Genomic DNA, 54,541 nt, shown 5'->3' on the forward strand with positions numbered 1-54,541 from the left:
ACGGCACGTCGACGGCCACCAACAACACCGATTACCAGTTCGTGTTCGGTCATGGTGGGTCCGGCGATCAGCCGGTGGCCGGTGACTGGAACAACGACGGTTTCGACAGTGTCGGGGTGTTCCGGCCGGGCAACTCGACGTGGTATCTGACCGACGGCACGTCGACGGCCACCAACAACACCGATTACCAGTTCGTGTTCGGTCATGGTGGGTCCGGCGATCAGCCGGTGGCCGGTGACTGGAACAACAACGGTTTCGACAGTGTCGGGGTGTTCCGGCCGGGCAACTCGACGTGGTATTTGACCAACGGCACCTCGTCGGCCACCAACTCCACCGATGACGAGTTCGTGTTCGGTCATGGTGGGTCCGGTGACGTGGCGGTGCCGGGTGACTGGAACAACGACGGTGTCGACACCCCGGGGGTGCGCCGGCCGGGCAACAACACCGTCTACCTGCGCAACGCCAACAGCGGCGGCGGCACCGACGCGGAATTCATCTACGGCATCTGAGCACGAGCACACCCACGGCGGGGCCCGGACACCATCCGGGCCCCGCCGTCGCGCCGGTCAGCGGCCCTCGGCGTCGTCCATGGCGCGGTAGATCCGCTGCTCGGAGACCGGGTACGGGGTGCCGAGCGCCTGGGCGAACACGTTCACCCGCAGCTCCTCGATCATCCAGGGGATCTGCCGGACCGCCGCCGACTGCCGCTTCGCGGGTGGCAGCGCGGCGAGCAGGTCCTGGTACTCCTTCTGCACCACGGCGATCCGGTCCTGCTGAGACTTGTCCCGCTGCGGGTTGCCGGGCAGCCGGTCCAGCCGCCGCTCGATGGCGGTCAGGTAGCGCAGCAGGTCGGGCAGGCGGGCGTACCCGGCCTCGGTGACGAAGCCCTTGTGCACCAGGCCGCCGAGCTGGTTGCGGATGTCGGCCAGGGCGGCCACCACGGCCAGGTTCCGGGTGGCGCCCAGCCGCTGCTCCACCGCGTACGCGGCGGCCAGCACCTGCCGCACCCGGCCCATCACCTCGACCACGGTGTCGACCAGGTCGGCGCGGACCCGGTCCCGCAGCGCGGCGAAGCCCTCGGCGTCCCAGGCCGGGCCGCCCGCGTCCGCCATCAGCTTGTCGATGGCCGCGCCCGCGGCGTCCTCGATCAGCGCCGGCACCCCGCCGTGCGGGTTGCGGGACAGCGCCAGCTTGGCCTCGTTGCTCAGCCGCCCCTGGAGGAACTTCGCCGGGGAGGGCACGGTCAGCCGGAGCAGCCGCCGGGTGCCGGCCCAGTGCGCGGCCTCCTGCTCGGCGGGGGAGTCGAACACCTTCACCCCGACGGTCGTGCCCTCGTCGACAAGGGCCGGGTACGCGGTCACCGCGTAGCCCGCGCGGACCTGCTCGATGGTGCGCGGCAGGGTGCCGATGTCCCACCCGGTCAGCCCGGTCCGGGCCACGTCGGGCGCGGCGGCGGCGACAACCTGGCGTACCTCCTGGCGCAGCTCGCGTTGCAGGGCCGGCAGGTCCTTGCCCTCGGCGACCGGCTTGTCGTCCTCGCCGAGCACCCGGAAGGTGACCCGCAGGTGCGGCGGCAGCCTGCCCGGGTCCCAGGCGTCCGGCGGGACGGTCACCCCGGTCATCCGGCGCAGCTGCCGGGTGAGCGCGGCGAGCAGCGGCTCCTCGCCGGCCGGCAGCTGGGCGAGCGCCGCCCGGGCGTAGTCGGGCACCGGGACGAAGTTGCGCCGGATCGCCTTGGGCAGCGACCGGATCAGCGCGATCACCAGTTCCTCGCGCAGGCCGGGCACCTGCCAGTCGAAGCTCTCCGCCGGCACCTGGTTGAGCAGCGGAAGCGGGATGTCCACGGTGACGCCGTCGGTGGGGGTGCCCGGGTCGAAGGTGTAGGTCAGCGGCAGGGCGACCCCGTCGGCCCGCCACTCGTCCGGGTAGTCGGTCTCGTCCACCCCGCCCCGCCCGGAGTTGACCAGCAGCTCGCGGGTGAAGGTGAGCAGGTCCGGCTGCTCCCGGCGGGTCTTCTTCCACCAGGTGTCGAAGTGCCGGCCGGACACCACGTCGGCGGGGATCCGCTGGTCGTAGAAGTGGTAGATGGTCTCGTCGTCGACCAGGATGTCCCGCCGCCGGGCCCGGTTCTCCAGCTCCTCCACCTCGGCCAGCAGCCGCTGGTTGTCCGCCCAGAACTGGTGGTGGGTCTGCCAGTCGCCCTCCACGAGGGCGTGCCGGAGGAACAGCTCCCGGCTCAGCACCGGGTCGATCCGGCCGAAATTGACCTTGCGGGAGGTGACCAGCGGGATGCCGTAGAGAGTGACCTTCTCGTAGGCCATCACGGCGGCCTGCTTCTTCTCCCAGTGCGGCTCGCTGTAGCTGCGCTTCACGAGGTGCTGGGCGAGCGGCTCGACCCACTCCGGCTCGACCCGGCCGGCCACCCGGCCCCAGAGCCGCGAGGTCTCCACCAGCTCGGCGGCCATCACCCAGCGCGGCGGCTTCCGGAACAGCGCCGAGCCCGGGAAGATCGCGAACTTCGCCCCGCGCGCCCCCAGGTACTCGTGCTTCTGCGCGTCCTTCAGCCCGAGGTGGGAGAGCAGGCCGGGCAGCAGGGACTGGTGCACCTTCGGGGTGTCGATCTCCTCGGGCAGGTCCGCGCCGGCCCCGCGCCGGCCGTCACCCTTGTCCGAGGTACGCAGCACCTGGCGCAGCTGGCTGACGATGTCCTGCCATTCGCGCACCCGCAGGTAGTTCAGGTACTCGGCCTTGCACATCCGCCGGAACGCGCTGGAGGACAGGGCCCGCTGCTGCTCGCGCAGGTAGCGCCACAGGTTCAGGTACGCGACGAAGTCCGACTCCTTGTCGGCGAAGCGGGCGTGCGCCTGGTCGGCCTGGGCCTGCTTGTCGGCGGGCCGCTCGCGCGGGTCCTGGATGGACAGCGCCGCCGCGATCACGACGACCTCGGTGGCACAGCCGTTGCGCTCGCCCTCCAGCACCATCCGGGCCAGCCGCGGGTCGACCGGGAGCTGGGCCAGCCGGCGGCCCAGCGGGGTGAGCCGCTTCGCCGGGTCGGTCTCGGCCGGGTCCAGCGCGCCCAGCTCGTGCAGCAGGTTCACGCCGTCGGTGACGTTGCGCCGGTCCGGCGGGTCGATGAACGGGAACGCGCCGATGTCGCCCAGGCCGATCGAGGTCATCTGGAGGATGACCGAGGCCAGGTTGGTGCGCAGGATCTCCGGGTCGGTGAACTCGGGCCGGGAGGCGAAGTCCTGCTCGTCGTAGAGGCGGATGCAGATGCCGTCCGAGGTGCGCCCGCAGCGCCCCTTGCGCTGGTTGGCCGACGCCTGGGAGACCGGCTCGATGGGCAGCCGCTGCACCTTGAGCCGGCTGGAGTAGCGGGAGATCCGGGCCGTGCCGGGGTCCACCACGTACTTGATGCCGGGGACGGTCAGCGAGGTCTCCGCGACGTTGGTGGCGAGCACCACCCGGCGACCGGCGTGCGGGGCGAAGACCCGGTGCTGCTCGGCCGTGGAGAGCCGGGCGTAGAGGGGCAGGATCTCGGTGCCGAGCAGGGAGCGCTTCTTCTGCACCAGCTTGCCGAGCGCGTCGGCGGTGTCCCGGATCTCCCGCTCGCCGCTGAGGAAGACCAGGATGTCGCCGGGACCCTCGGCGGCCAGTTCCTCGACCGCGTCGCCGATGGCCTGGATCTGGTCCCGGACGTTCTCCTCGTCCCCGTCGTCCTCCTCCTCGCCCTCGACGACCTCGACCAGCGGGCGGTAGCGCACCTCCACCGGGTAGGTCCGGCCGGACACCTCGACGACCGGAGCGGGGTTGCCCTCGGCGTCGGCGAAGTGCTTCGCGAACCGGTCGGTCTCGATGGTCGCCGAGGTGATGATCACCTTGAGGTCGGGGCGGCGGGGCAGCAGCTGGCGGAGGTAGCCGAGGATGAAGTCGATGTTGAGGCTGCGCTCGTGCGCCTCGTCGATGATCAACGTGTCGTACTGGCGCAGCATCCGGTCGGTCTGCAGCTCGGCCAGCAGGATGCCGTCGGTCATGAGCTTGACCAGGCTGTTGTCGCCGACCTGGTCGGTGAAGCGCACCTTGTAGCCGACCACGTCGCCCAGCTCGGTGCCGAGCTCCTCGGCGATCCGGTCCGCCACCGTCCGCGCGGCGAGCCGGCGGGGCTGGGTGTGGCCGATCAGCCCGGTGACGCCGCGGCCCAGCTCCAGGCAGATCTTGGGCAGCTGGGTGGTCTTGCCGGAGCCCGTCTCGCCGGCCACGATCACCACCTGGTGGTCGCGGATGGAGGCGGCGATGTCGTCCTTGCGCTCGCTGACCGGCAGCTGGGCCGGATAGGTGATCGTCGGCACGGCGGCCCGCCGGGCGGCCAGCCGCGCCTCGGCCCGGGCCACGTCGGCCGCGATCTCGGCCAGCGCCGACTCCCGCCGCTGCGGGTCGCGCAGCTTCCGCACCCCGTCGAGCCGCCGCTGGAGCCGGCGCTGGTCGCGGAACATCAGGGCGGGGAGGCGGCGGTGCAGGTCGCGGGCGGTCTCGGGTACGGCGGGTGCGGCTGGATTCTGCATGACGTCGCCAAGGATAGGCAGGCGTGCGGCCGAGCGCCCGCGGGTTACCGGCGACCCGGCCGTCCGCGCGCCCTCCCAGGTGGGAGTGGGTGGCCGGGCTAGAGTTTCCGCCGAGGCGAGGTCGACGACGGGACGGGATGATCATGCGGGACACCGACCGGGCGCTGGTGCAGGCCGCGATGGCCGTCGCCAAGCTGCGCTGCCGCAGCGACAACCACACCGTCGCCGCCGCCGCGCGGACCACGGACGGCCGGGTCTTCAGCGGCGTGAACGTCTACCACTTCACCGGCGGCCCGTGCGCGGAGCTGGTGGCGATCGGCGCCGCCGCGACCGCGGGAGCGGGCGACCTTGAGGCCATCGTCGCCGTGGGGGACCGGGGGCGGGGCGTCATCCCGCCCTGCGGCCGCTGCCGGCAGGTGCTCCTGGACTACTTCCCGTCGATCCGGGTGATCGTCGGCCCGCCGGACGCGCTGCGCGCGGTCCCGGTGACCGACCTGCTGCCCGAGACGTACGTGTGGTCGGACCACCAGGTGGAGGTGCCCGTCGGGCCCCCGCGCACCGGGGTGTGGCCGATGCCCGTGGTGCCTGGCAGCCGCCAGGCCGCCGAGGACTGACGGCCACCAGCAGGAGCGACCCGGCCAGGTCTTGCGGGCTCTCTACAACGTTGTAATACTCGGGTCGTCCGCCGACGAGGAGGCCCGATGACAGCGCAGGTGATCGAGGACGAGACCCCCGTCGAGGCGCTCGGCGACCTCTACCGCGACGGCATCACCGCCTGCCGTGGCGCCTTCTCCACCGACTGGGTCGAGCGGGTCGGCGAGGACGTCGAAGCCGCGTTCCGGGAGGCCCGTGCCCGTCCCGACGGCGCGGTCGGCCGCGGCCCCGAGCGGTGGTACGTCGAGATCCACCCGGAGCAGCTGCGCGGCTTCGTGGACCTGGTCACCCACCCGTGGGTGGTGTCGGTGTGCCGCGCGGTGCTCGGCCCCGACTACGAGATCGTCGAGCTGGGGTTCGACATCCCGTTCCCCGGCGCGGCGACCCAGCCGTGGCACCGGGACTTCCCGATGCCCGAGGAGACCCGCCTGCGGCGCCGACTCACCTCGCTGGCCTTCAACCTGACCACGGTGGACACCGTGGAGGAGATGGGGCCGTTCGAGATCGCCCCGGGCACCCAGTGGGACGACGGCCGCGACTTCGACCACGAGATGTTCCCGTCGAAGGACCGGTACCCCCGCTACGAGGCCCGCGCGGTCCGCAAGTACCCGAAGCGCGGCGACATCTCGGCGCGCTCCGCGCTCACCATCCACCGGGGCACCCCGAACGTCAGCCGGCTGGCCCGGCCCGTGCTGGTGCTCGGCGTCGACGCGCCGGGCGCGGGCAACGCCGCCCACCACGACCTGGCGGTCACCCGGGACTACTGGGCGGGCCTGCCGGAACTCATCCGGGCGCATCTGCGCTGCCCCGTGGTCGACACCCTCGTGCCGATCCGTCAGAAGCACACCATTGAGGGGCTGGTGATGGGCGCGGAGTGAGGGCACCGGCGGCGGGCGGTCAGTCGCCGGCGGCCGCCTCCAGCATCGAGCGGGGCACCGGCACCTGCTCGAAGCGGACGTTGCCCTCCGGCACCATCCAGCTCAGCACCTGCGCGACCAGCCGCCCGGCGCGTACGGCGGGGTCGTTGGCGTAGAGCTCGCGGGCCATCTGCGGGTCGACCGAGAGCACGGCGATCCCGCGGATCCGCTCGTCGTCACCACCGAGGAAGGGCCCGGCCGCGAGGACGGCGCCCTGCTCCACCAGCCCGGCCTGGTGGGCCAGGTGCGCGTCCTGGAGCCGGTCGAGCGCGTCCTGGGGCAGGTCGGGCGCGTCGTCCGGCCGGACCAGGAGCACCACGGTGTGCTGGTCGAATCGCATGCCCTCAGGGTAGGGGCTGCCGGGCCCGCAGCGCCCGGATCGACCAGTCGAGCACCGGGGTCAGGCTCTCCACCGGCGGCCAGCCGTTGACCACCGACAGCAGCCGCAGGTACCGCTCCCGGCGCGGGTCGTCGGCGGCCTCCAGCCGGTCCAGCAGCCGCCGCCGCAGGTCGGCGTCGTCCGGGCGGCCGCAGAGCCGCGCGTACCGGCTCGTGGCCGCGGCGACGACCGGGTCGGCCCGGGGTGAGGCCGGGTCGACGCCGGCGGCCAGAGCCGGGGCGACCTCCTCGCGGACCACGGCGACGGCGTCGCGGCGGACGCCGCGCGCGCCGGCACGGTCGGCCGCGTGCTGCTCCGCCAGCCGCCGCAGGCCGGCCCGGAAGTCCGGGTCCAGGGTCAGCTCGGCCAACTCCACCCACGCCTCGACCTGCTCGTCGGCGGGGTCGTCCGGCAGCGCGGGGGTGAGCGAGCGGCGGATCCCCGCGAACCCCGGATCGGCCAGGCCGGCGAAGGCGGCGTCGAGGAACTCGTCGACCAGCCGCCGTCGCTCCGCCTCGGCGAGCCCGGCCAGCCGGTGCAGGAGCTCGGCCTGGGCGGCGGTGGACCCCCGCCGGGCGACCACGGTCAGCACCGCGCGGCGCAGCCGCAGCACCCGGATCTGGGTGGCCAGGGCGTCGGCATGCGCCGCGGCGACCTCGGGCAGCCCGACCTCCCGTTCCACCACCTGGCGCACCGTGGACAGGTCGACGCCCAGGTCGCGCAGCGTCCGGACCAGCTCCAGGCGGGCCAGGGCGGCCTCCCCGTAGCGGCGGTGACCGGTCGGGCCGCGGTCGGTCGGCGGCACGATGCCGCGGTCGGACCAGAAGCGGATGGTCTTCACCGGCAGGCCGGTCCGCCGGGCCAGGTCGCCGATCGAGTAAGGGATCGCACCGTCCATGCCGCCCACCCTGCCGCCTCCCCCCGGTGGAGGCGCAACCCGCGCATCGACCACACCGAGTTAGGCGTGCCTAACCAGCTCGGTTAAGGTAAGGCGTACCTAATCCGAGAGGCGAGCACCCCCAGTGACCACCGTCGCCGTCCGGCCCGCCGGGGCCGGCGCCCCCACCCGCCGCGGCATGCCCCGCCGCCTCGCGGTCACCCTGGCGGCGGCGCTCCTGCTCATCGTCGCGCTGCTGGCCAGCCTGGCGCTCGGCAGCCGCCACCTTCCCGTCGACCAGGTGTGGCACGCCCTGGTCGCCCCGGACGGCGGCGAGGCCACCACCGTGGTCCGCGAGCTGCGGCTGCCGCGGACCGCCCTGGGGCTGGTCGTCGGGGTCGCCCTGGCCCTGGCCGGGGTGCTCTTCCAGGCCGTCACCCGCAACCCGCTCGCCGAGCCGCGCATCCTCGGGGTCAGTGCCGGCGCGTCCTTCGGGGTGGTGCTGGCCATCGCCGTCTTCGGCGTGAGCACGCTCACCGGGTACGTCTGGTTCGGCATCGCCGGCGCGCTGCTCGCCGGGCTGCTGGTCTTCGCCGTCGCCAACCGGACCCGCGAGGGCGCCAGCCCGGTCACCCTCGCGCTGGTCGGCGCGGCGCTCGACGCCGGTCTCGGCGCCGTCGTGTACGCCCTGCTCAGCATTGACGCCCGCACCTTCGAGGAGTACCGGTTCTGGGTGGTCGGCGGCCTCACCGGCCGGGACGTCGGCGTCGCCGGGCAGGTGCTCCCGTTCGTCCTCGCCGGCACGGCCCTCGCGGCGCTGGCCGCCCGTGGCCTGGACGCGCTGGCCCTCGGCGACGACGTCGCCCGCGGCCTCGGCCACCGGATCGCCCTGGTCCGCCTCGCCGCCGGGTTCGGCGGGGTGCTGCTCACCGGCGCCGCGGTGGCCGCCGCCGGGCCGATCGCCTTCGTCGGGCTGGCCGTGCCGCACCTGGCCCGGGCCCTGGTCGGCGCCGACCACCGGTGGACCCTGCTGGTCGCCGCGCTGCTCGGGCCGGCCCTGGTGCTCGGGGCCGACGTGGTCGGCCGGCTGGTCGCCCCGCCCGGCGAGGTCCCGGCCGGCATCATCACCGCGCTGGTCGGCGCCCCGCTGCTCGCCTTCCTGGTCCGCCGCGCCAAGGTCGTGACGGCATGACTGCGTCCTCCACCACCGCCCTGCCGGGGCGGTCGCTGCTGCGGGTCGGTCCGCTGGCCGTGCCGGTGCGCCGCCGGCCGGTGCTGGTCGCGGTCACGCTCGTCCTGCTGCTCGCCGCCGCCATGGTGGTCAGCCTCTCGCTCGGCACCCCGTACGTGGCCCCGGCAGACGTGCTGCGCGCGCTCTCCGGCGCCGGCACCCCGTACGACCTCGTGGTGCTCGACCTGCGGCTGCCCCGCGCGGTGCTCGCGGCGCTGGCCGGGGCGGCCTTCGGCGTGGCCGGCACCCTGATCCAGAGCGTGGCCCGCAACCCCCTGGCCAGCCCCGACGTCATCGGGGTGACCCAGGGCGCCGGGCTGGCCGCCACGGTGGCCCTGACCAGCGGCGCCGCGGCGGTCCTGGTGGCGCCGGCCGCGCTGGTCGGTGGCCTGGTGGCGGCCGTCCTGGTCTTCGCCCTCGGTGCGCGGCACGGCCTGGCCGCGCAGCGTTTCGTGCTGGCCGGCGTGGCGGTGGCGTTCGCGCTCCGGGCGCTGACCGAGGTGGTGATGCTCTCCGCCGACCCGATCGACGGGCTGCGCGCCCAGCTCTGGCTGATCGGCACCCTGGCCGGCAAGGGCTGGACCGAGGCGGCCTGGATCGCCGGCACGCTCGCCGCGCTGTTGCCCGTCCTGCTCTGGGCCGGCTGGGCGCTGCGCAGCACGGCGCTGGACGACGACACCGCCCGGGGGATCGGGCTGCGCCCGGTGGCCCGCCGGGTCGGGCTGGCCGCCACCGGCGTGCTGGCCGCCGCCACCGTCACCGCCCAGGTCGGCGCGGTGGACTTCGTGGCGCTGGTCGCCCCGCAGGTGGCCCGGCGGCTGGTCCGCGCGGAGCGGCCGCCGCTGGTCTGCTCCGCACTGCTCGGGGCGCTGCTGCTGGTGCTGGCCGACCTGGCCGGCCGCCGGCTGTTCGCCCCCACCCAGCTCCCGGCCGGCGTGCTCACCGCGGCGATCGGCGGCCCGTACCTGATCTTCCTGCTGCTGCGGACCCGAGGGAGGCGGTCGTGACCGCGTTGCTGTCCACCCGCGACCTGGTCGTCGGCTACGAGACCCGGACCGTGCTGGACGGGCTGGATCTCGACCTGCCCGCCGACGCGTTCACGGTGATCGTCGGGCCGAACGCCTGCGGTAAGTCCACCCTGCTGCGCACCATGGCCCGGCTGCTCACGCCGCGCCGCGGCGCGGTGCTGCTCGACGGCACGGCGATCCGCGACCTGCCCACCCGCGAGGTGGCCCGGCGGCTCGGTGTGCTGCCGCAGAGCCCGCTGGTGCCCGAGGGGATCACCGTCGCCGACCTGGTCGGCCGGGGCCGCCAGCCCTATCAGCGGTGGTGGCGGCAGTGGTCCGCGGAGGACGGCCGGGCCGTCGAGGAGGCCATGGCCATGGCCGACGTGGCCGAGCTGGCCGACCGGCCGGTGGACACCCTCTCCGGCGGGCAGCGGCAGCGGGTCTGGATTGCCATGACCCTGGCCCAGGACACCGAGGCGCTGCTGCTGGACGAGCCGACCACCTTCCTCGACCTGGCCCACCAGGTGGAGGTGCTGGACCTGCTGCACCGGCTGCGCGCCGAGCGCGGCCGGACCGTGGTCGCCGTGCTGCACGACCTCAACCAGGCTGCCCGCTACGCCGACCACCTGGTCGCCATGCGCGCCGGCGCGGTGGTCGCCGCCGGCCCGCCGCGCGAGATCCTCACCGCCGACCTGGTCCGCGATGTCTTCGGGCTCGACTGCGTGGTCGTGCCCTGCCCGGTCACCGGCGCGCCGCTCGTGGTGCCCGCCCTCACCCACACCTCGGCCGCTCCGGCCGCCACGCCGGCCCCGGCCGGCGCCTCCGTCGGCGACGCGTGACCGCGCGCCGGCCCGTACCTGTCATGAAAGGACCCTTGATGCGTCGTCTCGCCGTCGCTCTCACCGCGGCCCTCGCCCTCGGCGTGGGCCTCACCGCCTGCGGGGAGAGCGATCCCGTCTCCGGCACCAGCGCCGGGGAGACCCGGGAGATCACCCACGCGATGGGCACCACCAAGGTGCCCGCCGAGCCGAAGCGCGTGGTGGTGCTCGACACCGACAAGATCGACACCGCGCTCTCGCTGGGCGTCACCCCGGTCGGCGCGGCCACCGCCGGCGAGGCGAAGAGCTGGCCCACCTACTTCGGCGCGGACAAGCTGGCCGGCATCAAGGAGGTCGGGGTGCTCACCGAGCCCGACCTGGAGGCGATCAACGCGCTCAAGCCGGACCTGATCCTCGGCAGCAAGTTCCGCCAGGAGAAGTTCTACGACGAGCTGTCCGCCATCGCCCCGACCGTGTTCACCGAGAAGGTGGGCATCACCTGGAAGGAGAACTTCCTCCTCGACGGCAAGGCCCTCGGCAGGGAGCAGCAGGCCAAGGACCAGCTCGCCGCGTACGAGAAGCGGGCGAAGGACTTCGGCACGAAGCTCGGCGACGCCTCGTCGCGGAAGGTCTCCATCGTCCGCTTCATCCCGGGCAACATCCGGGTCTACGGCCCGGACTCGTTCTCCGGCATCGTGGTCGGCGACACCGGCCTGGGCCGCCCCGGGCGGCAGCTGCTGGAGGGCAAGGACGACAAGCGCTTCGACCTGGTCAGCCCCGAGCGGGTCAACGAGGTCGACGGCGACGTCGTCTTCGTGACCGCGTACGGCGAGAAGGCCGCCGCCGAGCAGGCGAAGGTCACGGCCGGCAGCCTCTGGCAGGGCCTGTCCGCGGTGAAGGCGGGCAAGGCGCACGTGGTCTCCGACGAGGTGTGGATGACCGGCATCGGCGTCGGCGCCGCCAACAAGATCCTGGACGACCTGGAGAAGTACCTGGCCGCCTGAGCCACCGCCCGTCCGCGCCCGCCCGGCCCCCGTGCCGGGCGGGCGCTGTCGTCGTCAGGCCGGGACCGGGTGGTCGGCCTCGAACCGGGCGCGGGTGAGGAAGGCGAGCTGGGCCCGCTTGTCCGGCATGTCGATCTCGGCGTCGAAGGTGAAGCCCTCCCGCTCCAGCCGGCGCAGCGCGCGCTCGTTGCGCACGTCCGGCTCGACGACGATGCGCTGCCGCGTCGGGTCGGTGAAGAGGAAGCGGGCCAGGGCCGGCCCGACCGCCGAGGTGAGGCCGGGGAGCTGCCGGCCGGGCGCGAGCAGCAGGTGCATGCCGATGTCGCCGGGGCGGACCGGGTAGCGCTCGCCGACCGGGTCGGCCTCGGGCTGGTAGGTCTGGAACAGGCCGACCGGCGTCCCGTCCAGGGTGATCAGGTACGCGTGGTGCGTGGTCGCGCTCTGCCTGTTCCTGGCCGCGTACACGGTGGCCAACGTGGTGCTCTACGCGGTCAACATGGACTATTCCCGGCCGGATACCGGCGGCACCGACTTCACGGTGCTCTCCTCGTTCGGGCTGGTCTGCTCGTTCGTGGCCGCCTCGGCCGGCCTGGTCGCGGCCGACCGGCTGGGTTACCCGGCGGTCGCTCTCGGCTGCGTCGTGCTGGTCGGCCTCGCCGTCGTGGCCGGAGTGGTCCACCAGCGGCGCTTCCCCGCCGGGCCGGCGCCCACCGTCAGGACCGATCCCGGCGTGGCGACTCCCGACCTCTTGACCCCCACGACTTAGGTTAGGGTAACCTAACTCAGGATCAACTCCGGACCGCGGGTGCCGTCGCACCGTCGCCGTCGTGTCCGCTTCCGACCACTGAGGACTGCCCATGAGTCTGCCCGGAGCAACCGTTCCGGCCCCCTCGGCCGGCGCCGGCCCGTCCGCCGCCCGGGACCACCTGTTCACCGCCCGCTCGCTGGACCGCTACCGCGGCGTGCTGGCCGAGGGGATCGAGCGGGTGGCCCGCCGGGTGGCCACGGCCGACCGGCCGTTCACCGGGGTCGACCCGGACGACCTCGCCCCGCGCGTCGCGGCCGTCGACCTCGACCGGCCGCTCGGCGACACCGGCGCGGCCCTCGACGAACTGCACGACGTCTACCTGCGCGACGCCGTGTACTTCCACCACCCCCGCTACCTGGCCCACCTGAACTGCCCCGTGGTGATCCCGGCGCTGCTCGGCGAGGCCGTGCTCAGCGCGGTCAACTCCTCGCTGGACACCTGGGACCAGAGCGCCGGTGGCACGCTCATCGAGCGCCGGCTGATCGACTGGACGGCCGAGCGGATCGGGCTCGGGCCCGCCGCCGACGGGGTGTTCACCAGCGGCGGGACGCACTCCAACCTCCAAGCGCTGCTGCTGGCCCGGGAGGAGGCGCGGGTGCGGGCCGGCCTGCGGCCCGGGCCCGAGGCGCTGGCCCGGCTGCGGGTGCTCACCTCCGCCGCCGGCCACTTCAGCGTGCAGAAGGCGGCCCGGCTGCTCGGCCTCGGCCCGGACGCGGTGCACACCGTCGACACCGACGCGCAGCGGCGGATGCGCCCCGACGCGCTCGCCCGGGAGATCGCCCGCTGCCGGGCGGACGGGCTGCTGGTCATGGCCGTCGTCGCCACCGCCGGCACCACCGACTTCGGCAGCATCGACCCGCTGCCGCAGGTCGCCGACATCTGCGCGGCGGCCGGGGTCTGGCTGCACGTCGACGCCGCGTATGGCTGCGGGCTGCTGGTCTCGCCGACCCGCCGGCATCTGCTCGACGGCATCGAACGGGCCGACTCGGTGACCGTCGACTACCACAAGTCCTTCTTCCAGCCGGTCAGCTCCAGCGCCGTGCTGGTGCGCGACCGCCGGACGCTGCGGCACGCCACCTGGCACGCCGACTACCTCAACCCGGCGCGCGCCGTCGAGCAGCGCATCCCCAACCAGGTCGACAAGAGCCTCCAGACCACCCGCCGCTTCGACGCGCTCAAGCTCTGGCTCACTCTGCGGATCATGGGGGCCGACGCGGTCGGCGCGCTCTTCGACGAGGTGGTGGACCGGGCCGGCGAAGCCTGGCACCTGCTCGACGCCGACCCCCGCTTCGAGGTGGTGACCCGGCCGACGCTGAGCACCCTGGTGTTCCGCTGGCGACCCGCCGGCCTGGCCGCCGACCTCGTGGACGACGCCAACCTGTACGCCCGCGAGGCGCTCGCCGCCTCCGGTGTCGCACTCGTCGCCGGCACCCGGGTCGACGGCGCCCACCACCTGAAGTTCACCCTGCTCAACCCGGAGACCACCGGGAAGGACGTCGCCGCGGTCCTCGACCTGATCGCCGAACACGCCGGCTGGTACGCCCGCACCCGCACCGCCGACGAGCTGTCCTGCCCGGTCGGCTGACCGGCCCCGCCCTGGAGAACCCCATGTCGACCCACGACTTCATCGCCGTCGGGCTGGGCCCGTACAACCTGGGCCTGGCCTGCCTGACCGCCCCGATCGCCGACCTCGACGGCCTCTTCCTGGAGGCCCGCGACGACGTCGACTGGCATCCCGGCATGTTGCTGGAGAGCGCCCACCTGCAGACCCCGTTCCTCGCCGACCTGGTCACGCTCGCCGACCCGACCTCGCCGTACTCCTTCCTCAGCTATCTCAAGGAGACCGGCCGGCTCTACCCGTTCTACATCCGGGAGAACTTCTTCCCGCTGCGCCGCGAGTTCGACGCGTACTGCCGGTGGGCCGCCGCGAAGCTGCCCAGCGTCCGGTTCGGACACGAGGTCACCGCCATCGAGTACGACCCGACGGACGACCGGTACGTGGTGCACGCCCGGGTGGACGGCCGCGAGGTCACCCACCGGGCGCGCCGGCTGGTGCTCGGCACCGGCACCCCGCCACACGTGCCGCCGGCCTGCGCCGGGCTGGCCGGCGACGTGATCCACAACTCGCGGTACCGGGAGCACCGGGCCGCGCTGCGCGGCAGGCGGAGCATCACCGTGGTCGGCAGCGGGCAGAGCGCGGCCGAGATCTACCACGACCTGCTCGCCGACATCGACACCCACGGCTACCAGCTGAACTGGGTCACCCGCTCGCCGCGCTTCTTCCCGCTCGAATACACCAAGCTCACCCTGGAGATGACCTCTCCGGACTACGTGGACTACTTCCACGCCCTGCCCGAGCGGACCCGCTACCGCCTGGAAGCGGAGCAGAAGGGGCTGTTCAAGGGCATCGACGCGGAGCTGATCAACGCGATCTTCGACCTGCTCTACGTGAAGAGCGTCGGCGGCCCGGTGCCCACCCGGCTGCTGACCAACACCGAGCTGACCGAGGCGGCCCACGACCCGGAGCGCGGGACGTACACGCTGGGGCTGCACCACGTCGAGCAGGGGCGCGACTTCACCCTGGAGACCGAGGGGCTGGTGCTGGCCACCGGCTACCGCTTCCGCGTGCCCGCCTTCCTCGACCCGGTCCGGGACCGGATCCGCTGGGACGGCCACGGCCGCTTCGACGTGGCCCGCAACTACAGCATCGACCACACCGGACGGGGCATCTTCCTCCAGAACGCCGGCACCCACACGCACAGCGTCACCTCGCCCGACCTGGGCATGGGCCCCTACCGCAACTCCTGGATCATCCGCGAGCTGACCGGCCGCGAGCACTACCCGATCGAGAAGAGCATCACCTTCCAGGAGTTCGGCGCGCCGGCCGGGATGCCCTCGTGAGCGCGAGGAGCGAGCCGGTTCTGCGAGCCCCGCAGTCGCGAACGGAAGGTGGCCTCGTGACCGCGCCCACCCACCGCCGGCACGACCCGCGCCTCGGCGAGTTCAGCCTCCGCCCGCTCGACCCGGACACCGACGCCGCGCTGCTGCACGGCTGGGTCACCCACCCCAAGGCGGTGTTCTGGATGATGCAGGACGCCGACGTCGCCCGGGTGGCCGAGGAGTACCGGCGGATCGCCGCGCACCCGCACCACGACGCGTACCTCGGGTGCTGGCATGGCCGCCCGGCGTTCCTCGCCGAGCGCTACGACCCCGCCGAGGTCGAGCTGGTCGGCCTCTACGACCCGGCCCCGGGCGACGTCGGGATGCACTTCCTCTGCGCGCCCGCCGAGGCGCCGGTGCACGGCTTCACCCTCGCCGTGCTCACCACGGTGCTGGACTGGCTCTTCGCCGACCCGGCCACCCGCCGGGTGGTGGTCGAGCCCGACGTCCGCAACACCGCCGTGCACGCGTTGAACGCGGCCGTCGGCTTCAGCGTCGTCGGCCCCATCGCCAAGCCGGAGAAGACCGCCCTGCTGAGCGTCTGCACCCGCGAGCAGTTCCTGGCCGCCACCCATTGAGAGGTACCCGCGTGACCACCCCCTCCGCCGCCGTCGACCACCTCACCCCCGAGCTGTGGGCCGCCGCCAACCGCCAGTTGGTCCGCAAGGCCCTGGCCGAGTTCGCCCACGAACGGCTCATCACACCCGAGCCGCAGGGCTCCGGCCACTACCGGGTACGCAGCGACGACGGCACCGCCGAGTACCGCTTCGCGGCCCGGCGGCTGAGCCTGCACCACTGGTGGATCGACCCCGCCGGCCTGACCCGGCACGTCGACGGGCGGGAAGCCCCGCTGGACGCGGTCGACCTCTGCCTGGAACTGCGCGGCGCGCTCGACCTCACCGACGCCGTCCTGCCCGTCTACCTGGAGGAGATCACCTCCACCCTGGCCGGGCTCGCCTACAAGCTGGCCCGGCCCGAGCTGGCGGCCGCCGAGCTGGTCAGGGCGGACTTCCAGCAGATCGAGACGGCGATGACCGAGGGCCACCCGTGCTTCGTGGCCAACAGCGGCCGGATCGGCTTCGGCGTGCACGACCACCACCGGTACGCCCCGGAGGCCGGCCAGCCGGTCCGCCTGCTCTGGCTCGCCGCCCACCGCGCCCACACCACCTTCACCTGCGCCGCCGACCTGGACTACGACACCCACCTCCGGGCCGAACTCGGCGAGGAGATCCTCGCGGGCTTCGCGCGCACCCTCACCGGCCTCGGCCTCGACCCGGCCGACTACCTGCTGCTGCCGGTGCACCCCTGGCAGTGGTGGAACAAGCTGGCCGTCACCTTCGCCGGCGAGGTGGCCCGGCGGCACCTGGTGCCGCTGGGCGAGGGGCCCGACGAGCACCTGGCCCAGCAGTCCGTGCGCACCTTCTTCAACGTCACCGACCCGAACCGGCACTACGTGAAGACCGCGCTCTCGGTGCTCAACATGGGCTTCATGCGCGGGCTGTCCGCCGCGTACATGGAGCACACCCCGGCCATCAACGACTGGCTGGCCGACCTGATCGCCGCCGACCCCGTGTTCCAGCGGACCGGGCTGTCGATCATCCGGGAGCGGGCCGCGATCGGCTACCGGCACCGGCAGTTCGAGGCGGCCACCGACCGCTACTCGCCCTACCGGAAGATGCTCGCCGCGCTCTGGCGGGAGAGCCCCGTGCCCGGGCTGGAGCCGGGCCGGCGGCTGGCCACCATGGCCTCGCTGCTGCACGTCGACCGGGCCGGGCGCTCGTTCGCCGGTGCGCTGATCGCCGGCTCCGGGCTGGCCCCGGCGGACTGGCTGCGCCGCTACCTGGACGCGTACCTCGTGCCGGTGCTGCACGCGCTCTACGCGTACGACCTGGCGTTCATGCCGCACGGCGAGAACGTCATCCTGGTGCTCCGCGACGACGTGGTCGAGCGAGTGATCTTCAAGGACATCGCCGAGGAGATCGTGGTGATGGACCCGGCGGCCGACCTGCCGGAGGCGGTGAGCCGGATCCGCGCCGCCGTGCCCGAGGACGAGAAGGTGCTCTGCGTCTTCACCGACGTGTTCGACTCGTTCCTGCGCCACCTCAACGCGATCCTCGCCACCGAGGGGATTCTCGACGAGGAGACCTTCTGGCGGACCGTGGCCGAGTGCGTCAGGGCCTACACGGAGTCGGTGCCGCACCTGACCGAGCGTCACGACCTGTTCGCGCCCGAGTTCGCGCTGTCCTGCCTGAACCGGCTGCAACTGCGCAACAACCAGCAGATGGTCGACCTGGCGGACCCGTCGGCGGCGCTCCAGTTCGTCGGGACGCTGGCCAACCCCCTCGCCGCGTACGTTTCGCGGCCGTGAGCGCCCTCGCGGCGCCGGAGGCCCTGGTCGGCCCGGCGGTCCTGAAGCACCGCTGGTGGATCCTGGCCGTGCTCTGCCTGGCCCAGGTGACCGTGGTGCTGGACAACACCGTGCTCACCGTGGCGGTGCCGGTGCTCACCACCGAGCTGGGTGCCAGCACCAGCGACATCCAGTGGATCATCAACGCGTACGCCCTGGTCCTGTCCGGCCTGCTGATCAGCGCGGGCAGCGCGGCCGACCGGTACGGCCGGCGGCGGATGCTGCTGGCCGGGCTGGTGCTGTTCGGGGCCGGGTCGCTGGCCGCCGGGCTGGCCACGACGACCGGCCAGCTCATCGCAGCCCGGGCCGGGATGGGCGTCGGCGGGGCGCTGCTGGTCACCGCCACCCTCGCGGTGGCCGTGCAGGTCTTCGAGGGGCCGGCGCGGCAGCGGGCGATCGGGGTCTGGGCGGCGACCAGCGCGCTGGGCTTCGCGGTCGGGCCGCCGGTCGGCGGGATGATCCTCGCCCACCTGCCCTGGCAGGCCATCTTCCTGGTGAACGTGCCGGTGGTGCTGGTCTGCCTGGTCGCCGTCCGGCTGCTGGTGCCGGAGTCCCGCAAGGCGGTCACCGGCCGTCTCGACGTGCTCGGCGTGCTGCTGTCCACGGCCGGGCTCACCGGCGTGGTCTGGGCGATCACCGCCGGGCCGGACGAGGGCTGGGCGGCTCCGGCGGTGCTCGCCGCGGCCGTCGCCGGCGCCGTCCTGCTCGGCCTCTTCGTCGCCTTGGAACACCGGGTCGCCGACCCGATGCTGGACATGGCGTTGTTCCGCGACCCCCGGTTCACCGGCGCGGTGTCGGGGGTCGTGCTGATCACCTTCGGCGCGACCGGCGCGCTGTTCCTGCTCACCCAGCAGTTGCAGTTCGTCCGCGGCTATCCGGCCTGGGAGGCCGGGTTGCGGATGGCGCCGTTCGCACTCTCCATCGTGGTGCTCAACCTCACCGGGGTGGCCGCCGCGCTGATCCGCCGGATGGGCCGGCCCGCCGCGGTCGCCGTCGGGATGGCGCTGCTCGCCGTCGGGCTGCTGACCGTCACGTACACCCCCGGCGACGGCTATCCGGTGCTGCTCGGCGGCCTGCTGCTGATGGGCGCCGGCTGCGCGCTGGCCAATCCGGCGATCGTCGAGGCGGTGGTGAGCGCGCTGCCGCCGGAGCGGGCCGGCGCCGGGGCGGGTGTCGACGGCACCATGACCGAGGTCGGCGGCAGCCTGGGCGTCGCCGTGCTCGGCGCGGTGCTGAACGCGCGGTTCGCCGCGCTGCTGCCCGCCGCGCTGGCCGGGGCCGGCTCGTTCCCGGCCGCGCTGGCCGCCGCCGGCACCGACGGCGAGCGCGTCCTGGTCCGGGACGCGTTCCGGGTGGCGCTGGAGACCGGGCAGACGGCCGGGGCGGCGGCCGTGCTGGCCGGTGGCCTGGTCACCGCGTACCTGCTGCACCGCGCCCGGCACCGCTGACGGCGCCGGGCGTGGCCCGCCCGGTCACGCGACCAGCTGCCAGAGCAGGAACAGGTTGAGCGCCACCACGAGGGGAGAAACGGAGCGCGGGCGGGATCATCCGGGCTGACCATGCTGGTCGACCACCTGCGGACACGGACGAGCGGCCGCCCGGGGAGGGGCGGCCGCTCGTCGGGGCGGGCCGGGTCAGGCGGCGGTGGACCAGATGGCGCGGAACGCCGCGGCCTCGCCCGCCAGCCACTGCTCGACCTGCTCCGGCTTGACGTCGGCCGGCATCCGGTAAGACTCGCCGCGCCGGACGTCAACCAGCACCGGCTCGGCGTGCGGAAGGACCGCGTCCATGTGCCGAGCCATCAGGTGCAGGGTCGCCAGGGTGGTCTCCTCGCTCGGCGGGGCCTCGTCGAAGTGCAGCCGGATCGCCTCGGCGCGACCGTCGGCGTAGCGCACGCCGAACTGTGGGTTGATCTTCACGGGCAGGTCGCCCAGCATGGCCAGCGCGTCGCGGGTCTGGGCCAGGTCGACGCCGGCCGGCTCGCCGAGCGAGTGCAGCCAGGTGGTCGCCCCGGGCACCAGCGCCTCGTAGAGCGGGCGCCAGCGCGGCTTGACCAGGTCGGCCACCTGGGCCAGGTGGGTGCCGCCGGTGTGGAAGGCGACGTCGGCCTTGAGCGCCTTGACGAACTGGCCGTGCGGGTTGAAGCCGTGCCGGCTCGCCCGCTGCTTGCGCAGGCCGCCGACGAAGGTGGCCTTGGTGGGCCCGGTGCGGTCCACGTAGCGGGCAAACCCGAGGAGGGTGGCGTAGGGGGTGACAGGGGCGGCGGAGGTGGGCGCAGTCACGAGCATCCTCCCAGGTCAAAAGCTCGATTAGTACATACATTCTAATCGACAGGTCTGACATCGCCCAGGGGTGAGCGACGTCAGATCGTGCGGTCGGGCACCGCGCACCCGTCCGGGGCGCACATGCCCTCGGCGCCACCGACAACCGGCAGCGGCTGCGGCGTGGGACGGCTCTCGGCCCACGCCTTGTCGATGACCGCGAGCAGGTCGTCGATGCCGATGGCCCCGGGGACGGCGAAGCGGCCGTCGAACACGAGGAACGGCGCGCCGCGGGCGCCGAGCCGCTGTGCCTCGCGCTGGTCGGCCGCCACGCGGGCCCGGTAGCGGCGGCTACGCAGGGCCTCGGCGGCCTTGGTGCGGTCCAGGCCCACCTCGGCGGCGAAGTCGAGGACCTCCTCGGCGGTCCACAGCTTGCGGGCCTGCCCGAAGTGCGCGCGGAACATCGCCGTCCAGATCTCGTTTCCGCGGCCCTGGTCGGTCGCGTAGGCGAGCAGTTCGTGGGCCAGGTCCGTCGGACCGAGCGTGCGGTCGACCGCCCGGTACGGCGTCAGGCCCTCCGCCTCGGCGGCCCGCTCGATCGGCCGCAGGACCCGGTCGACGGTCGTCGCGGGGGCCCCGGCCATCTTGATCAGCTCTCGTTGACTGACGCCCGCACGTGGCAGGTCGGGGTGTAGCTGGAACGACCGGTGGATGACGTGCACCTGGTCGCCGTACGGGAGCCGGTCCAGGGCCAGGTGGAGCCGGTGGTCCATCAACCCGCAGTACGGGCAGACGATGTCCGACCAGAATTCGATCTTCACGGTACCCTCCTCCTATTTCTCACTTCCTGTTCGTAGCCCCATGATGCATTAGAATTTGAGAGCCACAAAAGGCACATTCATGTGTGTAGCGACTGAATGCGGGGAGGCAGCGGCGGTGAGCGCAGACGACCTTCGACGGCGACGAACCAACGTCCGGGCGAACGTGCGGGACGTGCCGGGGCCCTGTGCGCACTGGAACGACGAGGACGCCGACTTCATCCGCGAGGTCCTGGACCTCGTTGGCGACAAGTGGAGCGTGTTGATCATCGGTACGCTCGCCGACGGCCCCATCCGCTACTCGGACCTGGGCACCGCGATCCCCGGCATCTCCCAGCGCATGCTCACGCTGACCCTGAAGCACCTGCAGCGCACCGGGCTCGTCACCCGGACCTCCTACCCGGAGGTCCCGCCCCGCGTCGAGTACGCCCTCACCGAACTCGGCGCCTCGCTCCTGTCCACCGTCCTGGCCCTGGCGGCATGGTCCGCTGATCACCATGCCGAAATCCGCCGCCATCAGACCGCGTACGACAACGTGAGCTCGGCCTAGGCGAGGAGAAGGACCTACAGCTGCCCGACCTCGGTGATCCGCACGACCGCGGCGCCCGCCTCGTCGGAGGCGGCGAGGTCGATCTCGGCGCTGATGCCCCAGTCGTGGTCGCCCTCCGGGTCGTCCAGGATCTGGCGTACGGTCCACCGCTCCCGGCCCTGCTCGATCATCAGCAGCGCCGGCCCGCGCGCGTCCGGCCCCACCCCGATCGAGTCGTACGCCTCGAAGTACGGCTCCAGCGCGTCCGCCCACGCGTCCGCGTGCCAGCCGTGCTCGGCGTCCAGCTCCCCGAGCAGATCCCAGCGGCGCAGCGCCGCCAGCTCGACCCGGCGGAACAGCGCGTTGCGCACCAGCACCCGGAACGCCCGCGCGTTGCGGGTGACGGCCGGCGGCCGGTCGTCCAGCGCGGCGGCGACCTGCTCGACGTCGGACGGGTTGCGCAGCCGCTCCCACTCGTCGATCAGGCTGGAGTCGACCTGGCGAACCAGCTCGCCGAGCCACTCGATGAGGTCGACCAGCTCCTCGGTCTTGGCGTCCTCGGGGACGGTCTGCCGCAGCGTCTTGTACGCGTCTGCGAGGTAGCGCAGCACCAGGCCCTCGGAGCGGGACAGGCCGTAGAACTGGACGTACTCGGTGAAGGTCATGGCCCGCTCGTACATGTCGCGGACCACGGACTTGGGGGAGAGCTGGTGGTCGGCGACCCAGGGGTGGCCCTGCCGGTACATCTCGTACGCCGACTCCAGCAGCTCGGCGAGGGGCTTCGGCCAGGTCACCTCGTCGAGGAGTTCCAGGCGGGCCTCGTACTCGATGCCTTCGGCCTTCATGGCGGCGACCGCCTCACCGCGGGCCTTGAACTGCTGCGCGGAGAGCACCTGGCGGGGGTCGTCCAGGATCGACTCGATCACGCTGAGCACGTCGAGCGCGTACGAGGGGGACTCCCGGTCGAGCAGCTCGACGGTGGCCAGGGCGAGCGGGGAGAGCGGCTGGTTCAGCGCGAAGTCGAGCTGGAGGTCGACGGTGAGCCGCACCCGCCGGCCCTGCTCGTCCGGCTCGGGCAGTTCCTCGACCACCCCGCCGGCTCGCAGCGCTCGGTAGATGGCGATGGCCCGGCGGATGTGCCGGCGCTGGGCGGCCGGGTCCTCGTGGTTGTCGGTGAGCAGGTGCCGCATCGAGGCGAACGCGTCGCCGGGGCGGCCGATGACGTTGAGCAGCATCGAGTGGCTGACCTGGAAGCTGGAGGTCAGCGGCTCCGGCTCGCCCTCGACCAGGCGTTGGAAGGTCGGCTCGCCCCAGCCGATCGACCCCTCCGGCGGCTTCTTCTTGACCACCTTGCGGCGCTTCTTCGGGTCGTCGCCCGCCTTGGCGAGGGCCTTCTCGTTGTCGATGACGTGCTCGGGGGCCTGCACCACGACCCGGCCGAGGGTGTCGAAGCCGGCCCGTCCGGCCCGGCCGGCGATCTGGTGGAACTCGCGGGCCTTGAGCAGCCGGGTGCGGGTGCCGTCGTACTTCGACAGCCCGGTGAAGAGCACGGTGCGGATCGGCACGTTGATGCCGACGCCGAGGGTGTCGGTACCGCAGATGACCTTGAGCAGCCCGGCCTGGGCCAGGGTCTCGACGAGGCGGCGGTACTTGGGCAGCATGCCGGCGTGGTGCACGCCGATGCCGTGCCGGACCAGCCGGGACAGCGTCTTGCCGAAGCCCGAGGTGAACCGGAAGTTGCCGATCGCCTGGGCGATCATGTCCTTCTCGGCCCGGGTGCAGACGTTCACGCTCATCAGCGCCTGCGCGCGCTCCAGCGCGGCGGCCTGGGTGAAGTGCACGACGTAGACCGGGGCCTGCTTCGTGTTTAGCAGCTCCTCCAGCGTCTCGTGCAGCGGCGTCATCGCGTACGAGAAGAGGAGCGGGACCGGCCGCTCGGCCGAGCGGACGACGGCGGTCGGCCGCCCGGTGCGCCGGGTCAGGTCGTCCACGAAGCGGGTGGTGTCGCCGAGCGTGGCGGACATCAGGACGAACTGGGCCTGCGGCAGCTCGATGATCGGCACCTGCCAGGCCCAGCCCCGGTCCGGCTCGGCGTAGAAGTGGAACTCGTCCATGACCACCTGGCCGACGTCGGCCCGGGTGCCCTCGCGCAGCGCCAGGTTGGCCAGGATCTCCGCGGTGCAGCAGATGATCGGGGCGTCGGCGTTGACGCTGGCGTCGCCGGTGAGCATGCCGACGTTCTCCGCGCCGAAGACCTCGCAGAGGGCGAAGAACTTCTCCGAGACCAGCGCCTTGATCGGCGCGGTGTAGAAGGTGGTCCGGTCGTCGGCCAGCGCGGCGAAGTGCGCGGCGATCGCCACCAGGCTCTTGCCCGAGCCGGTCGGCGTATTCATGATCACGTTCGCGCCGGAGACGATCTCGATGACCGCCTCCTCCTGGTGGGGGTAGAGGTCCAGACCGCGCTCGGACGCCCAGCCGGCGAACGCGTCGTAGAGGGTGTCGGGGTCGGCGCTCTTCGGCAGCGCGGCGGTGAGAGTCATGGCGACTCCCATGGTGCCTGGATCATGGGCCGCCGCGCCAACCGGGTTCAGTGCCGCCGGTGGACCAGGTCGAAGATCTCCCGCCCGGCGGTCAGCGCCCGGCGCTCGAACTTGGTCACCGGCCGGTGCGCCGGGCGGGGCGCCCAGCCGCCGTGCACGTCGATGAGCTCCGGGTCGGCGGTCAGCGTCTCGCGCATCGCCTCCGCGTACTCGGCCCAGTCGGTCGCGCAGTGCAGCGTCCCGCCGGGGACCAGCCGGGAGCGCAGCAGCGCCACGTGCGCCGGCTGGATGATCCGCCGCTTGTGGTGGCGGGCCTTCGGCCACGGGTCGGGGAAGAAGACGTGCACCGCGTCCAGGCAGCTCTCCGGCATGGCCCGCACCAGGTCCAGCGCGTCGCCCTTGGCCACCCGCACGTTGCCCAGGCCCTGCCGTTCGACCAGGTCGAGCAGGTTGGCGATTCCGGGCGTGTGCACCTCAACCGCCAGATAGTGTCGGTCCGGGTCGGCGGCCGCCATCGCCGCGGTGGCGTCGCCCATGCCGGAGCCGATCTCCAGCACCAGCGGCGCCCGCCGTCCGAACAGCGCCGTCGGATCGCACGGCCCGTCCAGGTCGTCGATCTCCAGGCCGTACGCGGGCCAGAGCCGGGCCAGCGCGTCGCGCTGCCGGTCGCTCATCCGCCCGCGACGCGGGTGGAAGGTGCGGATACGGGCGGCGTGGGCCGGCGGCGCGGCGCTGAAGTCGGTGGAGGTCACAGCGACCCGAGCGTACGCGACCGCCGGAGCGGATCGGATGTGATGGGCGGCCCGGGGTGAGAGGATTCATCCCGTACGGCAGGACGGGTGGCCCGCCGCCCGACCCCGACGCCGGGAGGGGGCATGGTGTCAGTCACGGGACGTGCGGCGCTGCTGGTCGCGGCCGCCGCGTGCGCCGCCCCGCTGGTCGGCGCGCTGCCCGCCCAGGCCGCCGCGCCCGCCGCCCCGGTTTCCTCCGCGGCGCTGGTGCGGGCTGCCGCCCTGGTGCCCGCCGCCGAGCCCGCGCCCGGCCAGCCCGGGACGCAGCCGTCGCCCGGCGACCTCATCTTCGTGGAGGTCACGCCGAGCACCGTCGAGGCCGGCTTCCTGGTGGGCATCCGGGCGAGCTGCCGGGACAACTCGGTGCCGGCCACCGTGGTCTCCGACGCGTTCGGCCGGATCCAGGTGCAGCCGCAGCGCGGCCTGCTCACCGCCTCGCCGATGGTCCGGGAACGCACCCGCCCTGGCAACTACCGGGTGAAGCTGGAGTGCCCCAGCGGGCAGACCGCGTCCACCATGCTCCAGGTGGTCAAGCGGGTGCAGCCCAGCCGCGGGCCGGCGACCGGCTTCGGCGGCACCGCCGGCAGTGGCCTCGGCGGGCTGCTGGTGCCGCTCGGGCTGGCGCTGACCGTGGTCGGCGCGGTGGTCGGCGTGGCCGCGTCCCGCCGGCAGCCCCGTACCCTCCGTGGCGCCGCCCGGCGCTGAGCCCCGCCATGACCGCGAACCCCACCCCCCAGCCCACCCCCCGGACGGCCCGGGCCGCGGGCCGCAGCCCCTGGTCGGTGCCGCTCGCCGTGCTGCTGGTGCTGGTCGGGGTCTTCGCCACCGGTGCCGGGCTGGGCCGGACCGCCGGGCCGTTCGACTGGGCCGACGCGGCGACCGGGTCGAGCCGGCGCACCACCGAGCCGACCCGGGCACGGGAGCCGGCCAGCCTTCCGGTCCGCCTCGCCGTGCCGGCCATCAAGATCACCGCCCCGGTCACCCCGGTCGGTCAGGCCCGGGACGGCTCGATCGACGTCCCGCCGCTGACCGAGCACCACCAGACGGGCTGGTACAACCGCGGGGCGGTGCCGGGCGACCCGGGCCGGGCGATCATCGTCGGCCACGTGGACACCAAGAGCGGGCCGGCGGTCTTCTACCGGCTGCACGACCTGAAGCCGGGGGACCGGATCGAGGTGACCCGGTCGGACCGTAGCGTGGTCACCTTCAAGGTCGACACCGTCGAGTACTTCGACAAGGCCAACCTCCCCGCCGACCGGGTCTACGGCGACGCCGGCCCGGCCGAGCTGAGGCTGATCACCTGCGGCGGCGAGTGGGTGGGCGGGCACACCGGCTACCAGGACAACGTGATCGCCTTCGCCTCCCTCCTCAACACCCCCAACCCCTGACCCTCGGCGACTTCCCGTTCGCTCCGAATGGCAACTCGCCAAGATCCGGAGGGGTCACGCCGTCGAGGCGCGATTTGCGGGGTCCGAGGCCGGGTCGGGCATGGTCCGGGAGACGCTACGAACTTGATGACGTGGATGACTCAGCCGGCCTCGCCTCCCAGCCGGAGTGATTCACCTACGACATCACGTTTGTAGGCGCTGAGCAGGAGGCGGCCTACCGGGCTGTGTGCCTGCGCGCGCCTTTCGAGATGACGTCGGCAACGACTCGAAGGTGCTACCACCGCCAGAAACGAGTTCGGCGGGCAGATCAGCTAGGAATCTGCTCGGCGACCCACAGCCCCCGGCCCTGGAGGCCGACGACCAGGCCGCGATCCTGGAGGATGATGATCGCCCGCTGCACGGTCGTCACGCTGACGCTGTAGAGATCGGCGAGTTCCTTGTACGTCGGCAGCCGTTCGCCAGGCGGGTACTCGCCGCTCCTGATGCGGGCAGCGATGTCCTCGGCCACCTCGCGATAACCGGTGGTGGGGATTGGCATGTGGGAGGTCCTTCGTTCGGCACCTCCCATCGGATCATGAGCGGTATCCACCTTCAACACCAACATTGCCTTAGGTACTAAAGGTCTCTAAGCTGTACCGCGGTCGGTCCTTCGTTCGGCAAACGCTGGGCCGCGCCACGAAGCGACCGTCCAGATCTCGCGGAAGGCGTTGAGCATGCCGATGGATGACGGCGAGATCACGCCCGCCGACGAGTTGTTCGCGATGATTGCGGATCATCGACGCCCACTGGACCCGCGCCCTCGACCGGCCCTGGCGGGCCGGCGGCTGCCTGGAGTGCCGCGACCGGGACGCCTGTCCACAGCTCGACTGGGCGCTGACGCTCATGGCCGAGGTCGCCTCGACCATGTTCCAGAAGTAGGCGGGAGGTTCAGCCCTTGGCGGGGACCTGCTGGACCACCTCGAACTCCAGCAGGGTGGCCCCGGTGGCGACCGGCTTGCGCGGCTCGCCGCCCGGGCCGCCGGCGTGCGCGGCCCGCGACGGCCCCTGCGCCCACGCCTGGTAGGCCTCCTCGGTCTCCCAGCGGGTGTAGACGAAGTAGCGGTTCTCCCCGGCGACCGGGCGGAGCAGTTCGAAGCCGAGGAAGCCGGGGGAGTTCTCCACCGCGCCGGCCCGGGCCGCGAACCGCTTCTCCAGCTCCTCGCCGGCGCCCGGCGGGACGTCGATCGCGTTGATCTTCACGACTGCCATGGCTCCACCCTAACGAGCCGGGTCAGAAGGTCTCGACGGCCGGCACCAGGTCGGCGTCGACCACGATCGGGGCGTGGTCGGAGGGGCCCTTGCCCTTGCGGGCCTCCCGGTCCACGTACGCCGAGGTGACCGCGCGGGCGAACGGCGCGGTGGCGTAGACCAGGTCGATCCGCATGCCCTTGTTCTGGTGGAACATGCCGGCCCGGTAGTCCCAGTAGGTGTAGGGGTGCGGGCCCTTCATCGGCGTCGGCACCACGTCGCTGAGGCCGAGGTCGCGCAGCGCGGCCAGGGCGGCCCGCTCGGCCGGGGTGACGTGGGTGGAGGCGACGAAGAGCTTCGGGTCCCAGACGTCGGCGTCGGTCGGGGCGACGTTGAAGTCCCCGCAGACCGCGAGCGGCAGCCCGCCGGCCACCTCCGACTCCAGGGCGTCGCGCAGCGCCGCGAACCAGGCCAGCTTGTACGCGTAGTGCGGGTCGTCGGGGGAGCGGCCGTTCGGCACGTACACCGACCAGACCCGCATGCCGGCGCAGGTGGCCGAGATGGCCCGGGCCTCCGGCAGGGGGAAGCCCGGCTCGCCGGGGAAGCCGACCGCCACGTCGGCCAGACCGACGCGGGACAGGACGGCCACCCCGTTCCAGCGGCCGTCGCTGTGGCTGGCCGCCTCGTAGCCCAGCTCGCCCACCTCGGCGACCGGGAAGGCCCCGTCGGGGCACTTGGTCTCCTGCAGGCAGACGACGTCGGGCTTCGTGGTGGCCAGCCAGTCGAGCAGACGGGGGAGGCGGGCCTTCACCGAGTTGACGTTCCAGGTCGCCAGGCGCATGTCTCCAGCCTGCCGCATCGGCGGTCACCCCGCCGGGTCAGCCGGCGGGGTGTCGCGCCGTCGCTCAGCGTTCCGGGGTGTCCCCGGGGCGCGTCTGCTCGGCGAGGAAGCGTTCCAGCTCGGCGCCGAGCTCGTCGGCGGTGGGCAGCGGGCCGGTCTCCGGGGCGAGCAGGCTCTTCTCGCCGCGGCCGCGGGCGAACGCGTCGTACTGCTCCTCCAGGGCCTGCACCAGGGTGGCCGCCTCCTCGGTCTGGGCGACCTGGCGGTCGATCTCCACCCGCATTACCTCGGCGGCGGCGCCCAGGCCGTCGCGGGGCAGCAGCAGCCCGGTGCTGCGGGACACCGCGGCGAGCAGCGCCTCGGCGGCGGCCGGGTACTCGGTCTGGGCGACGTAGTGCGGCACGTGCGCGGCGAAGCCGAGGGCGTCGCGACCCCGCTCGCCGAGGCGGTATTCCAGGAGGTGGCCGACGCCGGCGGGGACCTGGACCTTCTGGAGCCAGGGCTCGTACCCGGAGATCAGCTCGCGCCGGGTGGCGTGCGCGGTGACGCCGCTGGGCCGGGTGTGCGGGACGGCCATCGGGATCGAGTTGAGCCCGACGGTGAGCCGGACCTCGAGCCGGGCGCAGAGCGCGGCGACCGCGGCCACGAAACGCTCCCACTGGACGTCCGGCTCGGGGCCGGTGAGCAGCAGGAACGGGGTCTCGTCGTCGTCGCGCAGCAGGTGCAGCTCCAGCGCCGGGGCGTCGTAGTCGGCCCAGTGGTCCTCGACGAAGGTCATCACCGGCCGGCGAGAGCGGTAGTCGAAGAGCTGGTCGACGTCGAAACGGGCGATCGGCCGCGCCTCCAGGGAGGTGAGGAGCTGCTCCCGGGCCAGCCGGGTGGCGCTGCCGGCGTCGACGAAGCCGGTGAGCGCCTGGATCAGCACCGGTTGGCCGAGATCGGGCAGATCGTCGGTGAGTTCGTAGAGCTCGTGTGGGTCGAGCACCGGTTGGACCTTCCTGTCGACGCGTACGGGGTGGGCCGTGTGCACTCGGCACCCCGTTCGGCCAACGTACCGGCCGCCGTGGTCCATTCCGTTACGGGCCGACTGATGATCACAATTCGGCGACGGCACGGGATCGCTCCTCCTCCCGGTCCGGGTGCGGGTCCACCGAAAGGACGAGTTAGTCGATCACTGGGTGGGCTCGGGAAGGCTGCGAGGTTCCTGCCCGGGGCGGTGCGACCCGGGCCACACCGGAGGTTTTCCCGGGTCGCGAGGTCCGTCACGGGCCGGCCCGGGGCGGGGACCGCTGTCCGGTTTCGCGGGCGCAGACTGTGGCGAGGGCCACCCGATGGGCCTGGGTGATCCCGGTTTGCCCTGTCTAGCCTCGTTGAATGCGTGACGAAGGCACCCTCGACGACCAGTACGGCCTCGGCGACTCGGCTGACCGTTCGGACGATACCCCCTCGACCGATCAGTCGACCACTTGCGCGGAGGCACCCACTGCCCGCGGTTCCCTGCGTACCCGCTTCGGCACCCTCATGAACCCCCTGGCCGCCCGGCCCGGCCGGACGAAGATGGCCGTGGCCACCGGCGCGGTCTGCTGCCTCGGCCTGGTGGGCGGCTTCAGCCAGATCGGCGCCCGCCCGGCCGGCGACGCCCCGAACCCGGCCGCCTCGGCCGACGTCGCCCAGCGGGCGGCCGTCGACGCCGCCTCCCGCGGCCTGGCCCGCGAGAGCACCGCCCCGGTCACCCCCAGCGCCACCCCCTCGGCCAGCCCCTCGGCGACCGCGAAGCCGAAGCCGAAGGCGAAGCCCAAGCCGCGCCGGATCGTCCCGGTCGCCGGCCTGGACCAGACTCAGATGAACAACGCCAAGAAGATCGTGCAGGCCGGCCGGGAGATGGGTGTGCCGCGTCGCGGCCTGGTCATCGCGGTGGCCACCGCCATGCAGGAGAGCACCCTGCTGAACTACGCCAGCGGCGTGCTGCCCGAGTCGCAGAGCTACCCGCACCAGGCCATCGGCTGGGACCACGACTCGGTCGGGCTGTTCCAGCAGCGGCCGAGCAGCGGTTGGGGCACCGTCGAGGAGCTGATGGACCCGGAGTACGCCACCAAGGCGTTCCTCTCCGCCCTGGAGGAGATCCCCGGCTGGCAGGACCTGCCCCTGAGCGTCGCGGCCCAGGCCGTCCAGGTCTCCGCGTTCCCCGACGCGTACGCCCAGCACGAGTGGCGTGCCAACACGGTGGTCAAGGAGATCCTGGGCTGACGCTCCGCCGGGGTTGCCGCGAGGCCGGGCCGGGTACCAGGGACTTGCCGGTCCCGGGTACACATGAGGGGGCCGCGGACAGGAGGACGTCATGTCACTGGTGCAACGACTCACCGCCTTCCTGCGATCGCCCCGCGGTCAGCAGCTGGTCGACCGCGGCCGGCGCGAGCTGGCCAAGCCGGAGAACCAGGCGAAGCTCAAGCAGCTCGCCACCCGGCTCTCGTCCCGCCGGCGCTGACCGCTCCGCCCCCGCAGCAACGACCCCCGGGAGCCCCCTCGTGACCGACTCCGCCCCCGTCGACGGCGAACCCGCCCTCCCCCCGAAGCCGGCCGCGCCGGTGGAGGCGCCCGAGGGGCCTCCGGCCCGGCTCTGGGACCGGATGCGGGACGACCCGCAGTACGCGCCGGAGCACCTGGCCCTGGAGGCGGTGCGCCGGCTCGGGCCGGAGGCGGCGCAGTGGGCCGAGCGGGAGCGGGCGCAGCGGCCGGACGTCCCCGCCGACGAGCTGGCCGACCAGGCGGTGCGCAAGTTCGTCAACCACGCCCGGCTCTCCGGCGCGGTCTCCGGCGCGGCCGGGCTGCCCGGCGCGGTGATCGACGTGGGCGTGCTCGCGTGGACCCAGGCCCGGCTCGTGCTGCACGTGGCCGCCGCCTACGGGGTCGACGCGGTCCACCCCGACCGGGCCACCGACCTGCTCGTGCTCCAGCGGGTGCACAAGGTCGCCGAGAGCGCCCGGCTCGCCCTCGGCGTGGCCGCCGGTCGGGAGCGCGCCGGCGCGCTGTTCGGCACGGGTGGGCAGCGCCCGCTGGGCCGGGTGATGCTCCAGCTCGGCGTCCGGCTGGCCCGGATGGCCGGGGTGCGCGCCGCCAAGCGGATGTTCGCCAAGGTGATCCCCGGCGCCGCGATCATCCTCGGCACCTGGGCCAACTCGTCGGCCACCAGGGATCTCGCCGACCGGGCCCGCGCCCTCTACCGGGGCGGCCCGCGCCAACTGCCCGGCCCGCGCCGGTCCTGACCACTGCCCACGGACGCCGGCCGGGGGCGGTGCGCCGCCGGCGGTCGGCCCGGCACCCCCGGGGTCAGTCGGCCCAGCCGGCCGCGTCCCAGGTGACGTCGGCGAGCCGGTCCTGGCCGGCGGCGTTCGGGTGGAACCAGTCCAGCGCGTTCACCTCGTCCAGGCTGAACCGGGTCCGGTGCACCGCGCCGCCGTCCCAGCGGCAGCGCGACCCGTACGCGCGGCAGGCGGCGCGCAACTGCGCGTCGTAGGCGTCGATCCGCTCCCGGAACCGGGCCCGGCGGGCCACCGCGGCCGGCGCGGTCGACGTGGCGTCGGCCAGCAGCGCCGGGCAGACGCCGCGCGACCAGGCCCGCACCGCCCGGGACTCGGTGTGCCCGATCTCCCAGAGCCGGTGCAGGTCGGGCAGGCTGACCATCAGCACCCGCGCCTTCGGCCGGCCCTTGCGCAGCACCGCCAGGGCCGCGTCGACCTGCTGGCGGAAGGTGGCCGTCGGCGTCATGTCGTCGATGTCGTTCCGGCAGGCGTCGTTCGCCCCGATCAGCACGGTGACCAGGTCGGCCCGGTCCCGTACCGCCGCCCTTGCCTGGTCGGCGAGGCCGGCCGCGCGGGCGCCCGGCGCCGCCCGGTTGTACGCCCGCAGCGTCGGGTTGTCCTCGTGCAGCCGCCGAAAGAGGCTGCGCACCCGGAGGCCGTCCCCGCTGGACCAGGAGTGGCGTTCGCAGCTCACCAGGACCAGGCAGGAGCCGAAGCCGCTGGTGATCGAGTCGCCGAGCGCCGTCAGCACCTTCGGGGCGCCCGGGGGCCCGGAGCCGGACGGGCGGGGCGACGCCGAGCCCTCGCCGTCGCAGGCGAGCGCGACCAGCGCCGCGAGGCAGGCCAGCGCGGCGATCCAACGTCGAGGCATACCTTCCCCGGTCCGGCGGCAGAAGCGGCGCGTCGACCCTATGCGCCTCGGCCGTCCGGACGGGGGCACTGTCGCCTTTCCGGCATCGACAACCGTCGTTCACATCAGCGTGTTACGACCGGTTTGTGAACCGGCGTCAGCGCCGCCAGGGCGCGGGCTGGCCGTGCAGCCACCAGTGCAGCGCCCGGGTGATCCGGGGCAGCACGAGGTAGGTCATCAGCGGGGTCAGGCAGAGCGTCATGAGCAGCGTCCGCGCCGCCAGCGGCACGTCGGCGATGAATCGGGCGGTGAGCAGGGTGGCGGTGAGGCTGAGCGGGAAGAAGGCCAGCCAGATGGTGACCGCCTGCTTCCAGCGCGGCGGGGCGGCCGGCGCGGCGGCCTCGGCGTCGCCGCCCGCGAACGTCTCGACCACGTGGTCCACCGGCGGGTCGAACCAGCCCTCGATGCCGGTGCGGCGCTCGGTCCGGGTGTGCTCGACGATGCCCTGCGCCGAGGTCAGCCACCAGTGCCGCTGCGGGGAGTCCTCCCAGCCGCGCAGTGTGTCCTGGTTCGCGAACCGGTACATCACGTGCCACTCGGCGGAGCCTGGCGCGCTGCGGACGAACCCGGCGCCCAGGAATCCGGGGAAGCTCTCGGCCAGCGCCGTACCGGCCCGGATCCACGCCACCATCTCGTCGGTGCGCGCCGGATCGGCACGCCGCGAGACGGCGACCGTCACCGGCACCGCGTGCGTCGTGGTCATGCCCGTCCTCTCCGCCGCCGCCGGAATCTCCGGCGGTCCCGGCAGACCGGTGTAACGCACCGTCCGGTCGGGCGCATCCGGGGAGTACCCGCTTGGTGTCCGGGATCACCGGCCGCGGCCGGGCCGTCCCGGCGGGACCGGTTAACCCGCGCCGCGCGGGGGTAGCCCGGAGGAATGACGCGATCACAGCCCCGCCGCCGGGTCAACGCCGCGTACAGCGCGTTGAACCTGCGGCTCGTGCTCGCCCTGTTCGGCCTGGTCACCATGACCGTCTTCGCGGTGCTCGCGTTCGCGGCCGACGTGACCTGGCTGGGCGTCGTCTGCGCGATCCTCGCCGCAGTGGCCGTGGTCGACCTGGTCGTGATCCAGCGCCGCCGCGCCGCGCGCCACCGCGAGGAGCCGGGCGCGCGGCACTCGCTGTTCGAGTGACAGGAGTACGACATGCCCATCGCCACCACCAATCCCGCCACCGGACAGGTGCTCAAGACGTACGACGCGATGTCGGACGAGCAGATCGACGCGGCGATCGAGCGGGCCGACCTGGCCTTCCGGCAGCTGCACGGGACCACGATCGCCGAGCGCGGCCGGTGGATGATCGCCGCGGCCGACCTGCTGGAGGCCGAGCGGGACGAGACCGCCCGCCTGATGACCACCGAGATGGGCAAGACGTACGCCTCGGCCAAGGCCGAGGTGACCAAGTGCGCCACGGCCTGCCGCTTCTACGCGGACAACGCCGCGAAGATGCTCGCCGACGAGCCCGCCGACGCCGCCGCGGTCAAGGCGAAGCGGGCGTACGTCCGCCACCAGCCGATCGGCCCGGTGCTCGCCGTGATGCCGTGGAACTTCCCGCTCTGGCAGGTGATGCGGTTCGCCGCGCCGGCCCTGATGGCCGGCAACACCGGGCTGCTCAAGCACGCCTCCAACGTCCCGCAGACCGCCCTCTACCTGGAGGAGCTGTTCCGGCGGGCCGGCTTCCCGGAGGGCGCGTTCACCACCCTGCTGGTGGGCTCCGAGGCGGTGGACCGGATCCTCAGCGACCCCCGGGTCCGGGCCGCCACGCTCACCGGCAGCGAGCGGGCCGGCCGCTCGATCGCCCAGGTCGCCGGCCGGGAACTCAAGAAGACCGTGCTGGAGCTGGGCGGCAGCGACCCGTTCGTGGTGATGCCCTCGGCCGACCTGGACAAGGCGGCCGAGGTGGCCGCCACGGCCCGCTGCCAGAACAACGGCCAGTCCTGCATCGCCGCCAAGCGGTTCATCGTGCACACCGACGTCTTCGACGCCTTCGCCGAGAAGTTCGCCGCCCGGATGTCCGCGCTGCGGGTCGGCGACCCGATGGACGAGAACACCGACGTCGGCCCGCTGGCCAGCGAGGGCGGCCGGGACGAGATCCACGCCCAGGTGCAGGACGCGGTGGACAACGGCGCCACCGTCCTGTGCGGCGGCGAGAAGCCGTCCGGCGACGGCTGGTACTACCCGCCGACCGTGGTCACCGACCTGCGGCCGGGGATGCGGATGTGGGCCGAGGAGGTGTTCGGGCCGGTCGCCGGCCTCTACCGGGTCGGCTCCTACGAGGAGGCGATCGAGGTCGCCAACGGCACCTCCTTCGGCCTCGGCTCCAACGCCTGGACCAGCGACCCGGCCGAGCAGGAGCGCTTCGCGGTCGACCTGGACGCCGGCAACGTCTTCATCAACGGCATGACCACGTCCTATCCCGAGCTGCCGTTCGGCGGTGTGAAGAACTCCGGGTACGGGCGTGAGCTGTCCGCTGTGGGCATGCGCGAGTTCTGCAACACCAAGACCGTCTGGGTCGGCGAGGGGGAGGCCGGCGCCGGAGCCGGGGCGCACTCCGAGTAGTCGCGATTGACCGGACACCGTCATGGGTAGGAGGTGCCCCCATGACGGTGTTCGGCTTCCACGCGTCCCACGAGCAGATCCACCCGTCCCGGCTGCTGGCGGCGGTGACTCACGCCGAACGCGCCGGCTTCGACGCCGCCATGTCGTCGGACCACTTCTCGCCGTGGAGCGCCCGGCAGGGACACTCCGGCTTCGCCTGGTCCTGGCTCGGCGCGGCGCTCCAGGCCACCAACCTGCCGTTCGGGGTGGTCAACGCGCCCGGCCAGCGCTACCACCCGGCCATCGTCGCGCAGGCCATCGGCACCCTGGCCGCCATGTACCCGGGCCGGTTCTGGGCCGCGCTCGGCACCGGCGAGGCGAGCAACGAGCACATCACCGGCACCGGCTGGCCGCGCAAGGACGTCCGCGCCGCCCGGCTGCGCGAGTGCGTGGACGTGATCCGGGCGCTCCTCGCCGGCGAGGAGGTCAGCCACGACGGGCTGGTCACCGTGGACCGGGCGAAGCTGTGGACCCGGCCCGAGCAGCCGCCCGCGCTCATCGGCGCGGCGGTCAGCGTCGAGACCGCCCGCTGGTGCGCCGAGTGGGCCGACGGCCTGATCACCGTCAACGCGCCGGTGGCCCACCTGCGGCGGATGATCGACGCCTACCGGGACGCCGGCGGGCGCGGGCCGCTGCACCTCCAGGTGCACGTGAGCTGGGCGCCCGAGCAGGCCGAGGCCGAGGCGATCGCGTACGACCAGTGGCGCAGCAACGTCTTCGCCCCGCCGGTCTGCTGGGACCTGGAACTGGCCGACCACTTCGACGTGGTCAGCGAGGACGTGCCGATGCAGCGGGTCAGCTCGGTGGTCAACGTCTCCGCCGACCTGGGCCGGCACGTCGGCTGGCTGGAGGAGTACGTCGCGCTGGGCTTCGACCAGATCGCCCTGCACCACGTCGGGCAGGAGCAGCGCGCCTTCATCGACACGTTCGGGACCGAGGTGCTGCCGAAACTGCGTACCGCCGCGTGATCACGTCGGCCCCGCCGGCCGCCTAGGCTCGTACTCCATGGAAGCTCTGATCGAGGTCGTGGTCTTTCTCGCGATCGCGACCTTCGGCGCGGCGCTGGCCCGGCGGCTCGGCCTGCTGGCGCCGATCCTGCTGGTCGTGCTCGGCCTCGGCCTGTCCTTCGTGCCCGGTCTCCCGCAGGTCCGCCTCGACCCGGAACTGGTGCTGGTGGGCATCCTGCCGCCGCTGCTCTACGTGGCGGCGCTGAAGACGTCGGTGCCGGCGTTCCGGCTCAACCTCCGGCCGATCCTGCTGCTCGCCGTCGGGCTGGTGATCTTCACCGCGTTCGTGGTGGGCACCGTCGTCCACCTGCTCCTGCCCGACGTGCCGTACGCCATCTGCCTGGCCCTCGGCGCGGTGGTGGCGCCGCCGGACGCGATCGCCGCCACCGCGGTGGCCCGGCGGGTGGGCCTGCCCCGGCGGATCGTGACGATCCTGGAGGGGGAGAGCCTGGTCAACGACGCCACGGCGCTGGTGCTGCTGCGAGTGGCGGTCGCCGCGGCCACCGCGGCCGGCGGTCACGTCGGGGTCGGCGAGGTGGCCCGCGAGGTGGTGGTCTCGGCGGGCGGCGGTGTCCTCGTCGGGCTGCTCGGTGTGGTGGTCTTCGGCCACCTGCACAAGCGGATCACCGACCCGGTGCTGGACAACGCGCTGTCGCTGATCGTGCCGTTCGCGGTGGTCTTCGCCGCCGAGGAGATCCACGCCTCCGGGGTGGTCGCCGTGGTGGTCACCGGGCTGGGCATCGGGCACAAGCAGCCGCTGCTGATGTCCGCCGCCTCCCGGCTGCAGGTCGGCGCGTTCTGGCGGCTGATCCAGTTCCTGCTGGAAGGGCTCGTCTTCCTGCTGGTCGGCCTGCAACTGCGCGAGGTGCTCCGGGACCTGGACGAGCCGGTCGGCCGGCTGGCCGGGATCACCGCCGCGGTGCTGGCCGCCGTCGTGCTGAGCCGGTTCGTCTGGCTCGTCCCGGCCACCTACCTGGCCCGGCTGGTGCCCCAGGCCCGCCGCCGGGACGCGCCGCCCCCGGTGCAGGTCCCCCTCGTCATCGGCTGGGCCGGGATGCGCGGCGTGGTCACCCTCGCCGCCGCGCTCGCGCTGCCGCTCACCCTGGCCGACGACCGGGCGTACCCGCGGCAGCTGTTCATCTGGCTGGCGTTCGCGGTCATCGTGGTGACCCTGGTCGGGCAGGGCGCCACCCTGCCGGCCGTGGCCCGGGCGGCGAAACTGCCGCCGGACGACCCGGTGCAGGACGCGCTCTCCGCCGCCGCTGTGCAGCAACAGGCCAGCCGCGCCGCCCGGGAACGGCTGGAGGAGCTGGCCGAGGGGGCGCCGGACGCCGTCGTGGAACGGCTGCGCGGGCTGGTGCAGAGCCGCACCAACCTGGCCTGGGAACGGCTCGGGGGCGACACGCGGGAGACCCCCTCCCGGGCGTACGGTCGACTGCGGCAGGAGATGATCGACGCGGAGCGGGAGGTTTTCCGGGCCGCGCGCGACTCCGGGAAGATCCCGGAGGAGGTGCTGGTCCGCGCCTACCGCGACCTGGACCTGGAGGAGTCGTTGCTGCGACAGGAGGCCGACGAGTGAGCTGCCAGCACCTGACCGAGGCGGGCGACGCCACACCTGCGACCACGACCGAGTGCCCCGACTGCGTGGCCATCGGCAACGACGACTGGGTGCACCTGCGGGGCTGCCTGACCTGCGGGCACGTGGGCTGCTGCGACTCCTCGCCCTACCAGCACGCCACGAAACACTTCGAGTCGACCGGGCACCCGGTGATGCGCTCGATCCAGCCCGGCGAGACCTGGCGCTGGTGCTTCGTCGACGAGGAGATCGGCTGACCGGTCAGGCCAGCCGGCGTTCCAGCACCTGGCCGGGCCACGGCTGCCGGCCCGGGCGCTCGACCGTGAACCGGTCGGTGGCGGTGAAGCCGCAGCCCTCGTAGAACCGGACCAGCGCCCGGTCGTCCCCGCCGTAGCAGTCCACCCGGAGCAGCCCCAGGCCACGCTCCCGGGCCAGCTCCGCCGCGTACGCCAGCAGCCGCGCCCCGATGCCGTGGCCCGCGTACGCCCGGTCGGTGACCAGCAGGTTGACGAACAGCTCCGGTTCGGTGGCCGGCGGCACGTACGCGGTGGCCGCCCCCACCACCAGGGCGCCCACCGCGGTGTCGCCGAGCATCGCCAGATACAGCCCGCCGCCGGTGGCCCACGCGTCGGCCTGGGCGATCCGGCGCGGATCGGTCGACGCGGGTTCGGTGCCCCACTGGCCGGTCCGGCCGCGCGCGACGAGCCAGGCGGTGGCGGTGTCGAGCAGTCGCAGCACGGTGTTGGCGTCGGCCGGGCCGCCGGGGCGGATGGCGATGGTCTGCTGGTCCGTCATGCCCGCCATGCTCCTACACGTGCGCGGCCGGACGATCGCCGGACACCGGCCGGGCCGGCTGCCGGCTCGCCAGCGCCCACCCGGTCAGAGCGGGGGTGGCCAGGCCGACGCCGGCGAAGACCGCCCCGACCGCGAGCCAGCCCGGCACGCCGCGGTCGAGCACCAGCAGCGTGAGCAGAGCCGGACCGAGCGCACGGGACAGGCCGGCCAACATGCCGTCCACTCCCTGGTACGCGCCGATCGCGTCCGGCGGGGCCAGGTCGTACGCCAGACCCGCCCCGGCGGTGCCGTGCCAGAGATCGCCGAACGTGTAGACCACGGTCGCGGCCAGCAGCAGCGTGACCGACGCGGCCGGCGGCAGGCCGGCGGTGGCCGCGTACAGCAGCATCGCCGCGGCCAGCACCAGCCCGGCGCGGCGCATCGAGCGGGCGGCGCGGGTGGCGTCGTCGGCGCCGCGGCTGAGCCGCACCGCGAGCAGCACGGTGAGCACGGTGTTCGTCAGCAGTACCGCCGACACCACCGGCGGTGGCGCCCCGGCCCGGGTCACCGTCCACAGCGGCACCACGAGCGCAAGCAGCGTCCAGTGCAGCGCCAGCACGGCCGACGCGCCGCTGACGGCGAGGAACCGCACGTCCCGCAGTGCCGCGCCGGGCCGGAGCGCGCCGTCCCGGCGCCGACCGCCGGGTCCGCGTCCGCCGCCGGCCGCCGGAGGGTAGGCCGGCAGCCGCAGCAGCAGCGCCGCCGACAGCAGGTAGGTGAGCGCGTTGCCGGCCACCAGCATCTGGTACGCCAGGTGGCTGTCCGCCGCCAGCGCGAACCCGGCCAGCCCGGCCCCCACCGCGATGCCCAGGTTCGCCACGGCACGCAGGGTGGCGAACGCATGGACGCGGCCCTGCGGTCCGGCGACCGCGGCGACCAGCGCCGCGCGGACGGCCAGGTTGCCGGAGGCGAGCAGCATCTCGAGGACCGCCACCGCGAGGAACACCGGGAAGGAACCGACCAGCAGGTACGCCGCGGCGGCGATGGCCTGACCCAGCTGGAGGAGCGCGCGGATCGTACGGGGATCCCGCCGGTCGGCGAGCGCGCCGAGCGGCACGCTGGCGGTGAGCCCCACCAGGCCGGCGAGGGTGAGTCCGGCGCCGACCGAGGCGGGGGAGAGCCCGACGTCCCGGGTCAGGTAGAGCGCGCCGCCGGTGAGCCAGAGTCCGGAGCCGACGGTGTTGGCCAACGTGGCCAGGGACAGCGTGCGCAGCCGTCCGGGCGGCGGGATCGGTGAGAGGCGCGACCAGCGGCTCATTGCGGCACAGGCGGGACGGCCTCGGACACCTCGGTGATCAGTTCGGCGATCCGGTCGCCCCAGTGCGAGGTGATGACCAGGTCCCGGTCGGGGTCGACCCACAGCAGGTGCCGGCCGCCGTTGCCGCGGGCGCAGCGCCCCGTCCATGGTGCGCCGGGCTGCACCTTCCCGGAGTCGTTGCGCCACCAGAGGTAGCCGTAGTCCGGGTTCAGCGGGCACGGCGACCAGGACCGCCGGATCCACTCGGCGCTGAGCAGTCGCCGGCCCCGCCACGCGCCGCCACCCCGGTAGACCTCGCCGAGCAGGGCCAGGTCGGCGGCGGAGATCCAGAGTCCGCCGCCCCAGTGCGCGCCGCCGCTCACCACCGGCACCGGGACGCCGTGGATGTCGACCACGGAGTCCGCGTACCCGTGCCAGGACCAGGACGAGGAGGCGCCGAGCGGGTCGAGCACGGCCTCGTGCAGCACCTCGCCGAGCGGCCGGCGGAACAGCAGGGTCAGCGCCAGGCAGAGCAGGTTCACCCGGACGTCGTTGTACGCCCAGCCGGTGCCGGGCGCCCCCTCCCGTTCGAAGCCCTCGCGGCGGCTCTGCGCGTCCACCCCGGTCGGCTTGCCCCACAGCTCGCCGGTCCAGCCGCTGGTCTGCTGGAGCAGGTGCGCCCAGGTGATTCCCTCGACGCCGAGCCCGGTGAGGAGCGGATGGTCGACGGTGTCCCGCACCGGCGCGTCCGGATCGAGCAGGCCCCGGTCGAAGGCGACCCCGGCGACGGTGGCGACGACCGCTTTGGTGCCGCTGAACAACATCTCCGGCGTCGTCGGATCGCCCCAGGTGGCGAGCACCTCACCCCGGTGCCGGATCACGCCGCTCGCCCCGGTGCCCGGCAGCAGCGGCCCGGTCACCTCCCGGTGTGACTCGTCGGCCACCTGCGCGGCCAGGTAGCGCTCCATGTCGGCGATGCCCTCGGTCACCCGGCCTGCCTGCCGGACGACGGCGGCCCGCACCGCGCCGACATCGACACTCACGTCCCCGTTGACGGTCATGACCTCGACCCTAGACAGGGCGCCGCCGGGCCGACGGCCCCGAACCAGGCGACCGTCGTCACACCGGCGGACGGAAATCCGCTCGCCCGCGCGGACGGGCTCTGTCAGGGTCGGGGCCGTGGAGCGCAGCAGGGCCGCCCGGGTCGACGAGTTGACCGACGTGCAGCGGATCGAGGTGGCCTCCGGCGCCCCGTTCCGGGAGATCGGCATGGCCGACGTCGCCGACATGCCACCGCTGCCGCTGGACGCGTTGGCCGCCGCCCAGCGGGACGGACGCGTCCGGGTGGCGGTCGACCGAACGGACCGGCCGATCGGCTTCGTGGTGGTCGACCTGGTCGACGGCTGCGCGCACCTCCAGCAGCTCAGCGTCGACCCGGCGTACGCGCGCCGGGGGATCGGGCGGGGGCTGCTCGACGAGGTGGCCGGGTGGGCCGCCGGGGCGGGACTGCCGGCGCTGACCCTGACCACGTTCCGTGGCGTGCCGTGGAACGGGCCGTACTACGCCCGCTGCGGGTTTCGCGAGCTGACCGGGGCGGAGGTCACCCCGGGGCTGGCCGGTCTGCTGGCGGCCGAGGCGGCGCTCGGACTGGACCCGGCCGAGCGGATCGCCATGCGCCGGACGGTCGACTGACCAGGCGGCACCTCGCCGAGCGTCGCCCGCCCCGTCCATGGCCGCCACCATCGCGTCCGCGCCACGGCCCGGTTTCGCCTCAGTGGGCGCCGCCGAGATTGAGTACCACCACCCCGGCGATCACCAGTCCCGCGCCGACCACCTTGGCGACACTCAGTGGCTCGCCGAGGAAGGCCGCGCCGATCGCCATGATCGCCGCGGTGCCGAGCCCGGACCAGATCGCGTACGCCACGCCGACCGGGATGTCCTTGACGGTCAGGGAGAGCAGCCCGAACGACGACAGGTACGCGACCGCGACGCCGAGCGTGGGCCAGAGCCGGGTGAAGCCGTCGGTCGCCTTGAGCAGGCTGGTGCCGATCACCTCGGCGGTGATCGCCCCGAGCAGGTAGAGGTAGGCCATGCCCCCATGATCACGCCTGCCCGGCGGTGGTGGCCTCCCGTCGAGCGAGAGGCCACCCACGCCGGTCAGGAGATGGTGCAGGCGGCGCCGTTGAGGGTGATCAGGTTCGGGTTCGGGTTCGGGCCGCCGGCCGTGGCGCCGTTCAGGCCGAAGGTGACCGTGCCGCCTGGCGCGATCCGCGCGTTCCACGACTCGTTCCGGGCGGTGACCGTGGCCCCGGACTGGCTGACCTTCGCCGACCAGTAGCCGCGCACCGTCTGGTCCCCGCTGAACGCCCACCGCACGCTCCACCCGGTCACCGCCGCCGTGCCGGTGTTCCGCACCGTCACCTGGGTGGTGAAGCCGTCCGGCCAGCTCCCGTGGGTGGTGTACGTGACCGCGCAGGTCGGCGCCGGCACGGCCGCCGCGTCGCCCTGGTCGGCGAGGAACGACGCCAGCCACGCCAGCGCGGAGTTCCAGTTGATCGCCACCTCGTTGGTCGCGTACGAGTTGATGTCGTCGACGTAGCAGAACATCGGCGCGCAGCCGGCGAGCAGGTTGGCCGCGTACGGGTCCTGGAGGGCGGCGTTCGGGCCGCCGGCCAGCGAACCGGCCGGTGGGCTCGGCAGGTCCGGATCGAGCTGGTGGGCGAAGATCCGGCTGTGCTGGTTGCGCGCATGCTGCTCGCCCCAGCCGGTCACATAGGACATGTTCAGCGCGTTGCGGCCGAGGAGATAGTCGGCGCTCTGCACCGCCCCGTCCCGGTACCGCGCGTCCCGGCTAAGGTCGAACGCGGTGGCCAGCACGATCGCGTTGTTGACGAGGTTGCTGTTGCTGCCCCAGACGTAGGCGTCGGCCGCGCCGGGCAGCGGCAGCCCGTACGCCTGGTCCCGCAGGGTGGCCAGGTAGCGGTCGGCCGCGGCGGTCACCGAGGCGCGGATCCGGGTCCGCTCGGCGGCCGGCAGGCCGTTGGGCACGGTGGCCAGGTCGAGCCGGCCCAGCGCGGCCACGCTCTGCCAGCCGAAGGCCCCGCCGGCGCCGAAGACGTCGGCGGTGTGCAGCGGCGAGGCGGTGAGGTCGGTCCGGTACGCCGGCTCGCCGGTGGTCAGCCACAGCTCGACCGCCGCCCAGTAGAACTCGTCGGTCACGTTCGTGTCGTCGTAGGCGCCGCCGCCGGTGCCGTCGGCCGCCGAGGCGTGGACGGCCGGGTGGGCCTTGGCGGCCGCGTACGCGGTCTTCGCGGCGGCGCCGCAGCGGGCCGCGAACGTGGCGTCGTACGGGGCGTAGAGGCGGGCGCACTGGGCGGCGACGGCGGCCAGGTTGAGCGTGGCCGCGGTGGACGGCGGGTGCAGCTCGCGGGGCTGCGGGTCGTCCTGCGGGGCGAGCGGCAGCCCGGTCCAGTTCCGGTCGTGGATCTTGTGATGGGCCATCCCGGCCAGCGGTTGACCGGCCGGCACCTGCATGCGCAGCAGGAACTCCAGCTCCCAGCGGGCCTCGTCGAGGATGTCCGGGACCTGGTTGCCCCGCTCGGGCACCCGCAGGGTGGCGTCGCCCAGCCCCGCCCCGCCGCCGGCGCTCTCGGCGGTCCTGGTGCGCTCGTAGGCGTTGAGCAGCTGGTAGGTCGCGATGCCGCCGTTGACCACGTACTTGCCGTGGTCGCCGGCGTCGTACCAGCCGCCGCGCACGTCCAGGGAGTAGTCGCAGACCGTCGGCTGGCAGGGCACGTCGGTGTCGCCCTGGTTGGGCGCCACGCCGAGGTGGCCGGCCGGGCGGGCGTAGCCGGCGCCGATCAGGTCGCCGTCGATCGGGGCGCCGCTGCGCTGGGCGTAGAAGAACTGGAGCGAGTCGGCGCGCAGCCGGTCGTAGAGGCTGCCGGAGATGTCGAACGGGTGGCTGGTCTCCCCGTCGACGACGAGGGTGTAGCCGGTGCCCGGGGTGCGGTACGCGGAGAAGTCGACGGTCTGCACCCGCTGCCCGGACGCCGGGTCGACGCCGCGCGGGGTGGCGGTTCCGCCGGCCACCACGGCCCCGGCGGCCGACCTGAGCTGCCAGGGCAGCGCCTCGGCGGCGTCGGTGACCACGGTCGCGTTCTTCGGCCCGCCGGGCAGGTAGCCCACCTGGTTGACCCGCACCCGCGGCCCGGTGTCCGGCTCGTACGGCGGGGCCGCCTCGCCGCCGCGCAGTGAGACGTCGTCCAGGCAGAACGTCTGCGCCTCGGGGCTCCCGCCGACCTGGAAGATCAGTTGGGCGCCGGGGTTGTCGGCCGGGGCGGTGAACGTCTTTGTGACGTGCTGGGCGGTGGTGGCCGCGGTGGCGTCCACGCTGGCGTACGTCGTGTAGGGGGCGCTGCCGAGCTGGAGCACTGCCCGGACGGCGGTGCCGGGGGTGGCGGAGACGTCGAAGGAGAGTTCGTATTCGGCGCCGGCGGTCAGCGGCACCGCGTCCTGCCCGATGCCGGCGTCCCAGGGGTTGGCCAGGCCGCCGGCGACGGTGGTGCAGAGCCTGCCGTCGGTGACCCCGAGGTCACCGGTGCCGTAGGAGAACCAGGGGGACGTGCCGGCGCTGAAGTCGCCGTTGCGCAGCTGTTCGGGGGCGTCCGGCGGCACCTCGGCACGGGCTGGGCCGGCGGTGCCGCCGGTGAGCGCCAGGGTGGTGGCCGCGGCGAGGGCGGCGAGCCGACGTCGGGGTGGGTTCACGGAGGTTCCTTCCGTGCGCAGGGGGACGGGTTGGAGCTGGGAGCGCTCCCAATTCCAGGCCGATGTTTCCAGCGCGTTCCCCCGCTGTCAATCGATCCGGTTCGATGGCCTCGCGCCGCCGCGGACAGTGAGATTCGCCGCGCCACGTAGCATGGTCCTGATCTCCTAGAGACAACCGAGCCCTTCAACTGGCAGGCTGCGTCCCATGACCCTGAAGCTTCGTTCCGTCGGGGCGAGCGACCGTGGGCTGATCCGCAGTGGCAACCAGGACGCCCAGCACGCCGGCAACTGGCTCGTCGCCGTCGCCGACGGCATGGGTGGCATGGCCGCCGGTGACCTGGCCAGCCGCATCGCGATGGACGCGTTCGCGCCGCTGGACGTGGAGACCCCCGAGGACGCGCTGGTCGCCGCCCTCCAGGGCGGCATCGAGCTGGCCACCGCGGGGATCCGGCAGGCGGTCGAGGAGGATCCGGAACGCCAGGGCATGGGCACCACCCTCACCGCGCTGCTGTTCGCCCGCACCGGCAGCTGCCTGGCGCTGGCCCACGTCGGGGACTCCCGCGCCTACCTGTTCCGGGAGGGCGTGCTGAAGCAGGTGACCCGGGACGACACCTTCGTGCAGATGCTGGTCGACCAGGGCGTGATCACTGCCGAGCAGGCGAGCAGCCACCCCCGCCGGGCCGTGGTGACCCAGGCGTTGCAGGGCGACGAGGTCTCCCCGACCTACGCGACGATGGTGCCCTGGGCCGGCGACCGTTGGCTGCTGTGCAGCGACGGGCTCTCCAACGTGGTGCGCCCCGACACCCTCGCGGAGGTGCTCGGCGGCTACCCGGAGCGGGAGGCGTGCGCGGCCAAGCTGATCGACCTGGCGCTGCGGGCCGGCGGCCCGGACAACGTCACCGTGGTGATCGCCGACGTGGTCGACGAGTAGCCGGGGGTCAGCGCCGGCGCGGGCTGGCGCGGCGGGTCGGCTCGGCGCTGGTCGGGTCCTCCGGCCACGGGTGGCGGGGATAGCGCCCGCGCAGCTCCGCCCGCACCTGCGGATAGCCGGTCCGCCAGAACGAGGCCAGGTCGGCGGTGACCGCCACCGGCCGGCCGGCGGGGGAGAGCAGGTGCAGCAGCACCGGCACCCGGCCGTCGGCGATCCGCGGCGCGGCCCGCCAGCCGAACGTCTCCTGGAGCTTCACCGCCAGCACCGGGGCGGCCGGGTCGGCGTAGTCCAGCCGGATCCGCGAACCGCTGGGCACCGGGAGCCGCTCCGGCGCCAGCTCGTCCAGCCGGGCGGCCTGCCGCCAGTCCAGCAGCCGGCGCAGCGCCGTCGCCACGTCGACCCGGGCCAGGTCCGCCCGGCGGCGCGCGCGGGCCAGCTCGGGGCCAAGCCAGATCGGTGCGGCGGCGAGCAGTGCGGCGTCGGAGACGTCCGGCCATTCGTCGCCGAGCGCCTGCCGGCAGAAGGCCAGCCGCCGGCGCAGGGCGGTGGCCTCCGGCGTCCAGGTTAGCAGGGTCAGGCCGTCCTGGCGCAGCCCGGCGAGCACCGCCTCGGCGAGCCGCGAAGGATCGGGCGCGGCGAGGGGGCGGTCGACCAGCTCGATGGCGCCGAGCCGGACCACCTCCCGGGCCACCACGTCCCCGCCGGACCAGCCGACCTCGCGGGCGGCGCGCAGCAGCGGCCCGCCGGCCTCGCGGGCGGTCGCCTCGTCGACCGGGGTGGCCAGCCGGACCCGGGCGGTCGGCGCGCCGGGGGAGCGGTCGGCCACGGCGATCGCGAGCCACGCCGACCCCGCCAGCCCCGACCCGGCCGCCAGCTCCGCAGCGGTCCCACCGGCCATCAGGTACGCGGACCCGCCGGCCCGCCGCACCCGCGCCAACCGCTCCGGGTACGCCAGCCCCACCAGCAGCCCCGCGGCCAGGTCGTCGGGCAGGCGCTCCCGCCCGGGGTGCCCCGCGGTCCCGTCGTCGCTCTGGCGGTCGCGCCCGGAGCGGCGGGGGGCCAGGTCGTCGGGCAGGGCGGCGCGCAGGCGGCGTACCTCGGCACGCCAGCGGGCGGTGGCGGCCGGGTCGGCGCCGCCGCGCAGCCGGCGCCACAGCGCCGTGAGGTCGTCCCCGGCACCGCCCAGCGTCTCCTCGGCGATCAGCGCCACCACCTCGGCGGCCCGGTCGGCGCCGACCCGCTGCGCCCCGTCGAGCAGCGCGCGGGCCAGCCGGGGGTGCGCACCGGCGGCCGCGATGGCCCGCCCCCGTGCGGTGATCCGGCCGTCCGCGTCGACCGCGCCGAGCGTGGTCAGCGTGTCCCGGGCGACGGCCAGCGCGGCCGGCGGCGGGGGATCGGGCAGCGCCAGACCGACCCCGTCCGGCGTGCCCCAGGCGGCCAGTTGCAGCGCGAACCCGGTCAGGTCGGCGGAGGCGATCTCCGGTTCGGGCTGCGGGGCGAGCCGGGCGTGGGTCGCCTCCGACCAGCACCGGTAGACCGCCCCCGGCGCCTCCCGCCCGGCCCGGCCGGCCCGCTGGGTGGCCGCCGCCCGGGACACCGGCACGGTCACCAGCGCGCCCAGCCCACGGGCCAGGTCGGTGCGGGCCACCCGGCTCAACCCGGCGTCCACGACGACGCGTACCCCGGGCACGGTCAGGCTGCTCTCCGCCACGGCGGTCGACAGCACCACCCGCCGCCGCCCCGGCAGCGGTGTGAGCGCCGCGTCCTGCGCGGCGCCGGGGAGCCGGCCGTGCAGGGGCAGCACGGCGACCGCGTCGCGCAGGTCGGCCAGGCGGCCCGCGACGGCGGCGATCTCGCCGGCGCCGGGCAGGAAGACCAGCACGTCCCCGGCGCGCTCGCGCAGCGCCCGGCGCACCGTCGCCGCCACGTGGTCCAGCAGCGCCCGGTCGACCCGCCCCGCGCCGGGAGCGGCGACCGGGCGGGGCGGCGGCGCCCAGATCCGGTCCACCGGGTGCAGGGCGGCCTCGGCCCGGACCACCGGCGCGGGAGCGCCCCCGCCGAGCAGCGCGGCGAACCGGTCCGCCTGCGGGGTGGCCGACATGGCCAGCAGCCGCAGGTCCGGCCGGAGCGTGCCGCGGGCCTCCACGGTGAACGCCAGCGCCAGGTCGGCGTCGAGCTGCCGCTCGTGGCACTCGTCGAGCAGCACGGCGCCGACGCCGGGCAGCTCGGGGTCGTGGTGCAGCCGGCGGACCAGCAGGCCGGTGGTGACCACTTCGATCCGGGTACGCGGACCGACCCGGCGCTCGCCGCGCACCGCGTACCCGATCCGGTCGCCGACCTTCTCGCCGAGCACGGCGGCCATCCGGTGGGCGGCGGCCCGGGCGGCCACCCGGCGGGGCTGGGCGATCACGACCCGGCCGGGAACCTCGTCGGCCACCGCCAGCGGCGCCAGGGTGGTCTTGCCGGTGCCCGGGGGCGCCACCAGGACCGCCGCGCCGGCCGCGTCCAGCGCCTCGACCAGCGCCGGCAGGACCGGCCGGACCGGCAGGTCCAGGGAGACGTCGGAGAGCACGGACCCACTCTCGCACCCCCGGCCGGGCGGCCGGCGCGGGGTCCTGTTCGACTTCTCACATTGACCGTGACCGTTTCCTCGCGTGGAGTGACGGTCATGGCGATGATGGCGTACGACGAACCCTCGGCCGCCGCCTTCGCGGCGACCCGGCACATGCCGGCCGACGGCCTGGCGAGCTGGCGCGCCGCGGTGTCCCGGCACCTGCCCGTCGGACCCGGGGACCGGGTGCTCGACGTGGGGGCGGGCACCGGCACGTGGGCCGCCGCCTTCCGGGACTGGTACGGGGTGGACGTGGTGGCGGTCGAGCCGGCGGCGGCGATGCGGGCCCGCTCGGCGTACCCGGGCATGGTGGCCGGGCGGGCGGAGGCGCTGCCCCTCGCGGCGGCGGGCCTGGACGGCGCGTGGCTGTCCACGGTGGTGCATCACCTGCCCGACCTGCCGGCGGTCGCCGCCGAGCTGCGCCGGGTGCTGCGGCCCGGCGCGCCGGTGCTGATCCGGTCGGTCTTCGCCGGTCGGGGCGGGGGCGTCACGCTGTTCCGCTGGTTTCCGGAGGCGCTGCGGGTGCTGGAGGGCTATCCCTCGGTGGCCGAGGTCTGCGCGGCGTTCGAGCCGGCCGGGTTCGCCCCGGTGGCGCTGGAGCCGGTGCCGCAGGTCAGCGCCCGCTCGCTGCGGGCGGCGGCCGACGGGCTGCGGCGCGCGGCGCACACCCCGCTGGTGCTGCTCGACGACGCCGACTACGACCGGGGGGTGCGCCGGCTGCGCGAGGCGGCGCAGCGGACCCCGCACGCTCCGGTGGTCGACGCGCTGGACCTGCTGGTGCTGCGCTGAACACGGAACGGCCCGGCCGGCGCACCGCCGACCGGGCCCGAGTGGTCGTCATACGGTGGCCGGGCCCGCCGACCCGGCCACCGCCGCCACCCCCTAGTACGTTCCGTCGAGCTGCCCGCGCAGCTTCGTCAGCGCCCGGGCCAGCAGCCGGGACACGTGCATCTGCGAGACGCCGATCTGCTCGGCGATCTGCGACTGGGTCAGGTTGCCGTAGAAGCGCAGCGTGAGGATCTTCTGCTCGCGCTCGTCGAGCGTGGCCAGCGCCGGCCCGAGGGCGACCCGCAGTTCGGCCAGCTCGAACTCGCCGTCCTCGCCGCCGAGCATGTCGCCCAGCTCGGTGGCCCGGTCGCCGTCGCCGGTCGGGGTGGACAGCGACACCGCGTTGTAGGCGCGGGCGCCCTCCAGGCCCTCCAGGACCTCTTCCTCGGTGAGCTTGAGGTGGCCGGCGATGTCGGCGACCGTCGGGGAGCGGCCGAGGGTCTGCAGCAGGGTGCTGTTGGCGTCGGAGATGGCCAGCCGCAGCTCCTGGAGGCGACGCGGCACCCGGATGTCCCAGGTGCGGTCGCGGAAGTGGCGCTTCAGCTCGCCGATGATGGTCGGGATGGCGTAGCCGGCGAAGTCGACGCCGCGGGACGGGTCGAACTTGTCGATCGCCTTGATCAGGCCGACGGCGGCGGTCTGCGCCAGGTCGTCGGTGGGCTCGCCCCGGCCGCTGTAGCGGTGGGCGAGGTGGTTGGCGAGAGGCAGCCAGGCCTCGATCGCCCGGTCGCGCAGCGCGGCGCGCGACGGGTGGTGGGCGGGAAGCGCCGCCATCGCGTTGAGCAGGTCGGCGGCGCTGTCGGTGAGCGCCCGCGGGTCGAGCTTCTCGGGGGTGGACGGCGTTGTCGTCGCCGGCTCGCTGATCGTGTGCGCGGTCATGGGTGGTCCTCCCTGCACCTCGTCCGCGAAACAAAAAGACGTGACGCTTCGGTTTAGCTTCAGTTAGGCCGTTCGGAAGTCACCTTAGCCTGATCAGCCGGAGGAAATCTAGCCGAAAGTACGATGTACTTAAGTGGTGTCACGGCATAAAGAGCCTGAATCGGGGCAGAAGCCCTCGGATGGCCGACCGGCGCGGTGGGGCGAGGCGGCCGGGTCCGGCTGACCGGACGGACGATGCCCCGGGCCGACCGGTCAACGTGAAACCCGACAGTTGGCTCACACTGTCGCCTTTCCGTCCTTGTCCCGCAGACGGGACCGCCCGTAGCGTCCAGGTGTACACGTCTACGGAGGCACCGTGCTGGATCCCGCCGCTCCGCAACTCGTCGTCAACGCCCGGACCCTGCTGTTCAGCTGGCTCCCGGCGGACCCCGACGCGGTCGCGGCGCTCGTCCCGGCCGGTCTCCGCCCGCGCCCCGACCACCAGGTGTTCCTCTGCCAGTACGTGGTGGACGACGAGACCCAGACCTCCGGCTTCGGCGCGTACTCGCTCACCTTCCTCGGTGTCTCACTCGCGGACATGGAGCCGCCCGACGGCGATGCACCCGGCGGCTGGTGGACGCACTACCTCGCCTCCAGCCCGCGGGTCCGCCAGTACGCGTCCGCCCGCGGCGCCCCGGCCATGCCGGGGGAGACCCTGGTCGACGTCCGGGGCGGGCGGCTCACCGCCGAGACGTGGGCCGACGGGCGGCCGCTCATCCAGGTCACCGCCGGGGTCGGGCACACCGGCACCGAGGCGCACAACGGCCACCACCGCTACCTGACCGCACGCGACGGCGAGCTGATCGTCGCCGACTACCCGTACGTGGCCGAGCCGGTGTCGCCGTTCGAGGTCGAGTCGGTGGAGTTCCTCGCCCCGGAGCACCCGGTCTACGCGCTCCGGCCGGCCAACCCGCTACAGGTCTGCTGGGGCTTCTACTCGCCCCGGGTGTCGTTCGCGTACCCGGCCCGGCCGAACGCGCTGGACGAGCCGCTGCCCACCGGCGAGCCGGTCGCGGCGGCTCACCAGGTGCCGGCGCGCCGGGCCCGCAGCGGCCTGCCGTCCGGGTCGTAGACCAGCCGGTACGCCGGCAGCGCCCAGAGCCGGGTACGCCAGGGCAGCCGCTCCGGCCGGTGCGGTCGCAGCCGCCCCGGCGGTCGGGGCCCGACGCGCCCGGACTCGTGCCACCGCTCCAGCTCCGCCGCCGCCGCGGTGATCGCCTCGACCGCGTCCGCCGGATCGAGCAGGTCGCGGTCGTCCCCGCCGTCCGGGTCCCGGTCCAGGTGCTCCCGCCACAGCCGCAGCCGCAGCTCCCGGGCGAACACCCGGGCGCCGTCGCCCAGGCCGGCCGGGTCGGTGGGGGCCCGTTCGTCCCGGGTGTCGTCCAACACGGCGCAGGACAGCTCGCTGTCATGGGTCCACGAGCGGCGGTTGAAGTTGTCGCTGCCCACGCTGGCCCAGACGTCGTCCACCACGCAGACCTTCGCGTGCACGTAGACCGGGGTGCCCTCGTGGTTCTCCACGTCGAAGACGTGCACCCGGTCGGGGGCGGCCTCGTTGCAGAGCGCGAGGGCCTGCGACCGGCCGACCATGTTCGGTGGCAGCGCCAACCGGCCGTCCACGTCCGGGTGCCGGGGCACGACGGCCACCAGGTGCAGCTCCGGTTGCTCGCGCAGGGCCCGGGCGAAGAGGTCGGCCACCTCGGTCGACCAGAGGTACTGGTCCTCCAGGTAGATCAACCGGCGGGCCCGGCGGACCGCCTTGGTGTAGCCGCGGGCCACCGTCCGCTCGCCGTCCGGGGCGAACGAGTAGCGCGGGCGGACCGCCGGGTAGGTGCGCAGCACCTGGACGTGGTGCGGCCCGCAGGGCGGCGGGTCGGCGGGCTGCTCAGGCAGCGGGTCCGGGCTCAGGTCCGAGCCGCGCAGCCGGTCCCGCAGGTAGGCCATCGGGTTCTCCGAGTCCAGCGGCATGGGGTCGGTCCACCGCTCCCGGAAGGTGGTGTCCAGCGCGCCGACCACCGGGCCGCGGAGCGCGAGCTGGACGTCGTGCCAGGGCGGGTGCGGGCCGTACCGCGGGGACATGGCGACCGCCTGCGGGTCGCCGGCGTGCGCCGCGTCGTCCCGCCGGCTGTGGCAGAGGTCGATCCCGCCGGCGAACGCGATGTCCCGCTCCGGGGCGCCGGGGCGGCGCAGCACCACCAGCTTCTGGTGGTGCGAGCCGCCGCGGCGGACCCGCTGGTCGAGCAGCACCTCCCCGCCGGCGGCGCGGATCACCTCGCTGAGGTCGCGGTTCTCCTCCTCGCTGTAGGCGAGCGCGTCGAGGTGGGAGCGCCAGATCAGGCCCTTGACGACCACCCCGCGCTGGGCGGCCCGGGCGAACAGTTGCACCACGGTCGGGCCGTCCGGCCGCATCCGCTCGTCCGGGTCGCCGCGCCAGTCGGTGAAGAAGAGATGGTCGCCGGCCTGGAGGTGTTCCACCTCACTGACCAGCCGGTCGAAGTACGCGCCGCCGTGAATCAACGGCTCGACGAGGTTTCCGCTCGTCCAGACGGGTAACTCAGACCGTGGGTTGGCGCGTTCCTGTGCGGAGAGGAACCAGTCCTGCATCGCCACGTTCCAGCCTCCCGAGGTCGACATCGTCCTCACGGTAGGACCCCCGGCACGGCACCGCACGCCGACCGACCCAGGTCGCGGGGTGCTCGGGCGGGGGTGCGCCGGACCCCTGGATCGCAAACCGAGGAGGCCACAGCATGCCCGCCGAGACGCAGAACACCGTGACCGAATACCGCGAGCAGGCGGTGGAGGGGGAACGGGGTGCGCTGGTGGCGGTCCTGTTGATGGTGATCCTCGGGGTGGCCGGCATCTTCGCCGTCTCCTGAGACCGGCGACGGGCGCCCCGGGGAACCGGGACGCCCGTCGGATCAAGCGGTCAGGGGCGATCGCCTTCGCCGCCGCTGTGCGGCAGCCGCTCGGCCGGGATCACCCCGAGCCGGCCGGCCTGGTAGTCCTCGACCGCCTGGATCAGCTCGGCCCGGGTGTTCATCACGAACGGGCCGTAGTGCGCCACCGGCTCGCGGATCGGCTGGCCGCCCATGATGTAGAGCTCCAGCGCCGGGGTGTTGGCGTCCTGCCGCGCGTCCGCGGTGACCCGCAGCGCGTCGCCCGGCCCGTGCACGGCGAGCTGGCCGAGGTGGACCGGCCGCCCGTCGGTGCCCACCGTGCCCCGGCCGGCCAGCACGTAGACCAGCGCGTTGAAGTCCGGCCGCCAGGGCAGGTTCAGCTCCGCCCCGGGCTGGAGCGTCACGTGCGCGATGGTGATCGGGGTGTGGGTCGAGCCGGGGCCCTGGTGCCCGGCGATCTCGCCGGCGATCACCCGGATCAGCGCGCCCCCGTCGGGCGTGGTCAGCAGCGCCGACTCCTTGCCGCGGATGTCCTGGTAGCGCGGCGGGTTCATCTTCGCCACCCGGGGCAGGTTGACCCAGAGCTGGAGGCCGTGGAAGAGCCCGCCGCTCATCACCAGGTGCTCCGGCGGCGCCTCGATGTGGAGCAGGCCGCGACCCGCGGTCATCCACTGGGTGTCGCCGTCGGTGATGGTGCCGCCGCCGCCCTGCGAGTCCTGGTGGTCCATGATCCCGTCGATCATGTAGGTCACCGTCTCGAAGCCCCGGTGCGGGTGCCACGGGGTGCCCTTCGGCTCGCCCGGGGCGTAGTCGACCTCGCCCATCTGGTCGAGGTGGATGAACGGGTCCAGCTCGGTCATGGGGACCCCGGCGAAGGCGCGGCGGACCGGGAAGCCCTCACCCTCGTAGCCGCTCGGCGCGGTGGTCAACCGGCGGACCGGGCGGTAGCTGGTGGATTCGCCGAGCTCCGGCAGGCGGGGCAGGACGAGGACGTCGTCGACGGTGATCGCGGGCATCTCGGGACTCCTTACTTGTCGGCCGGGGTGGACGACGCGTTGCGGTCGGCGCCGAGGCGCCGGCCGAGCCGCTCGAAGACCCGGGTGAGGCAGGCGATCTCGGCGTCGTCGAGGTCGTCCATCAGGTGGGTGCGCACGGAGCGCAGGTGGTGCGGCGCGGCCTCGCGCAGGGTCAGCAGCCCGGCGGCGGTGAGCACCGCCTCGCTGCCGCGCCGGTCGTCCGGGCAGGACTCCCGGGCCACCAGGCCGCGCTTCTGCATCGAGGAGATCTGGTACGTCAGCCGGCTCGGCGAGAACACCAGCCGGCCGGCCAGCTCGCCCATCCGCAGCCGCTGCCCGGGCGCCTCGGAGAGCAGCACCAGCACGTGGTAGTCGGCGAAGCTCAGCTCGCTGTCGGCGCGCAGGTCGTCCTCGAGCTGGGTGAACAGCCGCTGGCTCGCCTCGATGTAGGCGCGCCAGCAGGCCAGCCGCTCGGGGTCCAGGCTCTCCGTCATGCCACGAGACTAGCACTCTTTAAAATTTAAACAAGCCTCCTGCATCGGAGGTGAGCCGCACGACAGTGGTGCTACACACCGGGAAATTCCGAATCTGAACCGCTGGGTGTCGGCGGCCCCGGTTAGGGTCGGAGGGTGGACGATCTCGACGTGCAGGACTGGCGTGAGCGGGTGGCCCGGCTCTACCTCTCCGACCTCGACCTGGCCGGCTTCCGGGCGGCCCGGGACGAGCTGTTCCGCAGCCACCCCAGCAGCCCCCTGCCGGCCGCCGACCGACCGGGCTTCACCGGGCTGCGCTGGTTCCCACCCGACCCGGCGGCCGTGGTCGAGGCGCCCCTGCGCCCCGCCTCGGGCACCGAGAGCATCGACACCGGCGGGCCCGACGGGGTGGTGCGGTACCGGCGGGTGGCGGTCGCCGAGACGCCCTGGGGGCCGCTCACCCTGTGGTGGATCGAGGCGTACGGGGGCGGGCTGTTCCTCCCGGTGCGCGACGCCACCTGCGGCGCCGAGGCCTACGGTGGCGGGCGCTACCTCACCGACACGGTGAAGGGGACCTTCGGGCGCGGCCTGACCGTGCTGCCCGGCAACCGGGTCCGGCTCGACGCCAACTACCTCTACAAC

Annotated in this window: 53 protein-coding genes and 2 pseudogenes (1 of these 55 running past the window's edge); 31 read left to right on the forward strand and 24 right to left on the reverse strand. The window is 73.9% G+C overall.

Features of this window, described 5'->3' with window-relative positions; translation table 11 throughout:
* Positions 1–509: pseudogene (locus ACFYPD_RS19140) on the forward strand (hypothetical protein); the annotation flags it as partial.
* Between the two features lie 57 nt (positions 510–566).
* Here ACFYPD_RS19140 and hrpA read toward each other — a convergent pair.
* Positions 567–4,562 carry an ATP-dependent RNA helicase HrpA gene (gene hrpA / locus ACFYPD_RS19145; protein WP_387114908.1) on the reverse strand — a complete coding sequence of 1,332 codons (3,996 nt, stop codon included), beginning with the start codon at positions 4,560–4,562 and terminating at the stop codon, positions 567–569.
* Positions 4,563–4,705: 143 nt separating this feature from the next.
* Here hrpA and ACFYPD_RS19150 point away from each other — a divergent pair, with 143 nt between their 5' ends.
* Both ACFYPD_RS19150 and ACFYPD_RS19155 read left to right on the forward strand, forming a co-directional pair.
* Positions 4,706–5,176: a cytidine deaminase family protein gene (locus ACFYPD_RS19150; RefSeq protein WP_387114911.1), complete on the forward strand. Its 471-nt coding sequence runs from the start codon at positions 4,706–4,708 to the stop codon at positions 5,174–5,176.
* 87 nt (positions 5,177–5,263) lie between these two features.
* Complete coding sequence (locus ACFYPD_RS19155) at positions 5,264–6,094, forward strand: phytanoyl-CoA dioxygenase family protein (RefSeq protein ID WP_387114914.1); 831 nt, start codon at positions 5,264–5,266, stop codon at positions 6,092–6,094.
* A gap of 19 nt (positions 6,095–6,113) precedes the next feature.
* Here ACFYPD_RS19155 and ACFYPD_RS19160 read toward each other — a convergent pair whose 3' ends face one another.
* Positions 6,114–6,473 (reverse strand): YciI family protein, encoded by a 360-nt coding sequence (locus ACFYPD_RS19160; protein ID WP_387114916.1) that lies wholly within the window; start codon positions 6,471–6,473, stop codon positions 6,114–6,116.
* 4 nt (positions 6,474–6,477) lie between these two features.
* Positions 6,478–7,410, reverse strand: a complete 933-nt coding sequence (locus tag ACFYPD_RS19165) for a MerR family transcriptional regulator (protein ID WP_387114919.1) — start codon at positions 7,408–7,410, stop codon at positions 6,478–6,480.
* 124 nt (positions 7,411–7,534) lie between these two features.
* On the opposite strand from ACFYPD_RS19165, the gene ACFYPD_RS19170 reads away from it, so the two are divergent.
* From ACFYPD_RS19170 to ACFYPD_RS19185, 4 genes are read left to right on the forward strand one after another with little or no spacing between them, the layout of a single operon-like run.
* The gene (locus ACFYPD_RS19170) at positions 7,535–8,581 is read left to right on the forward strand and encodes a FecCD family ABC transporter permease (protein WP_387114922.1); all 1,047 of its coding nucleotides are present in this window, start codon (positions 7,535–7,537) and stop codon (positions 8,579–8,581) included.
* Entirely contained in the window at positions 8,578–9,627 is a 1,050-nt protein-coding gene (locus ACFYPD_RS19175; RefSeq protein WP_387114925.1) for a FecCD family ABC transporter permease, read from the forward strand. The genes ACFYPD_RS19170 and ACFYPD_RS19175 overlap by 4 nt, the downstream gene beginning before the upstream one ends.
* Positions 9,624–10,466 carry an ABC transporter ATP-binding protein gene (locus tag ACFYPD_RS19180; protein WP_387114928.1) on the forward strand — a complete coding sequence of 281 codons (843 nt, stop codon included), beginning with the start codon at positions 9,624–9,626 and terminating at the stop codon, positions 10,464–10,466. Before ACFYPD_RS19175 ends, ACFYPD_RS19180 begins: the two co-directional genes overlap by 4 nt.
* A 38-nt stretch (positions 10,467–10,504) precedes the next feature.
* Positions 10,505–11,449: an ABC transporter substrate-binding protein gene (locus ACFYPD_RS19185; RefSeq protein WP_387114931.1), complete on the forward strand. Its 945-nt coding sequence runs from the start codon at positions 10,505–10,507 to the stop codon at positions 11,447–11,449.
* A gap of 54 nt (positions 11,450–11,503) precedes the next feature.
* On the opposite strand, the pseudogene ACFYPD_RS19190 reads toward ACFYPD_RS19185, so the two are convergent.
* A pseudogene (locus ACFYPD_RS19190) lies at positions 11,504–11,881 on the reverse strand (GNAT family N-acetyltransferase); the annotation flags it as partial.
* Here ACFYPD_RS19190 and ACFYPD_RS19195 point away from each other — a divergent pair.
* From ACFYPD_RS19195 to ACFYPD_RS19220, 6 genes are all read left to right on the forward strand, one after another.
* Positions 11,880–12,215: a hypothetical protein gene (locus tag ACFYPD_RS19195; protein ID WP_387114934.1), complete on the forward strand. Its 336-nt coding sequence runs from the start codon at positions 11,880–11,882 to the stop codon at positions 12,213–12,215. The pseudogene ACFYPD_RS19190 and the gene ACFYPD_RS19195 overlap by 2 nt on opposite strands.
* A 91-nt stretch (positions 12,216–12,306) precedes the next feature.
* Positions 12,307–13,842, forward strand: a complete 1,536-nt coding sequence (locus tag ACFYPD_RS19200; protein WP_387114937.1) for a pyridoxal phosphate-dependent decarboxylase family protein — start codon at positions 12,307–12,309, stop codon at positions 13,840–13,842.
* 23 nt (positions 13,843–13,865) lie between these two features.
* Positions 13,866–15,158: a lysine N(6)-hydroxylase/L-ornithine N(5)-oxygenase family protein gene (locus ACFYPD_RS19205; RefSeq protein WP_387114940.1), complete on the forward strand. Its 1,293-nt coding sequence runs from the start codon at positions 13,866–13,868 to the stop codon at positions 15,156–15,158.
* 56 nt (positions 15,159–15,214) lie between these two features.
* Positions 15,215–15,775, forward strand: a complete 561-nt coding sequence (locus ACFYPD_RS19210) for a GNAT family N-acetyltransferase (RefSeq protein WP_387114943.1) — start codon at positions 15,215–15,217, stop codon at positions 15,773–15,775.
* Positions 15,776–15,786: 11 nt separating this feature from the next.
* On the forward strand, positions 15,787–17,565 hold the full coding sequence (locus ACFYPD_RS19215; protein ID WP_387114946.1) for an IucA/IucC family protein: 1,779 nt from the start codon (positions 15,787–15,789) through the stop codon (positions 17,563–17,565).
* Complete coding sequence (locus ACFYPD_RS19220) at positions 17,562–19,052, forward strand: MFS transporter (RefSeq protein WP_387114949.1); 1,491 nt, start codon at positions 17,562–17,564, stop codon at positions 19,050–19,052. Before ACFYPD_RS19215 ends, ACFYPD_RS19220 begins: the two co-directional genes overlap by 4 nt.
* Before the next feature lie 186 nt (positions 19,053–19,238).
* On the opposite strand, the gene ACFYPD_RS19225 is transcribed toward ACFYPD_RS19220, so the two are convergent.
* Positions 19,239–19,886, reverse strand: coding sequence for a hypothetical protein (locus tag ACFYPD_RS19225; protein WP_387114953.1), 648 nt, complete (start codon positions 19,884–19,886; stop codon positions 19,239–19,241).
* Positions 19,887–19,966: 80 nt separating this feature from the next.
* Positions 19,967–20,686 (reverse strand): DsbA family protein, encoded by a 720-nt coding sequence (locus ACFYPD_RS19230; RefSeq protein WP_387114956.1) that lies wholly within the window; start codon positions 20,684–20,686, stop codon positions 19,967–19,969.
* A gap of 163 nt (positions 20,687–20,849) precedes the next feature.
* On the opposite strand from ACFYPD_RS19230, the gene ACFYPD_RS19235 reads away from it, so the two are divergent.
* Complete coding sequence (locus ACFYPD_RS19235; protein WP_387114959.1) at positions 20,850–21,233, forward strand: winged helix-turn-helix transcriptional regulator; 384 nt, start codon at positions 20,850–20,852, stop codon at positions 21,231–21,233.
* Positions 21,234–21,247: 14 nt separating this feature from the next.
* Here ACFYPD_RS19235 and ACFYPD_RS19240 read toward each other — a convergent pair whose 3' ends face one another.
* The gene (locus ACFYPD_RS19240; protein WP_387114970.1) at positions 21,248–23,752 is read right to left on the reverse strand and encodes a DEAD/DEAH box helicase; all 2,505 of its coding nucleotides are present in this window, start codon (positions 23,750–23,752) and stop codon (positions 21,248–21,250) included.
* A 47-nt stretch (positions 23,753–23,799) separates the two neighbouring features.
* On the reverse strand, positions 23,800–24,504 hold the full coding sequence (gene trmB, locus ACFYPD_RS19245; protein WP_387114973.1) for a tRNA (guanosine(46)-N7)-methyltransferase TrmB: 705 nt from the start codon (positions 24,502–24,504) through the stop codon (positions 23,800–23,802).
* 123 nt (positions 24,505–24,627) lie between these two features.
* Between trmB and ACFYPD_RS19250 the strand changes: the two genes are divergently transcribed.
* Both ACFYPD_RS19250 and ACFYPD_RS19255 read left to right on the forward strand, forming a co-directional pair.
* Positions 24,628–25,248, forward strand: a complete 621-nt coding sequence (locus ACFYPD_RS19250; protein WP_387114975.1) for a hypothetical protein — start codon at positions 24,628–24,630, stop codon at positions 25,246–25,248.
* An 8-nt stretch (positions 25,249–25,256) separates the two neighbouring features.
* Positions 25,257–25,931 carry a class F sortase gene (locus ACFYPD_RS19255; RefSeq protein WP_387114977.1) on the forward strand — a complete coding sequence of 225 codons (675 nt, stop codon included), beginning with the start codon at positions 25,257–25,259 and terminating at the stop codon, positions 25,929–25,931.
* A 307-nt stretch (positions 25,932–26,238) separates the two neighbouring features.
* Here the strand turns inward: ACFYPD_RS19255 and ACFYPD_RS19260 are convergent, their stop codons facing one another.
* Positions 26,239–26,469 carry a winged helix-turn-helix domain-containing protein gene (locus tag ACFYPD_RS19260; protein WP_387114980.1) on the reverse strand — a complete coding sequence of 77 codons (231 nt, stop codon included), beginning with the start codon at positions 26,467–26,469 and terminating at the stop codon, positions 26,239–26,241.
* 227 nt (positions 26,470–26,696) lie between these two features.
* On the opposite strand from ACFYPD_RS19260, the gene ACFYPD_RS19265 reads away from it, so the two are divergent.
* Positions 26,697–26,849, forward strand: coding sequence for a hypothetical protein (locus tag ACFYPD_RS19265; RefSeq protein WP_387114983.1), 153 nt, complete (start codon positions 26,697–26,699; stop codon positions 26,847–26,849).
* Positions 26,850–26,858: 9 nt separating this feature from the next.
* Here the strand turns inward: ACFYPD_RS19265 and ACFYPD_RS19270 are convergent, their stop codons facing one another.
* The 3 genes from ACFYPD_RS19270 to ACFYPD_RS19280 form a co-directional block, all read right to left on the reverse strand.
* Entirely contained in the window at positions 26,859–27,179 is a 321-nt protein-coding gene (locus tag ACFYPD_RS19270; protein WP_387114986.1) for an antibiotic biosynthesis monooxygenase family protein, read from the reverse strand.
* A 22-nt stretch (positions 27,180–27,201) separates the two neighbouring features.
* The gene (locus ACFYPD_RS19275) at positions 27,202–27,999 is read right to left on the reverse strand and encodes an exodeoxyribonuclease III (RefSeq protein WP_387114989.1); all 798 of its coding nucleotides are present in this window, start codon (positions 27,997–27,999) and stop codon (positions 27,202–27,204) included.
* Positions 28,000–28,063: 64 nt separating this feature from the next.
* Complete coding sequence (locus tag ACFYPD_RS19280) at positions 28,064–28,984, reverse strand: proteasome assembly chaperone family protein (RefSeq protein WP_387114992.1); 921 nt, start codon at positions 28,982–28,984, stop codon at positions 28,064–28,066.
* Between the two features lie 389 nt (positions 28,985–29,373).
* Between ACFYPD_RS19280 and ACFYPD_RS19285 the strand changes: the two genes are divergently transcribed.
* From ACFYPD_RS19285 to ACFYPD_RS19295, 3 genes are all read left to right on the forward strand, one after another.
* Positions 29,374–30,246 (forward strand): peptidase M23, encoded by an 873-nt coding sequence (locus ACFYPD_RS19285; RefSeq protein ID WP_387114995.1) that lies wholly within the window; start codon positions 29,374–29,376, stop codon positions 30,244–30,246.
* Between the two features lie 91 nt (positions 30,247–30,337).
* Positions 30,338–30,484: a hypothetical protein gene (locus ACFYPD_RS19290; protein WP_355056502.1), complete on the forward strand. Its 147-nt coding sequence runs from the start codon at positions 30,338–30,340 to the stop codon at positions 30,482–30,484.
* Positions 30,485–30,524: 40 nt separating this feature from the next.
* Positions 30,525–31,262, forward strand: coding sequence for a hypothetical protein (locus tag ACFYPD_RS19295; protein ID WP_387114998.1), 738 nt, complete (start codon positions 30,525–30,527; stop codon positions 31,260–31,262).
* A 64-nt stretch (positions 31,263–31,326) separates the two neighbouring features.
* On the opposite strand, the gene ACFYPD_RS19300 is transcribed toward ACFYPD_RS19295, so the two are convergent.
* Positions 31,327–32,169: a GDSL-type esterase/lipase family protein gene (locus ACFYPD_RS19300; protein ID WP_387115001.1), complete on the reverse strand. Its 843-nt coding sequence runs from the start codon at positions 32,167–32,169 to the stop codon at positions 31,327–31,329.
* A gap of 136 nt (positions 32,170–32,305) precedes the next feature.
* On the reverse strand, positions 32,306–32,911 hold the full coding sequence (locus tag ACFYPD_RS19305) for an antibiotic biosynthesis monooxygenase (protein ID WP_387115004.1): 606 nt from the start codon (positions 32,909–32,911) through the stop codon (positions 32,306–32,308).
* Between the two features lie 174 nt (positions 32,912–33,085).
* Between ACFYPD_RS19305 and ACFYPD_RS19310 the strand changes: the two genes are divergently transcribed.
* The 5 genes from ACFYPD_RS19310 to ACFYPD_RS19330 are packed head-to-tail and all read left to right on the forward strand — an operon-like array spanning position 33,086 to position 37,644.
* Positions 33,086–33,340 carry a DUF6343 family protein gene (locus tag ACFYPD_RS19310; protein WP_091310296.1) on the forward strand — a complete coding sequence of 85 codons (255 nt, stop codon included), beginning with the start codon at positions 33,086–33,088 and terminating at the stop codon, positions 33,338–33,340.
* Positions 33,341–33,352: 12 nt separating this feature from the next.
* Complete coding sequence (locus ACFYPD_RS19315) at positions 33,353–34,765, forward strand: NADP-dependent succinic semialdehyde dehydrogenase (protein ID WP_387115007.1); 1,413 nt, start codon at positions 33,353–33,355, stop codon at positions 34,763–34,765.
* A gap of 41 nt (positions 34,766–34,806) precedes the next feature.
* Entirely contained in the window at positions 34,807–35,772 is a 966-nt protein-coding gene (locus ACFYPD_RS19320; protein ID WP_387115010.1) for a TIGR03885 family FMN-dependent LLM class oxidoreductase, read from the forward strand.
* 37 nt (positions 35,773–35,809) lie between these two features.
* Positions 35,810–37,390: a Na+/H+ antiporter gene (locus ACFYPD_RS19325; protein ID WP_387115014.1), complete on the forward strand. Its 1,581-nt coding sequence runs from the start codon at positions 35,810–35,812 to the stop codon at positions 37,388–37,390.
* Positions 37,387–37,644 carry a UBP-type zinc finger domain-containing protein gene (locus ACFYPD_RS19330; RefSeq protein WP_387115017.1) on the forward strand — a complete coding sequence of 86 codons (258 nt, stop codon included), beginning with the start codon at positions 37,387–37,389 and terminating at the stop codon, positions 37,642–37,644. Before ACFYPD_RS19325 ends, ACFYPD_RS19330 begins: the two co-directional genes overlap by 4 nt.
* 4 nt (positions 37,645–37,648) lie before the next feature.
* On the opposite strand, the gene ACFYPD_RS19335 is transcribed toward ACFYPD_RS19330, so the two are convergent.
* Genes ACFYPD_RS19335 through ACFYPD_RS19345 form a run of 3 tightly spaced genes read right to left on the reverse strand, consistent with a single transcriptional unit; the run spans position 37,649 to position 40,519 of the window.
* The gene (locus ACFYPD_RS19335) at positions 37,649–38,182 is read right to left on the reverse strand and encodes a GNAT family N-acetyltransferase (RefSeq protein WP_387115020.1); all 534 of its coding nucleotides are present in this window, start codon (positions 38,180–38,182) and stop codon (positions 37,649–37,651) included.
* Between the two features lie 13 nt (positions 38,183–38,195).
* A complete protein-coding gene (locus ACFYPD_RS19340) occupies positions 38,196–39,479 on the reverse strand; it encodes an MFS transporter (protein WP_387115023.1) in 1,284 nt (427 codons plus the stop codon).
* A complete protein-coding gene (locus ACFYPD_RS19345) occupies positions 39,476–40,519 on the reverse strand; it encodes a serine hydrolase domain-containing protein (protein ID WP_387115026.1) in 1,044 nt (347 codons plus the stop codon). The genes ACFYPD_RS19340 and ACFYPD_RS19345 overlap by 4 nt, the downstream gene beginning before the upstream one ends.
* Here ACFYPD_RS19345 and ACFYPD_RS19350 point away from each other — a divergent pair.
* A complete protein-coding gene (locus ACFYPD_RS19350; RefSeq protein WP_387115030.1) occupies positions 40,518–41,150 on the forward strand; it encodes a GNAT family N-acetyltransferase in 633 nt (210 codons plus the stop codon). The two genes, ACFYPD_RS19345 and ACFYPD_RS19350, sit on opposite strands and share 2 nt — an antisense overlap.
* Before the next feature lie 79 nt (positions 41,151–41,229).
* Here ACFYPD_RS19350 and ACFYPD_RS19355 read toward each other — a convergent pair whose 3' ends face one another.
* Positions 41,230–41,550, reverse strand: coding sequence for a DMT family transporter (locus ACFYPD_RS19355; protein ID WP_387115033.1), 321 nt, complete (start codon positions 41,548–41,550; stop codon positions 41,230–41,232).
* A 65-nt stretch (positions 41,551–41,615) separates the two neighbouring features.
* Positions 41,616–44,225, reverse strand: coding sequence for a glycoside hydrolase family 9 protein (locus ACFYPD_RS19360; RefSeq protein WP_387115036.1), 2,610 nt, complete (start codon positions 44,223–44,225; stop codon positions 41,616–41,618).
* A 205-nt stretch (positions 44,226–44,430) separates the two neighbouring features.
* Between ACFYPD_RS19360 and ACFYPD_RS19365 the strand changes: the two genes are divergently transcribed.
* Complete coding sequence (locus tag ACFYPD_RS19365; protein ID WP_387115039.1) at positions 44,431–45,156, forward strand: PP2C family protein-serine/threonine phosphatase; 726 nt, start codon at positions 44,431–44,433, stop codon at positions 45,154–45,156.
* A 7-nt stretch (positions 45,157–45,163) separates the two neighbouring features.
* On the opposite strand, the gene hrpB is transcribed toward ACFYPD_RS19365, so the two are convergent.
* Positions 45,164–47,728 carry an ATP-dependent helicase HrpB gene (hrpB, locus tag ACFYPD_RS19370; protein WP_387115041.1) on the reverse strand — a complete coding sequence of 855 codons (2,565 nt, stop codon included), beginning with the start codon at positions 47,726–47,728 and terminating at the stop codon, positions 45,164–45,166.
* Between the two features lie 96 nt (positions 47,729–47,824).
* Here hrpB and ACFYPD_RS19375 point away from each other — a divergent pair, with 96 nt between their 5' ends.
* Entirely contained in the window at positions 47,825–48,556 is a 732-nt protein-coding gene (locus tag ACFYPD_RS19375; RefSeq protein ID WP_387115044.1) for a class I SAM-dependent methyltransferase, read from the forward strand.
* Between the two features lie 93 nt (positions 48,557–48,649).
* Here the strand turns inward: ACFYPD_RS19375 and ACFYPD_RS19380 are convergent, their stop codons facing one another.
* Complete coding sequence (locus tag ACFYPD_RS19380) at positions 48,650–49,474, reverse strand: SigB/SigF/SigG family RNA polymerase sigma factor (RefSeq protein ID WP_387115047.1); 825 nt, start codon at positions 49,472–49,474, stop codon at positions 48,650–48,652.
* 355 nt (positions 49,475–49,829) lie between these two features.
* Between ACFYPD_RS19380 and ACFYPD_RS19385 the strand changes: the two genes are divergently transcribed.
* A complete protein-coding gene (locus ACFYPD_RS19385; protein WP_387115050.1) occupies positions 49,830–50,585 on the forward strand; it encodes a hypothetical protein in 756 nt (251 codons plus the stop codon).
* Here the strand turns inward: ACFYPD_RS19385 and ACFYPD_RS19390 are convergent.
* Entirely contained in the window at positions 50,534–52,123 is a 1,590-nt protein-coding gene (locus ACFYPD_RS19390) for a phospholipase D family protein (protein WP_387115602.1), read from the reverse strand. The genes ACFYPD_RS19385 and ACFYPD_RS19390 overlap by 52 nt on opposite strands.
* A gap of 137 nt (positions 52,124–52,260) precedes the next feature.
* On the opposite strand from ACFYPD_RS19390, the gene ACFYPD_RS19395 reads away from it, so the two are divergent.
* Positions 52,261–52,389: a hypothetical protein gene (locus ACFYPD_RS19395; protein WP_387115053.1), complete on the forward strand. Its 129-nt coding sequence runs from the start codon at positions 52,261–52,263 to the stop codon at positions 52,387–52,389.
* Between the two features lie 50 nt (positions 52,390–52,439).
* Here the strand turns inward: ACFYPD_RS19395 and ACFYPD_RS19400 are convergent, their stop codons facing one another.
* The gene (locus ACFYPD_RS19400) at positions 52,440–53,426 is read right to left on the reverse strand and encodes a pirin family protein (protein ID WP_387115055.1); all 987 of its coding nucleotides are present in this window, start codon (positions 53,424–53,426) and stop codon (positions 52,440–52,442) included.
* A gap of 11 nt (positions 53,427–53,437) precedes the next feature.
* Positions 53,438–53,920, reverse strand: coding sequence for a MarR family winged helix-turn-helix transcriptional regulator (locus ACFYPD_RS19405; protein ID WP_387115058.1), 483 nt, complete (start codon positions 53,918–53,920; stop codon positions 53,438–53,440).
* A gap of 135 nt (positions 53,921–54,055) precedes the next feature.
* Between ACFYPD_RS19405 and ACFYPD_RS19410 the strand changes: the two genes are divergently transcribed.
* On the forward strand, positions 54,056–54,541 hold the 5' portion of the coding sequence (locus ACFYPD_RS19410; RefSeq protein ID WP_387115061.1) for a DUF1684 domain-containing protein. 99 nt of this gene lie beyond the right edge of the window; 486 of the gene's 585 nt are visible here — the first part of the coding sequence; its start codon is at positions 54,056–54,058; the stop codon falls past the right edge of the window.

It is taken from the genome of Micromonospora sp. NPDC005299 (genome assembly GCF_042872345.1).
Classification (GTDB): domain Bacteria; phylum Actinomycetota; class Actinomycetes; order Mycobacteriales; family Micromonosporaceae; genus Micromonospora.

Bases quoted from the DNA above. Each gene is read 5' to 3' on its own strand.
- hrpA (WP_387114908.1), bottom strand. From the start codon at position 4,562: ATGCAGAATCCAGCCGCACCCGCCGTACCCGAGACCGCCCGCGACCTG.
- ACFYPD_RS19150 (WP_387114911.1), top strand. From the start codon at position 4,706: ATGCGGGACACCGACCGGGCGCTGGTGCAGGCCGCGATGGCCGTCGCC.
- ACFYPD_RS19155 (WP_387114914.1), top strand. From the start codon at position 5,264: ATGACAGCGCAGGTGATCGAGGACGAGACCCCCGTCGAGGCGCTCGGC.
- ACFYPD_RS19160 (WP_387114916.1), bottom strand. From the start codon at position 6,473: ATGCGATTCGACCAGCACACCGTGGTGCTCCTGGTCCGGCCGGACGAC.
- ACFYPD_RS19165 (WP_387114919.1), bottom strand. From the start codon at position 7,410: ATGGACGGTGCGATCCCTTACTCGATCGGCGACCTGGCCCGGCGGACC.
- ACFYPD_RS19175 (WP_387114925.1), top strand. From the start codon at position 8,578: ATGACTGCGTCCTCCACCACCGCCCTGCCGGGGCGGTCGCTGCTGCGG.
- ACFYPD_RS19185 (WP_387114931.1), top strand. From the start codon at position 10,505: ATGCGTCGTCTCGCCGTCGCTCTCACCGCGGCCCTCGCCCTCGGCGTG.
- ACFYPD_RS19200 (WP_387114937.1), top strand. From the start codon at position 12,307: ATGAGTCTGCCCGGAGCAACCGTTCCGGCCCCCTCGGCCGGCGCCGGC.
- ACFYPD_RS19205 (WP_387114940.1), top strand. From the start codon at position 13,866: ATGTCGACCCACGACTTCATCGCCGTCGGGCTGGGCCCGTACAACCTG.
- ACFYPD_RS19240 (WP_387114970.1), bottom strand. From the start codon at position 23,752: ATGACTCTCACCGCCGCGCTGCCGAAGAGCGCCGACCCCGACACCCTC.
- ACFYPD_RS19250 (WP_387114975.1), top strand. From the start codon at position 24,628: ATGGTGTCAGTCACGGGACGTGCGGCGCTGCTGGTCGCGGCCGCCGCG.
- ACFYPD_RS19255 (WP_387114977.1), top strand. From the start codon at position 25,257: ATGACCGCGAACCCCACCCCCCAGCCCACCCCCCGGACGGCCCGGGCC.
- ACFYPD_RS19260 (WP_387114980.1), bottom strand. From the start codon at position 26,469: ATGCCAATCCCCACCACCGGTTATCGCGAGGTGGCCGAGGACATCGCT.
- ACFYPD_RS19270 (WP_387114986.1), bottom strand. From the start codon at position 27,179: ATGGCAGTCGTGAAGATCAACGCGATCGACGTCCCGCCGGGCGCCGGC.
- ACFYPD_RS19275 (WP_387114989.1), bottom strand. From the start codon at position 27,999: ATGCGCCTGGCGACCTGGAACGTCAACTCGGTGAAGGCCCGCCTCCCC.
- ACFYPD_RS19285 (WP_387114995.1), top strand. From the start codon at position 29,374: ATGCGTGACGAAGGCACCCTCGACGACCAGTACGGCCTCGGCGACTCG.
- ACFYPD_RS19290 (WP_355056502.1), top strand. From the start codon at position 30,338: ATGTCACTGGTGCAACGACTCACCGCCTTCCTGCGATCGCCCCGCGGT.
- ACFYPD_RS19300 (WP_387115001.1), bottom strand. From the start codon at position 32,169: ATGCCTCGACGTTGGATCGCCGCGCTGGCCTGCCTCGCGGCGCTGGTC.
- ACFYPD_RS19305 (WP_387115004.1), bottom strand. From the start codon at position 32,911: ATGACCACGACGCACGCGGTGCCGGTGACGGTCGCCGTCTCGCGGCGT.
- ACFYPD_RS19310 (WP_091310296.1), top strand. From the start codon at position 33,086: ATGACGCGATCACAGCCCCGCCGCCGGGTCAACGCCGCGTACAGCGCG.
- ACFYPD_RS19315 (WP_387115007.1), top strand. From the start codon at position 33,353: ATGCCCATCGCCACCACCAATCCCGCCACCGGACAGGTGCTCAAGACG.
- ACFYPD_RS19320 (WP_387115010.1), top strand. From the start codon at position 34,807: ATGACGGTGTTCGGCTTCCACGCGTCCCACGAGCAGATCCACCCGTCC.
- ACFYPD_RS19325 (WP_387115014.1), top strand. From the start codon at position 35,810: ATGGAAGCTCTGATCGAGGTCGTGGTCTTTCTCGCGATCGCGACCTTC.
- ACFYPD_RS19335 (WP_387115020.1), bottom strand. From the start codon at position 38,182: ATGACGGACCAGCAGACCATCGCCATCCGCCCCGGCGGCCCGGCCGAC.
- ACFYPD_RS19340 (WP_387115023.1), bottom strand. From the start codon at position 39,479: ATGAGCCGCTGGTCGCGCCTCTCACCGATCCCGCCGCCCGGACGGCTG.
- ACFYPD_RS19350 (WP_387115030.1), top strand. From the start codon at position 40,518: ATGACCTCGACCCTAGACAGGGCGCCGCCGGGCCGACGGCCCCGAACC.
- ACFYPD_RS19345 (WP_387115026.1), bottom strand. From the start codon at position 40,519: ATGACCGTCAACGGGGACGTGAGTGTCGATGTCGGCGCGGTGCGGGCC.
- ACFYPD_RS19355 (WP_387115033.1), bottom strand. From the start codon at position 41,550: ATGGCCTACCTCTACCTGCTCGGGGCGATCACCGCCGAGGTGATCGGC.
- ACFYPD_RS19365 (WP_387115039.1), top strand. From the start codon at position 44,431: ATGACCCTGAAGCTTCGTTCCGTCGGGGCGAGCGACCGTGGGCTGATC.
- ACFYPD_RS19375 (WP_387115044.1), top strand. From the start codon at position 47,825: ATGGCGATGATGGCGTACGACGAACCCTCGGCCGCCGCCTTCGCGGCG.
- ACFYPD_RS19380 (WP_387115047.1), bottom strand. From the start codon at position 49,474: ATGACCGCGCACACGATCAGCGAGCCGGCGACGACAACGCCGTCCACC.
- ACFYPD_RS19395 (WP_387115053.1), top strand. From the start codon at position 52,261: ATGCCCGCCGAGACGCAGAACACCGTGACCGAATACCGCGAGCAGGCG.
- ACFYPD_RS19400 (WP_387115055.1), bottom strand. From the start codon at position 53,426: ATGCCCGCGATCACCGTCGACGACGTCCTCGTCCTGCCCCGCCTGCCG.
- ACFYPD_RS19405 (WP_387115058.1), bottom strand. From the start codon at position 53,920: ATGACGGAGAGCCTGGACCCCGAGCGGCTGGCCTGCTGGCGCGCCTAC.